The sequence below is a fragment of the Kitasatospora sp. GP30 genome (assembly GCF_029892145.1).
Classification (GTDB): domain Bacteria; phylum Actinomycetota; class Actinomycetes; order Streptomycetales; family Streptomycetaceae; genus Kitasatospora; species Kitasatospora acidiphila.
Genome location: NZ_JARZAH010000031.1, coordinates 1 through 54,960, shown reverse-complemented (window position 1 = coordinate 54,960; position 54,960 = coordinate 1). Strand labels below are relative to the sequence as shown.

General features: G+C 70.9%; 58 protein-coding genes and 1 tRNA gene (1 of these 59 only partly in view). 30 read left to right on the top strand and 29 right to left on the bottom strand.

The window, feature by feature from the left end; genetic code table 11:
* The 3 genes from P3T35_RS30405 to P3T35_RS30395 all read left to right on the top strand — a co-directional run.
* Nucleotides 1–296, top strand: the end of a protein-coding gene (locus P3T35_RS30405; protein ID WP_101383329.1) for a TetR family transcriptional regulator. 313 nt of this gene lie to the left of the window's left edge; the window shows 296 of its 609 coding nt (coding positions 314–609); its start codon lies beyond the left edge, outside the window; it ends in the stop codon at nucleotides 294–296.
* 147 nt (nucleotides 297–443) lie between these two features.
* A complete protein-coding gene (locus P3T35_RS30400) occupies nucleotides 444–1,064 on the top strand; it encodes a cyclodeaminase/cyclohydrolase family protein (protein WP_101383328.1) in 621 nt (206 codons plus the stop codon).
* The gene (locus P3T35_RS30395; RefSeq protein WP_101383327.1) at nucleotides 1,061–1,900 is read left to right on the top strand and encodes a bifunctional 5,10-methylenetetrahydrofolate dehydrogenase/5,10-methenyltetrahydrofolate cyclohydrolase; all 840 of its coding nucleotides are present in this window, start codon (nucleotides 1,061–1,063) and stop codon (nucleotides 1,898–1,900) included. The genes P3T35_RS30400 and P3T35_RS30395 overlap by 4 nt, the downstream gene beginning before the upstream one ends.
* Before the next feature lie 28 nt (nucleotides 1,901–1,928).
* Here P3T35_RS30395 and P3T35_RS30390 read toward each other — a convergent pair whose 3' ends face one another.
* Nucleotides 1,929–2,663 (bottom strand): thioesterase domain-containing protein, encoded by a 735-nt coding sequence (locus tag P3T35_RS30390; RefSeq protein ID WP_180356704.1) that lies wholly within the window; start codon nucleotides 2,661–2,663, stop codon nucleotides 1,929–1,931.
* A gap of 155 nt (nucleotides 2,664–2,818) precedes the next feature.
* Here P3T35_RS30390 and P3T35_RS30385 point away from each other — a divergent pair.
* Nucleotides 2,819–2,894, top strand: a tRNA-Leu gene (locus P3T35_RS30385).
* Nucleotides 2,895–2,915: 21 nt separating this feature from the next.
* Nucleotides 2,916–3,752, top strand: a complete 837-nt coding sequence (locus tag P3T35_RS30380; protein WP_101383325.1) for a metallophosphoesterase — start codon at nucleotides 2,916–2,918, stop codon at nucleotides 3,750–3,752.
* Nucleotides 3,753–3,805: 53 nt separating this feature from the next.
* Here the strand turns inward: P3T35_RS30380 and P3T35_RS30375 are convergent, their stop codons facing one another.
* The 5 genes from P3T35_RS30375 to P3T35_RS30355 all read right to left on the bottom strand — a co-directional run bounded on the left by P3T35_RS30375 (nucleotide 3,806) and on the right by P3T35_RS30355 (nucleotide 8,819).
* Nucleotides 3,806–4,753, bottom strand: coding sequence for a ParB N-terminal domain-containing protein (locus P3T35_RS30375; protein WP_101383324.1), 948 nt, complete (start codon nucleotides 4,751–4,753; stop codon nucleotides 3,806–3,808).
* A gap of 318 nt (nucleotides 4,754–5,071) precedes the next feature.
* Nucleotides 5,072–5,530, bottom strand: coding sequence for a winged helix-turn-helix domain-containing protein (locus tag P3T35_RS30370; RefSeq protein ID WP_180356703.1), 459 nt, complete (start codon nucleotides 5,528–5,530; stop codon nucleotides 5,072–5,074).
* 219 nt (nucleotides 5,531–5,749) lie between these two features.
* On the bottom strand, nucleotides 5,750–6,688 hold the full coding sequence (locus P3T35_RS30365) for a helix-turn-helix domain-containing protein (RefSeq protein ID WP_280708558.1): 939 nt from the start codon (nucleotides 6,686–6,688) through the stop codon (nucleotides 5,750–5,752).
* Nucleotides 6,689–7,210: 522 nt separating this feature from the next.
* The gene (locus P3T35_RS30360) at nucleotides 7,211–7,423 is read right to left on the bottom strand and encodes an MbtH family protein (protein ID WP_101383322.1); all 213 of its coding nucleotides are present in this window, start codon (nucleotides 7,421–7,423) and stop codon (nucleotides 7,211–7,213) included.
* Nucleotides 7,424–7,670: 247 nt separating this feature from the next.
* Entirely contained in the window at nucleotides 7,671–8,819 is a 1,149-nt protein-coding gene (locus P3T35_RS30355) for a glycosyltransferase family 4 protein (protein ID WP_101383321.1), read from the bottom strand.
* A gap of 426 nt (nucleotides 8,820–9,245) precedes the next feature.
* On the opposite strand from P3T35_RS30355, the gene P3T35_RS30350 reads away from it, so the two are divergent.
* From P3T35_RS30350 to P3T35_RS30315, 8 genes are all read left to right on the top strand, one after another.
* Complete coding sequence (locus P3T35_RS30350; protein WP_101383320.1) at nucleotides 9,246–9,971, top strand: MgtC/SapB family protein; 726 nt, start codon at nucleotides 9,246–9,248, stop codon at nucleotides 9,969–9,971.
* Nucleotides 9,972–10,140: 169 nt separating this feature from the next.
* The gene (locus P3T35_RS30345) at nucleotides 10,141–10,626 is read left to right on the top strand and encodes a hypothetical protein (RefSeq protein WP_101383319.1); all 486 of its coding nucleotides are present in this window, start codon (nucleotides 10,141–10,143) and stop codon (nucleotides 10,624–10,626) included.
* 78 nt (nucleotides 10,627–10,704) lie between these two features.
* Complete coding sequence (locus P3T35_RS30340; protein ID WP_280708556.1) at nucleotides 10,705–12,108, top strand: CBS domain-containing protein; 1,404 nt, start codon at nucleotides 10,705–10,707, stop codon at nucleotides 12,106–12,108.
* A gap of 140 nt (nucleotides 12,109–12,248) precedes the next feature.
* Nucleotides 12,249–13,844, top strand: a complete 1,596-nt coding sequence (locus P3T35_RS30335) for an Nramp family divalent metal transporter (protein WP_101383317.1) — start codon at nucleotides 12,249–12,251, stop codon at nucleotides 13,842–13,844.
* 75 nt (nucleotides 13,845–13,919) lie between these two features.
* A complete protein-coding gene (locus P3T35_RS30330) occupies nucleotides 13,920–14,276 on the top strand; it encodes a hypothetical protein (protein ID WP_101383316.1) in 357 nt (118 codons plus the stop codon).
* 112 nt (nucleotides 14,277–14,388) lie between these two features.
* Entirely contained in the window at nucleotides 14,389–15,537 is a 1,149-nt protein-coding gene (locus P3T35_RS30325; protein WP_280708555.1) for a UDP-N-acetylglucosamine--N-acetylmuramyl-(pentapeptide) pyrophosphoryl-undecaprenol N-acetylglucosamine transferase, read from the top strand.
* Between the two features lie 285 nt (nucleotides 15,538–15,822).
* A complete protein-coding gene (locus P3T35_RS30320) occupies nucleotides 15,823–16,314 on the top strand; it encodes a hypothetical protein (RefSeq protein WP_143676973.1) in 492 nt (163 codons plus the stop codon).
* 20 nt (nucleotides 16,315–16,334) lie between these two features.
* Nucleotides 16,335–16,934: a phosphoribosylanthranilate isomerase gene (locus tag P3T35_RS30315; protein ID WP_101383313.1), complete on the top strand. Its 600-nt coding sequence runs from the start codon at nucleotides 16,335–16,337 to the stop codon at nucleotides 16,932–16,934.
* Between the two features lie 144 nt (nucleotides 16,935–17,078).
* Here P3T35_RS30315 and P3T35_RS30310 read toward each other — a convergent pair whose 3' ends face one another.
* Together P3T35_RS30310 and P3T35_RS30305 are read right to left on the bottom strand one after the other, a co-directional pair.
* On the bottom strand, nucleotides 17,079–17,819 hold the full coding sequence (locus P3T35_RS30310; protein ID WP_101383312.1) for a polyprenol monophosphomannose synthase: 741 nt from the start codon (nucleotides 17,817–17,819) through the stop codon (nucleotides 17,079–17,081).
* A 143-nt stretch (nucleotides 17,820–17,962) separates the two neighbouring features.
* Nucleotides 17,963–19,258: an MFS transporter gene (locus P3T35_RS30305; RefSeq protein WP_101383311.1), complete on the bottom strand. Its 1,296-nt coding sequence runs from the start codon at nucleotides 19,256–19,258 to the stop codon at nucleotides 17,963–17,965.
* 300 nt (nucleotides 19,259–19,558) lie between these two features.
* Between P3T35_RS30305 and P3T35_RS30300 the strand changes: the two genes are divergently transcribed.
* On the top strand, nucleotides 19,559–19,783 hold the full coding sequence (locus tag P3T35_RS30300) for a heavy-metal-associated domain-containing protein (protein WP_101383310.1): 225 nt from the start codon (nucleotides 19,559–19,561) through the stop codon (nucleotides 19,781–19,783).
* A 114-nt stretch (nucleotides 19,784–19,897) separates the two neighbouring features.
* Here P3T35_RS30300 and P3T35_RS30295 read toward each other — a convergent pair whose 3' ends face one another.
* On the bottom strand, nucleotides 19,898–20,485 hold the full coding sequence (locus P3T35_RS30295; RefSeq protein WP_101385418.1) for a TIGR03086 family metal-binding protein: 588 nt from the start codon (nucleotides 20,483–20,485) through the stop codon (nucleotides 19,898–19,900).
* 65 nt (nucleotides 20,486–20,550) lie between these two features.
* Between P3T35_RS30295 and P3T35_RS30290 the strand changes: the two genes are divergently transcribed.
* Nucleotides 20,551–21,405 (top strand): AraC family transcriptional regulator, encoded by an 855-nt coding sequence (locus tag P3T35_RS30290; protein ID WP_280708553.1) that lies wholly within the window; start codon nucleotides 20,551–20,553, stop codon nucleotides 21,403–21,405.
* On the opposite strand, the gene P3T35_RS30285 is transcribed toward P3T35_RS30290, so the two are convergent.
* Both P3T35_RS30285 and P3T35_RS30280 read right to left on the bottom strand, forming a co-directional pair.
* The gene (locus tag P3T35_RS30285) at nucleotides 21,384–22,820 is read right to left on the bottom strand and encodes a glyceraldehyde-3-phosphate dehydrogenase (protein ID WP_101383308.1); all 1,437 of its coding nucleotides are present in this window, start codon (nucleotides 22,818–22,820) and stop codon (nucleotides 21,384–21,386) included. The genes P3T35_RS30290 and P3T35_RS30285 overlap by 22 nt on opposite strands.
* A 199-nt stretch (nucleotides 22,821–23,019) precedes the next feature.
* Nucleotides 23,020–24,270, bottom strand: a complete 1,251-nt coding sequence (locus P3T35_RS30280; protein ID WP_101383307.1) for an NADH:flavin oxidoreductase/NADH oxidase family protein — start codon at nucleotides 24,268–24,270, stop codon at nucleotides 23,020–23,022.
* Nucleotides 24,271–24,392: 122 nt separating this feature from the next.
* On the opposite strand from P3T35_RS30280, the gene P3T35_RS30275 reads away from it, so the two are divergent.
* Complete coding sequence (locus tag P3T35_RS30275) at nucleotides 24,393–24,998, top strand: TetR/AcrR family transcriptional regulator (protein WP_101383306.1); 606 nt, start codon at nucleotides 24,393–24,395, stop codon at nucleotides 24,996–24,998.
* Between the two features lie 62 nt (nucleotides 24,999–25,060).
* Here P3T35_RS30275 and P3T35_RS30270 read toward each other — a convergent pair whose 3' ends face one another.
* The gene (locus tag P3T35_RS30270; RefSeq protein ID WP_280708548.1) at nucleotides 25,061–25,183 is read right to left on the bottom strand and encodes a hypothetical protein; all 123 of its coding nucleotides are present in this window, start codon (nucleotides 25,181–25,183) and stop codon (nucleotides 25,061–25,063) included.
* 94 nt (nucleotides 25,184–25,277) lie between these two features.
* Nucleotides 25,278–26,228, bottom strand: coding sequence for a hypothetical protein (locus tag P3T35_RS30265; protein ID WP_101383305.1), 951 nt, complete (start codon nucleotides 26,226–26,228; stop codon nucleotides 25,278–25,280).
* Nucleotides 26,229–26,767: 539 nt separating this feature from the next.
* Between P3T35_RS30265 and P3T35_RS30260 the strand changes: the two genes are divergently transcribed.
* The 5 genes from P3T35_RS30260 to P3T35_RS30240 all read left to right on the top strand — a co-directional run bounded on the left by P3T35_RS30260 (nucleotide 26,768) and on the right by P3T35_RS30240 (nucleotide 30,636).
* On the top strand, nucleotides 26,768–28,312 hold the full coding sequence (locus P3T35_RS30260; protein ID WP_101383304.1) for a TROVE domain-containing protein: 1,545 nt from the start codon (nucleotides 26,768–26,770) through the stop codon (nucleotides 28,310–28,312).
* 154 nt (nucleotides 28,313–28,466) lie between these two features.
* Nucleotides 28,467–28,763: a muconolactone Delta-isomerase family protein gene (locus tag P3T35_RS30255; RefSeq protein WP_101383303.1), complete on the top strand. Its 297-nt coding sequence runs from the start codon at nucleotides 28,467–28,469 to the stop codon at nucleotides 28,761–28,763.
* A 527-nt stretch (nucleotides 28,764–29,290) separates the two neighbouring features.
* Nucleotides 29,291–29,863: a TIGR03086 family metal-binding protein gene (locus tag P3T35_RS30250; RefSeq protein WP_101383301.1), complete on the top strand. Its 573-nt coding sequence runs from the start codon at nucleotides 29,291–29,293 to the stop codon at nucleotides 29,861–29,863.
* A gap of 16 nt (nucleotides 29,864–29,879) precedes the next feature.
* Nucleotides 29,880–30,248: a hypothetical protein gene (locus P3T35_RS30245; protein ID WP_101383300.1), complete on the top strand. Its 369-nt coding sequence runs from the start codon at nucleotides 29,880–29,882 to the stop codon at nucleotides 30,246–30,248.
* Between the two features lie 67 nt (nucleotides 30,249–30,315).
* Nucleotides 30,316–30,636 (top strand): hypothetical protein, encoded by a 321-nt coding sequence (locus P3T35_RS30240; protein WP_101383299.1) that lies wholly within the window; start codon nucleotides 30,316–30,318, stop codon nucleotides 30,634–30,636.
* A 44-nt stretch (nucleotides 30,637–30,680) separates the two neighbouring features.
* On the opposite strand, the gene P3T35_RS30235 is transcribed toward P3T35_RS30240, so the two are convergent.
* Nucleotides 30,681–31,247, bottom strand: a complete 567-nt coding sequence (locus P3T35_RS30235) for a TIGR03086 family metal-binding protein (RefSeq protein WP_101383298.1) — start codon at nucleotides 31,245–31,247, stop codon at nucleotides 30,681–30,683.
* Nucleotides 31,248–31,351: 104 nt separating this feature from the next.
* On the opposite strand from P3T35_RS30235, the gene P3T35_RS30230 reads away from it, so the two are divergent.
* Entirely contained in the window at nucleotides 31,352–32,317 is a 966-nt protein-coding gene (locus tag P3T35_RS30230; protein ID WP_101383297.1) for a WYL domain-containing protein, read from the top strand.
* Here the strand turns inward: P3T35_RS30230 and P3T35_RS30225 are convergent.
* From P3T35_RS30225 to P3T35_RS30205, 5 genes are all read right to left on the bottom strand, one after another.
* Entirely contained in the window at nucleotides 32,289–32,927 is a 639-nt protein-coding gene (locus tag P3T35_RS30225; RefSeq protein ID WP_280708542.1) for a 2OG-Fe(II) oxygenase, read from the bottom strand. The genes P3T35_RS30230 and P3T35_RS30225 overlap by 29 nt on opposite strands.
* A gap of 133 nt (nucleotides 32,928–33,060) precedes the next feature.
* Nucleotides 33,061–33,276 (bottom strand): hypothetical protein, encoded by a 216-nt coding sequence (locus tag P3T35_RS30220; RefSeq protein WP_280708540.1) that lies wholly within the window; start codon nucleotides 33,274–33,276, stop codon nucleotides 33,061–33,063.
* Entirely contained in the window at nucleotides 33,245–33,553 is a 309-nt protein-coding gene (locus P3T35_RS30215; RefSeq protein WP_280708538.1) for a hypothetical protein, read from the bottom strand. Before P3T35_RS30215 ends, P3T35_RS30220 begins: the two co-directional genes overlap by 32 nt.
* A 327-nt stretch (nucleotides 33,554–33,880) precedes the next feature.
* Complete coding sequence (locus tag P3T35_RS30210) at nucleotides 33,881–34,537, bottom strand: response regulator transcription factor (protein WP_101383295.1); 657 nt, start codon at nucleotides 34,535–34,537, stop codon at nucleotides 33,881–33,883.
* Nucleotides 34,534–35,721 (bottom strand): sensor histidine kinase, encoded by a 1,188-nt coding sequence (locus P3T35_RS30205; RefSeq protein ID WP_280708536.1) that lies wholly within the window; start codon nucleotides 35,719–35,721, stop codon nucleotides 34,534–34,536. The genes P3T35_RS30210 and P3T35_RS30205 overlap by 4 nt, the downstream gene beginning before the upstream one ends.
* A 134-nt stretch (nucleotides 35,722–35,855) precedes the next feature.
* Here P3T35_RS30205 and P3T35_RS30200 point away from each other — a divergent pair, with 134 nt between their 5' ends.
* The 3 genes from P3T35_RS30200 to P3T35_RS30190 are packed head-to-tail and all read left to right on the top strand — an operon-like array spanning nucleotide 35,856 to nucleotide 38,526.
* Nucleotides 35,856–36,785, top strand: coding sequence for an ATP-binding cassette domain-containing protein (locus P3T35_RS30200; protein WP_180356702.1), 930 nt, complete (start codon nucleotides 35,856–35,858; stop codon nucleotides 36,783–36,785).
* Nucleotides 36,786–36,793: 8 nt separating this feature from the next.
* Nucleotides 36,794–37,687: an ABC transporter permease gene (locus P3T35_RS30195; protein WP_180356701.1), complete on the top strand. Its 894-nt coding sequence runs from the start codon at nucleotides 36,794–36,796 to the stop codon at nucleotides 37,685–37,687.
* A 23-nt stretch (nucleotides 37,688–37,710) separates the two neighbouring features.
* Entirely contained in the window at nucleotides 37,711–38,526 is an 816-nt protein-coding gene (locus P3T35_RS30190) for an ABC transporter permease (RefSeq protein WP_143676972.1), read from the top strand.
* 29 nt (nucleotides 38,527–38,555) lie between these two features.
* Here the strand turns inward: P3T35_RS30190 and P3T35_RS30185 are convergent, their stop codons facing one another.
* From P3T35_RS30185 to P3T35_RS30175, 3 genes are all read right to left on the bottom strand, one after another.
* A complete protein-coding gene (locus tag P3T35_RS30185) occupies nucleotides 38,556–39,782 on the bottom strand; it encodes a cytochrome P450 (protein ID WP_101383290.1) in 1,227 nt (408 codons plus the stop codon).
* A gap of 111 nt (nucleotides 39,783–39,893) precedes the next feature.
* Nucleotides 39,894–40,673: an MBL fold metallo-hydrolase gene (locus P3T35_RS30180; RefSeq protein ID WP_101383289.1), complete on the bottom strand. Its 780-nt coding sequence runs from the start codon at nucleotides 40,671–40,673 to the stop codon at nucleotides 39,894–39,896.
* 230 nt (nucleotides 40,674–40,903) lie between these two features.
* Nucleotides 40,904–46,567 carry a glycosyl hydrolase family 18 protein gene (locus P3T35_RS30175; RefSeq protein WP_101383288.1) on the bottom strand — a complete coding sequence of 1,888 codons (5,664 nt, stop codon included), beginning with the start codon at nucleotides 46,565–46,567 and terminating at the stop codon, nucleotides 40,904–40,906.
* A gap of 93 nt (nucleotides 46,568–46,660) precedes the next feature.
* Between P3T35_RS30175 and P3T35_RS30170 the strand changes: the two genes are divergently transcribed.
* On the top strand, nucleotides 46,661–46,906 hold the full coding sequence (locus P3T35_RS30170; RefSeq protein ID WP_101383287.1) for a hypothetical protein: 246 nt from the start codon (nucleotides 46,661–46,663) through the stop codon (nucleotides 46,904–46,906).
* 74 nt (nucleotides 46,907–46,980) lie between these two features.
* Here P3T35_RS30170 and P3T35_RS30165 read toward each other — a convergent pair whose 3' ends face one another.
* Nucleotides 46,981–47,244 (bottom strand): hypothetical protein, encoded by a 264-nt coding sequence (locus tag P3T35_RS30165; protein ID WP_101383286.1) that lies wholly within the window; start codon nucleotides 47,242–47,244, stop codon nucleotides 46,981–46,983.
* Nucleotides 47,245–47,550: 306 nt separating this feature from the next.
* On the opposite strand from P3T35_RS30165, the gene P3T35_RS30160 reads away from it, so the two are divergent.
* Nucleotides 47,551–48,081: a hypothetical protein gene (locus P3T35_RS30160; RefSeq protein WP_101383285.1), complete on the top strand. Its 531-nt coding sequence runs from the start codon at nucleotides 47,551–47,553 to the stop codon at nucleotides 48,079–48,081.
* 203 nt (nucleotides 48,082–48,284) lie between these two features.
* On the top strand, nucleotides 48,285–48,665 hold the full coding sequence (locus tag P3T35_RS30155) for a VOC family protein (protein WP_101383284.1): 381 nt from the start codon (nucleotides 48,285–48,287) through the stop codon (nucleotides 48,663–48,665).
* A gap of 93 nt (nucleotides 48,666–48,758) precedes the next feature.
* Here the strand turns inward: P3T35_RS30155 and P3T35_RS30150 are convergent, their stop codons facing one another.
* Together P3T35_RS30150 and P3T35_RS30145 are read right to left on the bottom strand one after the other, a co-directional pair.
* Nucleotides 48,759–49,052, bottom strand: a complete 294-nt coding sequence (locus tag P3T35_RS30150; protein WP_180356700.1) for a hypothetical protein — start codon at nucleotides 49,050–49,052, stop codon at nucleotides 48,759–48,761.
* 4 nt (nucleotides 49,053–49,056) lie between these two features.
* The gene (locus P3T35_RS30145; RefSeq protein ID WP_101383283.1) at nucleotides 49,057–50,013 is read right to left on the bottom strand and encodes a cyclase family protein; all 957 of its coding nucleotides are present in this window, start codon (nucleotides 50,011–50,013) and stop codon (nucleotides 49,057–49,059) included.
* 71 nt (nucleotides 50,014–50,084) lie between these two features.
* Here P3T35_RS30145 and P3T35_RS30140 point away from each other — a divergent pair, with 71 nt between their 5' ends.
* Entirely contained in the window at nucleotides 50,085–51,020 is a 936-nt protein-coding gene (locus P3T35_RS30140; RefSeq protein WP_101383282.1) for a LysR family transcriptional regulator, read from the top strand.
* Between the two features lie 107 nt (nucleotides 51,021–51,127).
* Here the strand turns inward: P3T35_RS30140 and P3T35_RS30135 are convergent, their stop codons facing one another.
* The 3 genes from P3T35_RS30135 to P3T35_RS30125 form a co-directional block, all read right to left on the bottom strand.
* Nucleotides 51,128–51,244, bottom strand: a complete 117-nt coding sequence (locus tag P3T35_RS30135; protein ID WP_101385417.1) for a DUF397 domain-containing protein — start codon at nucleotides 51,242–51,244, stop codon at nucleotides 51,128–51,130.
* 23 nt (nucleotides 51,245–51,267) lie between these two features.
* On the bottom strand, nucleotides 51,268–52,155 hold the full coding sequence (locus P3T35_RS30130; protein WP_101383281.1) for a hypothetical protein: 888 nt from the start codon (nucleotides 52,153–52,155) through the stop codon (nucleotides 51,268–51,270).
* Nucleotides 52,156–52,411: 256 nt separating this feature from the next.
* Nucleotides 52,412–52,564 carry a winged helix-turn-helix transcriptional regulator gene (locus P3T35_RS30125; RefSeq protein WP_348533444.1) on the bottom strand — a complete coding sequence of 51 codons (153 nt, stop codon included), beginning with the start codon at nucleotides 52,562–52,564 and terminating at the stop codon, nucleotides 52,412–52,414.
* On the opposite strand from P3T35_RS30125, the gene P3T35_RS30120 reads away from it, so the two are divergent.
* Nucleotides 52,514–52,918: a DUF4267 domain-containing protein gene (locus P3T35_RS30120; protein ID WP_280708591.1), complete on the top strand. Its 405-nt coding sequence runs from the start codon at nucleotides 52,514–52,516 to the stop codon at nucleotides 52,916–52,918. The two genes, P3T35_RS30125 and P3T35_RS30120, sit on opposite strands and share 51 nt — an antisense overlap.
* Nucleotides 52,919–53,100: 182 nt before the next feature.
* Here P3T35_RS30120 and P3T35_RS30115 read toward each other — a convergent pair whose 3' ends face one another.
* Entirely contained in the window at nucleotides 53,101–54,657 is a 1,557-nt protein-coding gene (locus tag P3T35_RS30115) for an adenosine deaminase (protein ID WP_101383280.1), read from the bottom strand.
* Nucleotides 54,658–54,960 lie beyond the last annotated feature (303 nt).

Below are 54,960 nucleotides of genomic sequence, written 5' to 3'. Positions count from 1 at the left end.
CCACCCCGGCGATGCTGCTGGTCGGCCCGCAGCCGCTCTCCCCCGACCTGACCAGCCGGGGCGGCCGGTTCATCCTGTTCGACCTGGAGGAGGCGGTCGTCGGGGCCATCCTCGACCGGTCCGGCATCCCCGAACCCGAGCTGCCCGACCGGCTGCGCGCCGCCGCGCTGGGCCGCGCCGGGGTGGCCGCGCTGCGCTCCGTCCGGCTCACCTACTCCCGGCTGCCCGAGGCCCAGAAGCACGACGTGGACCTGATCGAGCTGGTCCGGATCGCCTTCGCCGCCCTCGGGGTCTGACGGGGCGTCAAGACGGTGCGTCAACTCGCAGGTTGCGGACAGGCCATCACCGGACGAACCAGCGGAAACCGGTTTGAGTAGAATCCGCCCCGGGCGCGGTCAGCGACGCCTGTGCCCTCCCTGTTACCGACTCCCTGAGGGAGACAGATGCGCGACCTGACCATCGGCGAGTTCCTGCGGCAGCTGGGGGCGCGGGTGCCGGCCCCGGGCGGTGGGGCGAGCGCCGCCCTGCACGCGGCGCAGAGTGCCGCCCTGCTGTGCATGGTGGCCCGCTACACCACCGGCGAGCGCTACGCCGACGTACAGGACGCGATCGCCCGGATCCTCGCCGAGGCCGAGGAGCTGGGCGCCACCGCGCTGCGCCTCGCCGAGGAGGACGCGGCCGCCTTCACCGCCGTCACCGACGCCTACGGGCTGCCCAAGGGCACCCCCGAGGAGAAGGCCGCCCGCTCGGCCGCGATCGCGGGTGCCCTGGTCGGCGCCGCCCAGCCGCCGGCCGACACCATCGCCGCGGCCCGCCGCCTGGTCGCGCTCGGCGAGGAGCTGGCGCCGATCGGAAACCGCAATGTGCTCACCGACGTCGCCGCCGCCACCGAGGCGGCCCGTGCCGCGGCCACCACCGCCCGGGTGAACGTCGAGATCAACCTCGGCGGGATCAAGGACGAGGCGGCCCGGACCGAGCTGCTCGCCGCCATCGCCGATGTCGACCGGATCGCCGCCGCGGCCGAGGCCGTCACCACCGCGGTGCGAAAGGAGATCACCAAGTGACCGCGACCGAGCTGAAGGGTGGCCCGCTGGCCACTCAGATCCGTGCCGACGTCGCCGAGCGCGCCGCCAAGCTGACCGAGCAGGGCCGCACCCCGCGGCTCGCCGTGGTCACCGCCACCGACGACGAGGCCAGCGCCTGGTACGTGCGCTCGATCGCCAAGGCCGCCGGCAAGGTCGGCATCACCTGCGACATCGTGGACCTCGGTCCGCAGGCGACCACCGCGGAGATCACCGCCACCCTGGAGCGGCTGAGCGCCGACGACACGGTGCACGGCCTGATGCTGCAGACCCCGCTGCCGGCCGGCGCCCGCCTGGAGGAGCTGGCCGGGGCGATCGACTTCGCCAAGGACGTGGACGGCGCCAGCCCGCTGTCGCTCGGCCGGCTGGCCGCCGGTCTGCCGGCCTTCGCCCCGGCCACCGCCGAGGCCGTGCTCACCATCCTGGAGCACTACCAGGTCGAGCTGCAGGGCAAGCACGTGGCGGTGGTCGGCCGCTCCACCGTGGTCGGCAAGCCCGCCGCGCACCTGCTGCTGGACCGCAACGCCACCGTGACGGTCTGCCACTCGCGCACCGCCGACCTGGCCGCGGTGACCAGCACCGCCGACGTGGTGGTGGCCGCCGTCGGCCGGGCCGCCCTGATCACCCCGGCGCACGTCCGCCCCGGCGCCACCGTCATCGACGTGGGCACCAACCCGACCGAGGACGGCGGCCTGGCCGGCGACGTCGACCCCGCGGTGGCCGAGGCCGCCGGCGCGCTGACCCCGGTGCCGGGCGGCGTCGGCCCGGTCACCACCGCGCTGCTGCTGCGGCACACGGTGGAGGCCGCCGAGCGCTGACCCTCGTGCGGATCCCGGCCGGCTGCCGTCAGCGGGCCGGGATCCGCCCGAGCCGTTCGGCCAGCAGGGCGGTCAGCTCGGCCGACCGCTTGTCGACGAAGAAGTGGTCGCCGGGCACCTCCAGGCACTCCACCGCGCCGGTGGAGTAGTCGCGCCATCGCTCGGCCCGGGCCGCAGTGGCGGTGATGTCCTCCGTCCCGTTGATCACCAGCAGATCGGCGGCGACCGGCACCGGGGGACGGCTGTGGTGCGCCTCGGCGTAGTCGCCGTAGAGCGCGACGTCCTTGCGCAGCACCGGCGTCACCAACCCGCGGATCGCCGGATCGGCGAGCAGCTCCACGTCCATTCCGCGGTAGCGCTCGGCGAACGCGGCGAGGAACGCACCGTCATCTTGGCTGCTGAAGTACTCGGGCCCCCATGGCAGTTGACACGGGGCCGGGCAGGCGGCCAGCACCAGCAGCGCGGGCGGGCGACCCGCCGCCTCAGCGGCCCGGGCCAGCTCGTAGCCGACCAGCGCGCCCAGGCTCACCCCGAACAGCGCATACGGTCCGTCGGCTTGGTCCAGCAGCCTGGGGAGCAGCCCCGCGGCCAACTGCGGGATTGAGGTGGCCGGGGGCTGGCGCATCGTCAGCAGGTGGCCCGGATAGTCGAGGCCCCGCCAGCTCGGGCCGCCGACCGGGCGCGGCCACTTGGTGAAGATCATGCTGGTGCCGCCCGCGTAGGGCAGGCAGAACACCTGGTCTATCCGGTCCGTTGCCGCCATCGGTGGCCCCCCTGGTCTCGAAGGTCGGGTTCTCGGGCTCATGATCGCAGCTGGCACACCCGCCGGGCCCGCAGTTGATCACCCTGGTCAGTCACACCGGAAGCGGGTATGTTCAGCACTGGAGCGGGCACCTGAGTGTCGGTCACCCCGCCCTCGCCTCGGTAGTCCAGCGGGAGAGACACGGTGCTCAAACCACCGACAGCGTGGGTTCGAATCCCACTCGAGGCACCAGCGGCAACGGAGGAGTGAGCCCTGTCCGGCAGCCTGCTCGCCATCAGCGACCTGCACATCGCCCACCCGGACAACCGGGCGATCGTGGAGTCGCTGCGACCTGACGACCCGTCGGACTGGCTGATCATCGCCGGCGACGTGGCCGAGCGCTTCGACGACATCGCCTGGGTGTTCGCCGTGCTGCGGGCGCGGTTCGCCGAGGTGATCTGGTCCCCCGGCAACCACGAGCTGTGGACCCATCCGAACGACCGGGTGCAGCTGCGCGGCGAGGAGCGCTACCTCAAACTGGTCGAACTCGCCCGCCGGTTGGGCGTGCACACCCCCGAGGACCCGTACCCGGTGTTCCGCGGCCACGGCGGCCCGGTGGTTGTGGCCCCGCTCTTCACGCTCTACGACTACTCGTTCATGGCCCCCGGCGCCGCCACCGTCGAGGAGTCGCTGCGCATGGCGCACGAGGCCGGGGTGGTCTGCACCGACGAGTTCCTGCTGCACCCGGATCCGTACCCGACCCGGGGCGACTGGTGCCGGGCCCGGATCGAGCTGACCGAGCGCCGGCTCGACGCGATCGACCCGGCGCTGCCCACCGTCCTGGTCAACCACTACCCCCTGGTCCGCGAGCCCACCAGCGTGCTGCGCTACCCGGAGTTCGCCCAGTGGTGCGGCACCGCGCTGACCGCCGACTGGCACCTCAAGTACCGTGCCGCCGCCATGATCTACGGCCACCTGCACATCCCCAGGGAGACCTGGTACGACGGGGTGCGCTTCGAGGAGGTCTCCGTGGGCTACCCGCGGGAGTGGCGCAAGCGTGGCGAGCGGACCTGGCTGCGGCAGGTGCTGCCGGCCGACGAGCCGCGCTGACGGACCTCGCCGGGTCCGCGGGCTGCCATGCCCGCGGACCCGGCACCGCGCCGTCAGCCGCTGGCCGCCGCCACCTGGTCGACGAGCCGGACCCGCTCGTCCAGCTCCTGGGCGAACGCCAGCCACGTCTCCGCGCACTGCCGCGCCAGGTCGACCACCAGCGCCCCGCAGTGCGCCGGAACCGCGGCGGTCAGCTCTGACCACTCCTGGGTGCCCATTGCGTTCTGCTGGAGCAGGCGCAGCAGTTGACGCCCCTCCTCCTTGTGCCGCAGTGAGGGGTCCCGGACCAGCTTCTCCAACACGGTCGTGGGGTCCGACTCCACCAGCCGCATCCGGTGGGTGGCGGCGCTCCGGCTCCGGACCGACATGACCTTGGTGAACGGCTCGCTGGCGGTCGGCAGCGGCGACTGGCCCGTCGCCAGGCGACGGCGGACGTCGCTGACCGTCGCCGGGGAGATCCCGGCCAGCCGGGCCACCTCACGCAACGAGGACTCCGGCCGCTCGGCCAGCAGTTCGGCAGCGCGACATCGGCCCTCCGCGCTGTTCAGCGGCCGGAGCTTGCCGTCCCGGCCGACCCGGGCGCTCACCTGCACGGCCGTCTCCAAGGACTGTCGGCGGATCGTCGCAACGGCCTTCGCGCCCAGGCCCGTCTTGCGGGCGATCGCCCGGTCCGACAAGTGCGGGTGCGACGCCACGATCCGGGCGACGGCCGCCCGGCGGTCCGCCAGCGGCAGCGGCAGGCCGTGTGCCACGTTGGCCTCGACCGCCCGCAGGAAGGCGTCCTCCGCGCTGCCGTCGAAGAACTCCACCTCAATGGTCAACTGCCCCTTGGCCACCGCGGCCAGCAGCCGGTGCATGCCGTCGATCACCTGCAAGGTGTGGCGATCGACCAGGATCGGCGGCAGCGGTACGTCCAGCTCCGCAAGGCGGGCGATGTGCTCCTCATCCCGCCCTTCGGTTCTCGGCGACTCGCCCGGCACCAGCTTCGCGATCTCGATCATTACGGATGTGCGCGTCGTTGCGCCTGCCTCGCTCAAGGTATCCCCCGTTGTAGTCCAGCTCTCGCAGAGTCCGTGTGCGCCAGGAACTGTGCACGCCGAGGTACCGGTACGCGTCTCGCCTGGGTACCGGCACCCGTCACATACGCCGTGAGCTACCGCCCCGAGCTCAAGGCACTCCTATAGCACCAGACTCACAACCACCCCAATCGTCGCTCGTGCTACGTCAACTGTCGAGACGTCATAGGGTGATCGACAGGAAATATTTCCATCGGTGATGTCGCAGGCCAGCGGCCGAAAGCAGTCTGGATTGACGTTGCGTCAACCCTTGGCCCACCCCACCGTGGTGCCGTCCACGGACACCCGCCGCCGCATCGGGCGCCTGCTCCAGCCATGGCGCTTCAACAGGCCGGCCACACCCTGCACGGAGTACTCGGCGCCGAACCGGGAGCGGATCAGCATCCGGATGCGCTCCAGGGTCCAGTGCGGGTCCGGCCATCCGTGCGCCATCGCACCCTTGGCCAGTTCCTGCTCCAGCTCGACGAACTCCTCGCTGCTCAGCAGCGGGACCGAGACCGCCCCCTTGGAGGCCAGCGCGTGCGGTCCGCCCGCCACCCAGGACTGCCGCCACCGCTGGACCGAGCGCACGTGCACGCGCAGCCGTCTGGCGATGGCCGCATTGTCCTCACCCCTGTCGAAAGCCTCGGCCGCTTCTCGGCGCACCCGCTCCCGGAATGCCCTCCGCTCATCGGTCAGGCCACCCCCCTGTGCGTATCTCACGGCAAGAGATATAGCGCGCGACCTGGCACTCTGTCAGACGGCCAAGCGCCGTCCGGCGACATCACGAATCCAAATCCGGTGCCGACCGGTCCGGTTCCGACGGGCGCCCGGCGACGGATTTCGAGTGGCCATGTCGGCCGTGGAACGCCGGATACGGCTGGGCGGCGCAACATCCCCGGAATGCGCCGCCCGGCCGCATTCGCCGACCCGCCCAGCCACTCAGCCGCTCTGCGTGCCAACGGTCGACGCCGGCTCGTTCCGGGAGAGCGAGCGCACCCGGTCGTCCAGCTCCTGGGCGAAGTCCTGCCAGGTCGCGGCGTACTGCCGGGCGAGGCTCACCACCAGGGCACGGCAGTGCGGCGGGACCGCCGCGGTCAGGTCGGCCCAGTCGCGGATCCCCATGGCGTTCTGCCGGAGCAGGCGCAGCAGTTGCCGGCCCTCCTCCTTGTGCCGCAGCGACGGGTCGCGCACCAGCTTCTCCAGCAGTTCGGTCGGGTCCGCGCTGACCAGTCTCAGCCGGCGTCTGTTCCGCGACTCGGGGGCTGCCGACACCGGGGCCTCGACCGAGGCCGGTGCGCCGTCATCGCCCGCCTCGCCGAGCTGTTGGATCGCCGCCCAGTCGGTCAGCGGCCCCTTGCCGTCCCGCAGCCGCTTGCGGACGTCGCTCACCGTCGCAGGCGAGATCCCCGCGAGCTGGGCCACCTCCCGCAGCGACGCCTCCGGGCGCTCCGCCAGCAGCTCGGCCGCGCGCAGCCGTCCGGCCACGCCGTTCACCGGGCGGACCCGGCCGTCCTGCCCGACCCTGGCCTCCAACTGCGGCAGCGCGGCAGTTGAACGCCGCCGGATCGCCGCGACCAGCTTGGCCCCCACGCCGGCGATCCGGGCGATAGCCCGGTCCGAGAGCCGGGGGTGGGTGGCCACGATCCGGCTGACCGCCGCCCGGCGGTCGGCCAGTGACAACGGCAGCCCGTGCGACACATTGGCCTCGACCGCCCGCAGGAAGGCGTCTTCGGGAGAGCCGTCGAAGAACTCGACCTCGATCGTCTGACGGCCCTTCAGCAGGGCGGCCATCAGGCGGTGCGCCCCGTCGACGACGCGCATCGAGGCGCGCTCGACCAGGATGGGTGGAAGCGGTGCGTCGAGACCTGCCAGGCGCATGACATGCTCGGGGTCATGACCCGCTGATCTGAGCGGATCCCCGGCCATCAGGCTGGCGATCGGAACGACGGCCACCGCCCCGCCGCCCCGAACGTATTCGACCGGCGCCACTGTGTCGACCACCGCCAGGTTGGCGACAGGCTCAGGCGGCGAGCCGGCATCAGACCTTTCCACTCTTGTAACCCCCATCGGATGCGAGAAGCGAATCCGGCAGGCTCACATGGGTCCGAGCAGAGGTGTGCCGGGGCCGCCGTAACCGGAATCCGGAAGGCGCGCTACGTCCCCGGCCGACGATTCCATCCCCAAGTCCCGTCAGCCGCCCAGGTTCATCGTCACTGTTCGACCGTGAACTGTCGAGGCATCACATCCGTAGCCGCACGACCTCGGATCCGGCGGACTGTTCCCCAGCGAACACGGGTACACGGCGGCAAGTGGCTTGAAGCGTGTGGACCACATGCCGAAGGCCGCCTCCATGTGTCACGGAGGCGGCCTTCGGTCGATGCGGCGGCTGAGTGCCGGAGGTCAGGCCTGGGCCATGGCCTCGATGAGGCTCTTGGGCCGCATGTCGGTCCAGTTCTGCTCGATGTAGTCGAGGCAGTCCTGACGGGCGGCCTCGCCGAAGACCTTCTGCCAGCCGGCCGGCACCTCGGCGAAGACCGGCCAGAGCGAGTGCTGGCCCTCGTCATTGACCAGGACCAGGAAGCTGGCGTCAGGGTCGTCGAACGGATTCGTCATCACATTGTCCTTTCCGCGGGCATGATGTGGACCGCTCGGCCCCACCGGGTCCTACGATGGACCAAGATCCCAAGCGGCAGTCAACTAATGCACAGCATTGGGACTTGGGCATTCAAATGCGCCCTGGCGGCAGTGGGACACTGATCGGGTCGCCCTTGTTTGAAAAGGCGGTGCGGTGCCAAGGTGGGGAACGGCCAGGTCACGCCGTTCCTGAGCCGGGAGTCGTTCCCGAGCCCGGGGGTCCGGGTCACTCCCCCGGCACCGCCACCGGGGCACGCTCGACCCTCAGCAGCTCGGTCAGCCTGCGGGCCGAGGCATCCCAGGACCACGACTCCTGGACCCACGCCCGGCCCGCCGCCCCCATCGCCGCACGGTCGGGGTCGCACAGGATCCGGGTCAGCGCCGCCGCTATCGCCACCGGCTCGGCGCCGTTCACCACGTACCCGGTCTTGCCGTCCAGCACGGTGTCCGGCGCACCGCCGGAGTTGCCGACCACCACCGGCAGCCCGCAGGCCGCCGCCTCCAGGAAGACGATGCCCAGCCCCTCGGCCTCCAGGCCGCCCTTGCGGGTCCGGCAGGGCATCGCGAAGACGTCGGCCGCCGCGTAGTAGGCGGGCGTCTCGGCGTGCGTCTTGCCGCCGACGAAGTGCACCGCACCCGGGGCGCACTGCTGGGCCAGCTTGCGCAGCTCGGCCTCGTGCGGCCCCTTGCCGACCACCAGCAGCACCGCCTCGGGCACCTCGCGCCGGATCAGCGGCAGCGCCCGGATCAGCATGTCCTGGCCCTTGCGGGGCACCATCCGGGCCACGCAGACGATCACCCGCTTGCCGGCCAGGCCGAGTTCGGCGCGCAGCCGCTCGCCGGCCGCGTCATCGGGCCGGAACACCTCGGCGTCGACGCCCGGCACCAGCCGGCTCAACCCGGCCCGCGGGCCGAGGGCCGGCGCTATCCGGGCCCTGGTGTACTGCCCGAGGTAGGTGACGGCGTCCACGCTGCCGCCGATCCGCCGCAGCAGCTGCCGGGCGCCCGGCGTCCTGGCCCACCAGATCTCGTGTCCGTGGGTGGTCGCCACCATCCGCCGGATTCCGTTGCGGCGCAGGGTCGGCGCCAGCAGGCCCAGGGGGGCCGCGGCCCCGAACCAGACCCGGTCGCAGCCGTGCGCCCTGGCTATCTCGATGGCCCGCCGGCCGACCCGTCCGCTCGGCAGCAGCATCCGGCTGGAGTCGCGGACCACTGGGAACGGCAGGGTGGCGTCGTAGGCGCGGTCACCGGGCTCGCGGGAGGTGTAGACGACGACATCGTCCGCCGGCATCCGCGTGACCATGGCATGCACGAAGGTCTCGATCCCACCCTGCCGGGGCGGAAAGTCATTTGTTATGACAAGGGTGGAGGCCATGCCTACGTTGGCTCCTTCGGCGGCGCAGGGTCGTTCGGGCAGGGTCGAACCGCGAGACTAACACCCGCCTTCGAAGCCCCCGCAGCCACGGCGCCCCACCCGGCACGGAACCGGCCGTGCGGCGGCAACCGACCCGGGCACCCCGACCAGCCCGCCGGCTGAAGCGGCTACCCTGGTGTCGAACTTCGCACGCAGCGGGCCCAGCGGATCCCGCCAGCGGCTTCGAGCTCCGACCGAGGGGAGGCGAGTGACATGGACTGCAGTAGTACGGGCCCTCACAGCCCCGCCCCAGCCTGCCCTCGTACCCCCCTCGGCGTGTGGTGACCCAGCAGTAACCAGTGCCTCCCGTCGGCCAGTTGGCCGTTTCCAGCCAACTCGCCGGCGACTGCTGCCGGTTGCCGCCGCCGACAGGCCAGGAGACCCGCCATGCACGCGCTGACCACCTTCGACTTCCTCATCCGCCTCGCCACCGGCGTCGCCTGCGGCGCGCTGATCGGTGTGGAGCGCCAGTGGCGGGCCCGGATGGCGGGCCTGCGCACCAATGCGCTGGTCGCCACCGGGGCCACGCTGTTCGTCCTCTACAGCGAGGCGGTCGGCGACACCGGCAGCCCTACCCGGGTCGCGTCCTACGTGGTCTCCGGGATCGGCTTCCTCGGCGGTGGGGTGATCCTGCGGGATGGCGCCGGGGTGCGCGGGCTCAACACCGCCGCGACGCTCTGGTGCTCGGCCGCCGTCGGGGTGCTGGCCGCCGCCGGCAAGCTCGACCTGGCCTGGCTGGCCGCGTTCACCGTGCTCGCCGTGCACCTGGTGCTGCGGCCCGCCGGGCGCCTGCTGGACCGGGCGCCGTCCGCCGGCAGCGATCCGGACGCCACCCTGCGCGCCATCGTCCACCTGGACTGCGAGCGGCGCTCCGAGACCCACATCCGGGCGCTGCTGCTGCAAGCGCTGGCCGCCTCCGGGCTGGCGCCGCTCGGCCTGCGGGCCAACCGCGACGCCGATGACGCGGAGACCACGCTGCAGGCCACCGTGGCGATCAGCGGCGATGCCACCGCGGCGCTGGAGCAGGTGATCACCCGGCTGTCCCTGGAGCCCGGGGTGACGGACCTGCACTGGCACCTGGCGGCGGAGCAGGAGGCCGAGGCGCTGGCCTGAGCGCGGCTCGGCCTCGTGGGCACCCGCCGGGCAGGGCGCACCCTGGACAACCGGGTGCACCCTGGAGGCCGAGGCGCCGGCCTGAGCGCGCCCCGGGGCAGGTAGGCGCCCTCCGGACCGGGCGCACCCCGGCCGACTGGGCGCACCCTGGAGAGGGAGGTGTCCGCCCATGCTCCAGGTATCGCAGCTGCGCCGACTGCTCCGCCCCCGGACCGCCGAGGGCACCGCGGTGCTCACCGTACTGCTCGTGCTGGCGGCCGCCATGATCGCGATGGCGCTCGCACCGGTCGCCGACCGGCCGCTGGTCGGCGGCCTGCTGATCGGCGCGGCGGCACTGGCGACGGCACTGCTGCTGCTCACCCTGCGGCTGCGGCGCGCAGCCGCCCACGCCTCCTGGCCACCGCTGCCGTCGGCCGCCGCCGAGCCCCCCGGGCCGTGGTTCACCGCCGACACGCTGGCCGACTACCCCGCCCGGGAGCTGACCGCCCTGGTGGCCACCCTCGACGAACCGCCCAGCCCGCACCAGCTGGAGGCGGCCTGGGTCTGCGCCACTCACGGCCATGACGTCGTCTGGCTGGAGCACCACTTCGGGCTGCCGGGGCCGGTCGCCCGCACCCTGGTCGCGGCCGCCCGGCACCGCATCCCGGCCGGGTAGCCGCACTGCGCCGTCGGGGTGATCCCCACGCGGCCCCGGCCGCGCCACCGCGAGCCGCCGGACGCCACCGCTAGCTTCGTGCGAGTGGAACGAGTGGTGGTGCTCTCCCAACTGCTGCGCCGCCCGTTGACCGGGCGCAACGACGAACCGGTGGGGCGGCTGGCCGACGTGATCGTCCGGCTCCGTGGGCGCGACTACCCCGTCGTCACCGGGCTGGTCGCCCGGATCAGCGCCCGCGAGGTGTTCCTGCCGATCACCCAGGTCGCCGCGTTCGGCGGCGAGCGGATCCGGCTCACCAGCGAGGTGGTCGACCTGCGCCCGTTCGAGCGGCGCGAGGGCGAGGTGCTGCTGCGCCGGGACGTGCTCGGCCACCGGGTGATCGACGTGGCCGACGCCGAGCTGGTCCGCGCCCACGATCTGGAACTGCGCTACCGCCCGGACGGCTGGGTGGTGGACCGCCTGGACACGCATCCGCACCGGCCCCGGCTGTTCGGCTTCTTCGCCGGCGAGTCACCGCCGCAGTGGCGGGACTGGAAGGCCTTCGAACCGTTGATCGGCCACGCCCAGTCGGCCCGGGTGCGCGGACCCTTCGGCCGCCTCGGCAAGCTCAAGCCGGCCGACCTCGCCGACCTGCTGGAGGACGCCAACCGCACCGAGTCCGCCGAGATCCTGTCGACGGTGCACGCCGACCCCGAGCTGGAGGCCGACGTCTTCGAGGAGTTGGAGCCCGACTCGCAGACCCGGCTGCTCGCCGAGCGCAGCGACGCCGAGATCGCCGCCGTGCTGGCCCGGATGCGCGCCGACGACGCCGCCGACGCCATCAACGACCTGCCGCAGCGGCGCAGGCAGCCCGTCCTGGATGCCCTGCCGGCCGGGCAGCGCACCAAGGTGCTCACCCTGATGGGCTTCAACCCGTCCAGCGCCGGCGGCCTGATGGCCCTGGACTTCGTCACCGCCGCGCCGGACGCCACCGCCGCCGAGGTACTCGCCCGGGTGCGGGCCGCTCGCATCATGCAGCCGGAGGCGCTCACCAGCGTCTATGCGATCGGGGCGGGCGAACGGTTGTCCGGCACCGCCACCCTGGTGACCCTCGTCCAGGCCGAACCAGCCACGCCGCTACGGGAGTTGATGGCGACGGAGCCGGTCTGCGTGCTCCCCGACACCGACGCCGAGGACGTCGCGCTGCTGATGGCCGACTACAACCTGCTGACCGTGCCCGTGGTGGACGAGCAGGACCGGATCCTGGGCGTGATCACCGTGGACGACCTGCTGGCGACCGTCATCCCGGAGGACTGGCGCCGCCGCGAGCCCGCGCCGTACCCGGCGCACTGGACGCCGGACGAGAACCCGGCGAACGACAGCCCCGCGAACGGCACCCGCTCGGACGAGAACCCGGCGAACCCGGCGAACGCGGCGGACGCGGAGGACGCGGAGGACGCGGAGGACGCGGAGGACGCGGAGCGCGCGGAGCCGGAAGGGTGACGGACTCCGCCGGCCCGCCGGAGCCCACCGGGCCGCCGCGCAAGGCGGCTCCGCCCTCTGCCGCGCCGGAGCCCGCTTCCGCTTCGAAACCCTCGCCCACCCCGAAACCCGCGCCCGCCCCCAAGCCGGCCCAGTCCGCGGTGCTCGACGAGGCGCACCTCGGCGACATCGAGGGCGCGTTCGGCCGGATCCCCCGCGAGCACACCGAGGACCGGCCCGGCCTGCGCACCCGGCTGCTCACCCTGCTGGCGATCGTCGGTCCCGGCATCATCGTCATGGTCGGGGACAACGACGCGGGCGGCATCGCCACCTACTCCCAGGCCGGCCAGAACTACGGCTACTCGCTGCTCTGGGTGCTGCTCCTGCTGATCCCGGTCCTGATCGTCAACCAGGAGATGGTGGTGCGCCTCGGCGCCGTCACCGGTGTCGGCCACGCCCGGCTGATCAACGAGCGGTTCGGGCGGTTCTGGGGCTGGTTCAGCGTCGGCGACCTGTTCGTGCTCAACTTCCTCACCATCGTCACCGAGTTCATCGGGATCTCGCTCGCCTCCGAATACCTGGGCGCCTCCAAGTACTGGGTGGTGCCGCTGTCCGCGCTGCTCCTGATCGCGATGACCGCCAGCGGCTCGTTCCGCCGCTGGGAGCGGGCCATGTTCGCACTGATCGCGGTGAGCCTGCTGCTGGTCCCGCTGCTGCTGATGTCCCAGCCGAAGTGGCTGCACGCGGCGCACTCCTTCGTGGTGCCGAGCATCCAGGGCGGCATCAGCAGCGACGCCGTGCTGCTGATCATCGCCATCGTCGGCACCACGGTGGCGCCCTGGCAGCTCTTCTTCCAGCAGTCCAATGTGATCGACAAGCGGATCACCCCGCGGTTCATCGGCTACGAGCGGGCCGACACCGTGATCGGCTCGTTCGTGGTGGTGATCGGCGCCACCGCCCTGGTGATGATCGCCGATTTCGCCGCCCGCGGCACCCCCTTCGCGGGGCACTTTACCGACGCCGGCGGGGTCGCCCAGGCGCTCGCCCAGCACAGCCATGCGATGGCCGTGATGTTCTCGATCGTGCTGCTGGACGCCAGCATCATCGGCGCCGCCGCCGTCACCCTCGCCACCAGCTACGCCTTCGGCGACGTCTTCAACCTGCGCCACTCGCTGCACCGCGGCTTCGGCGAGGCCAAGCAGTTCTACGCCTCGTACAGCCTGATGGTGCTGGTCGCCGCCGGGATCGTGCTGATCCCCGGTGCGCCGCTGGGCGTGATCACCGAGGCCGTGCAGGCGCTCGCGGGACTGCTGCTGCCCTCCGCCAGCGTCTTCCTGCTGCTGCTCTGCAACGACCCCGAGGTGCTCGGGCCGTGGGTCAACCCGCGCTGGCTGAACGTGCTCGCGGGCGTGATCATCGGCGTGCTGCTCCTGCTCTCCTGCATCCTGATGACCACCACGCTCTTCCCGTCCATCGACGTCAAGGCGCTCACCGCCTGGCTCGCGGCCGGGCTGGCCGTCGCCACGCTGGCCGGTCTGCTCACGATGCGGCGGGCCCGCCGCCGTGCCCCCGCCCCGCCGCCCGCCCGGGTGCTCTCCCCCGCCGAGAAGCTCGCCTGGCGGATGCCACCGTTGGCGCTGCTCAAGCCCGTCGAGTGGTCCCCGGGGCTGCGCCTGGGCATGCTGGCGCTGCGCGCGTACCTGGTGCTCAGCGCGGTGCTGCTGCTGGTGAAGGCGGTCCGGCTGGGCGGCGGCTGAGGCGGCTAAAGCGGTGGCTGCGTACTCGTCCCGCCCCCTACGGTGTCCGCAGCCGACCCTGTAGGGAGCCCCCCGATGACCGAGACCCTGACCCTCTGGCGCCCCACCGGCCCCGAGGAGCTCGCCCTGGTCAAGGCCTCCGGCTGGCGCGCCTGGCCGCCCCGGCTCCCCGAGCAGCCGATCTTCTACCCGGTGCTCAACGAGGACTATGCCATCCGGATCGCCCGGGACTGGAACGTCCCCGCCTCCGGCGTCGGCTATGTGACGCGCTTTCAGGTCGATGCCGCGTTTGCCGCCCGCTACCCGGTCCAGCAGGCCGGCGGCCGCACCATCCTGGAGCTGTGGGTGCCCGCCGAGGAGCTGGCGGAGTTCAACCGGCACATCGTCGGCCGCATCGAGGTGGTCCGCGAGTTCCGGCAGCCGGCTGACTAACCGTCAGCCGGGGAAGGGTCGTTCGCGGCGTCGGGTAGGCTGCCCCGGTTCGCCCGAAACGCCGCCAATTCCGGAGACCCGTATCCTCATGGCCCCCTCGCGCACCATCCGTATGGCAGTCACCGGCGGCGGCACCGGCGGCCACACCTACCCCGCGCTGACCGCCATCAACGCACTGCGCGAGCGCCTGGCCGCCGAGGGCAGGGAGCTCGAGGTGACCTGGTACGGCACCCCGACGGGGCTGGAGGCGCGGATCAGCGCCGACAACGGCATCCCGTTCCGGCCGATCGCCACCGGCAAGGTGCGCCGGTCGCTGAAGCCCGCGGCGGTGGCCCGGACCCTGGTGGACCTGGCCCGGGTGCCGTACGGGATCCTGCAGGCCACCGTCCACCTGGCGCGACAGCGGCCGGACGTGGTGCTGTCCACCGGCGGCTACGTCGCCGTCCCGGTCGGCCTCGGCGCGGCGCTCACCCGCACCCCGCTGGTGATGCACGAGCAGATCACCTCGCTCGGCCTGGCGAACCGGCTGCTCTCCCGGGTGGCGAAGGCCGTCGCGCTCAGCCACGAGTCCTCGCTCACCGCGCTGCCGGCCCGGGCCCGCTCCCGGGCCCAGGTCACGGGCAACCCGGTGCGGCCCGCGCTGCTGCGCGGCAACGGCGCCAAGGCCCGGGCCGCCTACGGGCTCGATCCCGAGCTGCCGCTGGTGTACGTGACGGGTGGGGCGCAGGGCAGCGCGCAGGTCAACGGCCTGGTGCTGGAGGTGCTCCCGGCGCTGCTCGGCAGCTGCCAGGTGCTGCACCAGTGCGGCCCCGACCACCACGCCAAGATGACCGCCCACGCGGCCGGCCTCGACCCCCAACTCGCCCACCGCTACCGGCCGGTGCCCTATGTCGACGGCGAGCTCGCCGATGTGTTCGCGGCGGCCGACGTGGTGATCTCCCGCGCCGGCGCCGGCACCCTGGCCGAGCTCACCGCGATCGGCAAGCCCGCCGTGCTGATCCCGCTGGAGCCCACGGCGGCGGACGAGCAGCGCCGCAACGCCGAGTACCTGGCGGAGCACGGCGCGGCGTTCGCGATCACCCGCCCCGAGGTCACGGCCGAGCGGCTCGGGGAGTCCGTCTGGCAGCTGATCACCGACCCGGGCCGGCGCGCCGACATGGCCGCCCGCTCCCGCGCCCTCGGCCACCCGGACGCCGCCCAGGCCCTCGCCGACCTCATCTACGCCAAGGCCCGCCGGAACGGCGCCCACCGGGCGGCCTGAGCCCGGGGGCCCGGGCGGGGTCGACCGCACCCTTCATGTCCGTACCGTCCCGCCCCTGGCGTGATCACGATTCCCTGGCCTGACGGTAACGGGATCATCACATCCTGACGGCACGTCAACCAGAGCTGACAGGCTGTTCCCCTCGCAAACCGTCCACACTTTGCCCAGGGAATCGCCATGCCGAAAACACTTTCCGTGCCTCCCGGTTGGGGTCAGCAGCAGCCTCCCGGCGCTTCGAAGGCGACGAAGCGGAAGCTGCTGCTGGGCACGGGCATAGCGACCCTGGTGCTTCTGGTGGGGGTCGGTGCGACGCAGCACGGCAGCACCTCGACGAAGGCGGCACCGGCCGCGGCGACCGCGCAGCGCAGTGCGGCGGCGCCCTCGGTACCGGCCTCGGCGCCGCCATCGACAGCCTCGCCCGCCGCCCAGGCGCCCGCGCCGGCGGCTCCCAGCCACTCGGCCGCACCCACGCACACCGCGGCGCCCGCCGCCCCGACCCGTGAGCCGAGCCCCACTCCCCCGCCGGCCCAGGCCGCCCAGCCGACCCAGCAGGCGCAGCCGACCGAGCAGGCGCAGCCCACCCAGGCGCCCGAGGCCCCCGCCACCACCGACGCCCCCGCACCCGCGCAGGCCGGGATCATCATGTCCCCGACCGGCAACTACTACCGGGCGGGCGAGTTCTGCCCCGACGCCGACGCCGGCAAGTCCACCGTCGACGCCCACGGCACCACCATCTACTGCGGCCTGGTGAGCGGCCGCAACCACTGGCACTACTGAGGGCGACTACCCTGGTCGGCATGTATGTGAAGGTGTGCGGTGTCCGGACCCCGGGCGATGTGGCGGCAGCGGTCGAGGCGGGGGCGGACGCGATCGGCTTCGTGCTGACCGAGAGCGTGCGCCGACTGGAGCCGGCGGCGGCGCGCGAGCTGGCGGCCGCGGTGCCGGAGCACATCCTCACCGTGGGCGTGGCCGCCGGGGTTCCGGCGGCGGAGGCCGGCCGGCTGGCCCTGGCCGCCGGGGTGCGGGCGCTGCAGCTCCACGGCCCCTACCCGCGCGAGGCCTTCGACGAGCTGGCCGGGCTGCCGCTGCGCCTGGTGCGGGCCACCTCGCTGGACGAGACCACCGAACTCACCGCCGGCGCCTACGGCGAGGAGCTCCTGCTGCTCGACTCGCCCGTGGCCGGCTCCGGCGCCCAGTGGGACCTGGCCCGCTTGAACCAGGCCACTCCCCAGGGCCACTGGCTGCTCGCGGGTGGCCTCAACCCCGACAACGTCGCCGCCGCCATCGCCGCCGCCCGGCCCTGGGGCGTGGACGTCTCCAGCGGCGTCGAATCCACCCGCGGCGTCAAGGACCACGCCCGCATCCGCGCCTTCGTGGCGGCGGCCCGCGCCGCCTGAAACGTAGCGGCTGCCCGCGCCGCCGCCTGAGACGTAGCAACGGCCCGAAACGTAGCGGCCGGCCGCGCCTCCCGACCGCTTGCATCGTCGCCTGAAAACAGCTGACGGGCCATCAAGCATGCTTGATGGCCCGTCAGTTCGAGGTCACTTCCCGCTGCGCGAGAAGAGCAGCTTCCACGGGGCCAGCGCGGACTCGATCTGCACCGACATGCTCATCTTGGAGACGCCCTCGGCCCGCTCCTCGAAGCGGATCGGCACCTCGACGATGCGCAGGCCGCGGCGGACCACGCGGTAGTTCATCTCGACCTGGAACGAGTAGCCGTTGCTGTTGATCGACGGCAGGTCGATGGCCCGCAGGGTGTCCGCCCGCCAGGCCTTGAAGCCCGCGGTGGCGTCCTTGACCTTCAGCCGCAGCAGCGTGTTGACGTAGAAGTTGGCCCAGGCCGACAACGCCTTGCGGTGCCACGGCCACTCGGAGGCGGTGGAGCCGCCGGGCACGTAGCGCGAGCCGAGCACCACGGCGGCGTCGGAGCGGGTGACCAGGGTCTCGATCATGATGGGGACCACCGAGGCCGGGTGCGAGAGGTCGGCGTCCATCTGCACCACGATGTCGGCGCCGTTCTCCAGCGCCTTGGACATGCCGGCGATGTAGGCGCGACCCAGACCGTCCTTCTCGGTGCGGTGCAGCACGCTGACGTTCTCCGGGCGCTCGGCGGCCAGGCCGTCCGCGAGCGCGCCGGTGCCGTCGGGCGAGTTGTCGTCCACCACGAGCAGGTGCAGGTTCTCGAGCTTCAGCTCCTCGAGCAGGCCGGCAAGGATCGGCAGGTTCTCCCGTTCGTTGTACGTGGGAACGACGACAACGACCTTGGGGGAAGCCTCTACCATGTTCAAGCCCTCGTGATCTCTAAAGGGGGGTAACACGAGGACAGCGCCCACGCGGTACCACGCAAAGTCAAGCTGCGGTGGGCGCGAGTCTAGTTGACGCTGATGAAGCGCTGCATCTCAGCCAGCCCTGCTCGGCCGCCCCCTCAGCGACCGGCGGGCTGCGCGGGTTCCGACGAGTCGGCGGCGGGCTCCGGCTCGGGGGCCGGCCCCTCCCGGACTTCCCGGCGCAGCGGCGACGTCCACAGCACCACCGGGCAGAACACCAGCAGCACCGCGCAGCAGATGATGGTCGGCTGCAGGCCCAGCAAGGTGCCCAGCCCGCCACCGAGCAGGGCGGCGATCGGCCTGATCCCCAGCTGCAGCCACATCGTGGTCGCGTTGACCCGGCCCAGCAGGCGGGACTCACAAGCGGTGACCCGGTAGGTGCGCTGGGCTATGTTGTAGAGGACGGCCGCGACCAGGCCCACCATCAGGCCGGCGGCGGCCATGAACTGGCCGCCCAGCCCCTTGGGCGCCAGACCGGCGGCGAGCCAGGCCGGGACCACCGGGAATTGGCTGAAAAGCAGGATCCGGGCCAGGCCGTACCGCTTGATCAACGGCTGGGCCACGATGGTCGCGGTCAGGCTGCCCAGGGCGCTGGCACCCATCACCATGCCCAGTGTCCGCGCCGACCAGTCCAGTTCCCGGATCGCGTAGGGCGTCCAGATCGCCAGGATGGCGGTGAACATCATGTTGCCGATGGCGTTGGAAGCGGTGATGCTGCCGAGCGCCCGGTTGGCGCCGATCACCCGCAGCCCTTCGAGGAGTTCACGGCGCAGTCCCCGCTCGGCCGGCGGTGCGGGCTCCGGGGCCGGCTCCCGGTGCTTGACCAGCAGCAGGCTCAGCGCGCTCGCCAGGAAGGAGAACGCGTCGAGGGTGATGGTCCGGGCAGCGCCGATCAGGCCGACCACGAAGCCCGACAGGTTCGGCCCGGCCACCCCCGCGAGCGCGTTGGCGCTGCTGATCATGCTGTTCGCGGCCACCAGTTGGTCGCGCTCCAGCAGGGTGGCCGGAAAGCTCAGGTAGGCGCTGTCGAAGAACACCGTGCAACAGCCGACGGCCAGTGACACCGCATAGAGCTGCCAGAGGGTCAACGCCCCCGCCAGCTCGGCGATGGGCACCGAGCCGAGCAGTGCGGCGCGCAGCAGGTCGGCGCAGAGCATCACCGAGCGGCGGCGGCAGCGGTCCACCACCACCCCCGCCGGCAGGGACACCAGCAGGAACGGGAGTGAGCTGAAGGCGGTCAGCAGACTGACCTGGAAGGTCGAGGCCTTCAAGCCGAGCGCCGCCAACGGCAGCGCCAGCACGGTCACTTGCGAACCGATCAGACTCACGGTCTGGCCGGCCCAGATCAACCGGAAGTCCCGGTGCCGCCAGGGTGATCCCTCGTCAACAGACATTCTGGGATTATCCCCGACATGTCAACTGGCTGTCAGCCGATTCCGGTTCAAGACTTCGTCATGTCCGGGTTTGAACCGATCGCCCGGTTCGGCGCCGCGATCCATCGGCTCGATCCACCGGTTCGGCGCCGCGATCCACCGGACCGATCCACCGGCTCGGCGCCGCGATCCACTCGTTGGGGTCACCGAGGCGGCGTGTCCCGTGCTCCGCCGCGCGGGCTGCGCTGTCGTTGTCTCCGACGGCCGCGCCCCGAGGGGTTCCGGCCGCCGAAGACCCGTAATCCCACCGGAGGTTCCCCGATGTCCACCGCCCCCGTCACCACCGTGCTCACCGTCGACGGCATGAGCTGCGGCCACTGCGAGCGCACGGTCAGCGCGGGCCTGCTGGCCCTCCCTGGCGTCACCGACGTGGCCGCCGACGCCAGGGCCGGCCAGGTGACCGTCGCGTCGACGGCGGCGCTCGACGAGGCCGTGCTGCGCAGCGCGGTCACCCAGGCCGGCTTCACCCTGGTCCGGCAGGCCTGAATCCCGGCTCGAACCCCAGCCCGAACCCCGGCCCAAGTCCCGGCCCGAACCCAAGTCCCAGCCCGAACCCCAGCCCAAGTCCCAGCCCAAGTCCCGGCCTGAACCCCGCCGGCCTCAGCCGGCGGCCCGCCAGTCGGGGTCGCGACCCGAGAGCGCGAGTGCCTGCTCGAACGCCGGGGCACCGTCCGCCACCGTCACCGCCTCGGCGAAGCCCTGGTACTGGCGGTAGATCTCGGCGTTCTCCCGGACGATGGCCAGGACCACCTCGGCGCTCTCCTCGGAGCAGTGGTACTCCTGACCGGTGGCGCGGGCCACCTCCCAGCCGTGCAGGGCCAGTTCGAGCAGCAGCATGCCTGCGATGGCCGGCGCGGGCATCGCCGACCCGCCGAGGTCGATGTCGCCCTCCCAAGCCGCCGGGTCGGCCCAGGCGGCCACCGCGCGGTCCAGTTGGGCGGCGTAGGCCTCGGCCCAGGCGGGGTCGGCGGTGAAGTCCCGGTTGGTCAGCTCCTCCGGGAGCTGCTTGCGCAGGGCGCGGTGCTCCAGGCCGTGCGAGGTGTAGAGGACCCAGTGGTTGATCAGGGCCCGGGTGTCGAAGTCCGTGCAGGGGGTCGGGGCGGAGAGCTGGTCGGCGGTGATGCCCTTGGCGACTCGGGCGCTCTCGCGGGCGTGCTCCGCCAGGCAGCGGTACAGGGTGTCGTTCATGATCACGACGGTATCCGGCCCGGCAGCCACCGGTCTTGAAGAAAGGCGACAGCTAGGCTTGCCGGGTGAGCGACTCGGGGATGGGGCGGGGCGTGCTGCACCAGGCGGCGGCGCCCGGCGGGTTGACGGTGGAGCGCCGGATGCCGGCCGAGGACCTCGCCCGCCACGTGGAGTTCTACTGGATCGTCCGCTGGCGCCTCGACGGTGAACGACCGCATGAGCAGAAGGTGTTGGCGCACCCCAACGTCCACCTGGTCTTCGAGGCCCCCACCGGCCGCGTCTACGGGGTGCAGCGCGGCCTCTTCGTGCGGCAACTGACCGGCGCCGGGCAGGTGTTCGGGGTGAAGTTCCGCCCGGGTGCGGCTCGCCCGCTGCTCGGCTTCCCGGTGGCCGACCTCGCCGACCGCGCGGTGCCCGTGGCCGAGCTGTTCGGCCCGGCCGTCACCGAGGTGGCGCGAACCGTACTGGCCGGCACGGACGTTCAGGCGATGGCCGAGCACGCCGAACGCTTCCTGCGCGAGCTCCTGCCGGAGCCGGACCCGGTGGCCGAGCAGGTGGCCGCGATCGTCGGCCGGATCACCGAGTCGCCCGCGCTGTTCCGGGTGGACCAACTCGCCGCCGAACTGGGGCTGTCGGTGCGCAGCGTGCAGCGGCTGTTCGCGGAGTACGTGGGTGCCGCACCGAAGTGGGTGCTGCGCCGGGCCCGGCTGCACGAGGCGGCGACCCGCGCGGAGCGGGGTGCGGGTGTCGACTGGGCCGCCCTGTCAGCCGAGTTGGGGTACGCCGACCAGGCGCACCTGACCCGCGACTTCACGGCCGCGGTCGGCATCTCACCGGCCGCCTACGCGAAGGGGGCGGCAACCGGCGAACCGGTCACCGCCCCTTCAGCTACCAGCGGTCAGACCGCCGGAGCCGGGTAGGTCGGGTACTCGACACCGGAGACGTACTGGACGACCCGGATGACCTGGCAGGAGTAGCCGAACTCGTTGTCGTACCACAGGTAGAGGATGGCGTTGTCGCCGTCCACCTTGGTGGCACCGGCATCGACGATCGAGGCGTGCCGCGAGCCGATGAAGTCGCTGGAGACCGCGTCGGGCGAGTCGATGAAGTCGATCTGGCGACGCAGCGGCGAGGTCAGCGACACCTCGCGCAGGTAGTCGAGGACGTCCTCGCGGTTGGTCTCGGTGGCCAGCTGCAGGTTGAGGATCGCGATCGAGACGTCCGGCACCGGCACGCGGATCGAGCTGCCGGAGATCTTCGCCTTGAGGTCCGGCAGCGCCTTGGCGACGGCCGAGGCGGCACCGGTCTCGGTGATCACCATGTTCAGCGGCGCCGAACGGCCGCGGCGGTCCGCCTTGTGGTAGTTGTCCAGCAGGTTCTGGTCGTTGGTGAACGAGTGGACGGTCTCCACGTGGCCGCGGAGCACGCCGTACTTGTCCTCCATCGCCTTCAGCGGCGGGACGATGGCGTTGGTGGTGCAGGACGCGCAGGACAGGATCTGCTCGTCCGGCTTGATGGTGTCGTGGTTGACGCCGTGCACGATGTTGGGCACGTCGCCCTTACCCGGAGCGGTGAGCACGACCTTGGCGATGCCGGGCTGCAGGTGCTTCGACAGGCCCTCCCGGTCGCGCCAGCGGCCGGTGTTGTCGATGAGGATGGCGTCCTTGATCCCGTACTCGGTGTAGTCGACCTTGGTCGGGTCGTCCGAGTAGATGACCTTGATCGCGTTGCCGTTGGCGATGATGGTGCTGTTCGCCTCGTCAACGGTGATGGAGCCCGCGAACTGCCCGTGGATGGAGTCACGCCGCAGCAGCGAGGCGCGCTTCACCAGGTCGTCGCCCCCACTGTTGCGGACGACGATGGCGCGCAGCCGCAGGCCGCCGGCCTTCTCGACCAGCAGGCGGGCCACCAGGCGGCCGATCCGGCCGAACCCGTAGAGCACGACGTCGCGCGGCTCCTGGCGCTCCAGCTTGTTGGCACCCGTGGCGCCGGCGACGGCCTCGGCGGTGAACGCGGCCACCGAGAGGCCGCGGCTGTCGGCCTTGTAGGTGGCGGCCAGCATGCCGAGGTCGATCTGGGACGGACCCAGGTCGAGCGTGGTGAGGGCCTGGAGGAACGGCATGGTCTCGGTGATCGAGAGCTCTTCGCCGGCGATCTGGCGGGCGAACCGGTGGGTCTTGAGGATGCTGACCACCGACTTGTTCACCAGGGAACGGCTGTGCAACAGGACAGTGACGTCCCGCTCCCGGTGCAGTCGGCCGATGATCGGAATCATCGCCTCCGCGATCTCCTCGCGGTTCTTCCAGTCCGTGAACACGTCGTCGTTGACAGTCACAAGTCCATCTCTCGATTGAGCTAGAGGGTGCTCACATCGTAGCCAGAAGGATGTTCGACTTCCGCCATCGGCCCTGGTGAGCAGCGTCACTGCACTCCGGCGAGGGGGCCGGTTCCCGGCGGCCGGTGCTCCACATCCTCGCCTCGGTGCACCCGGAGGAGCTGGCCCTCCGCCCGCAGGTCAAGCACGCGGCACGGGCTCAACTCGCTGATGACGGCGATGATGTGGACAGCCACGCCCGGTACCGGCGCAGTGCCCGTCGCTGCTTCGGCTGGTCGGCCACCAGGGCAACCGCCGGATGGGTGCCGGGCTTGGGGTCCCTGCCCTGGGCGAGGCGGTGCATCTGCCGGCGCACCTGCGCCATGGTGGCCACCGAGGCGAGCGCCTTGTCGGACCAGGTCACCGGCCGCATCCGCTGGTCGGCCTCCCGCCCGGCCCGCCAGCGGTCGGGCAGGTCCGGGGTGACGGCGAGGGCGGTGCCCATCCCGATGACCGCCACGCCGCTGGCCAGGGCCTGTTCGGCGGTGTCGCATCGGGTGATGCCGCCGGTGAGCATCAGCGGCAGCGGGCTGGTGGCGGCCAGCTCCTTTGCCAGGTCCAGGAAGTAGGCCTCACGCGCCTGGGTCCGCGCATCGGCGGGGCGGCCGTTCATCGCCGGGCTCTCATAGCTGCCGCCGGACAGTTCGACCAGGTCGACGCCGAGCGGTTCCAGCATCGCGATCACTTGCCGGGCGTCGTCGGCCTCGAAGCCGCCGCGCTGGAAGTCGGCGGAGTTGAGCTTCACCGCGACCGCGAAGGACGGCGAGACGGCGGCGCGGATGGCGCGGACGACGTCCAGCAGCAGCCGGGCCCGGTTCTCCAGCGACCCGCCCCACTCGTCGGTGCGCTGGTTGACCAGCGGGGACAGGAACTGCGACAGCAGGTAGCCGTGCGCGGCATGGACCTCCACGCCGTCGAACCCGGCCTGTTCGGCGCGGCGCGCCGTCGCGGCGAACCGGGCCACGGTGGCCTCGATCTGCTCCGCGCTCATGGCGACGGGACGACCGAAGCGGCTGCTGTGCCGCCCCAGGTCGAGGGCCACCGCGGACGGGCCCCAGACGACGCCGGGCATCTCGGCCTGCACCTGGCGGCCGGGGTGGTTGATCTGCATCCACAGCGCCGCGCCGCCCGCCTTGCCTGCCTTGGCCCACTCGGTGAACGGCTCCAGCGGCGCGGCATCGTCGAGCACGACGCCACCCGGGCCGGTCAGCGCTGCGGCGTGGACCATGACGTTGCCGGTGATCAGCAGCCCGGAACCGCCCGCGGCCCAGCGCCGGTACAGCGCCACCATCCGCCCGTCGGGCAGTTGGCCGGGGCCGGCCAGGTCCTCCTGCATGGCCGCCTTCGCGATCCGGTTGCTCAGCACCGCCCCGGAGCGCAGGTGCAGCGGCGCGAACAGTTCGCCGGCCATCCGGGTTCTCCCTTCCACCGATTTTCCACGGACCACTCGCCGACCACTCGCCGACTATGATGTTTACAGCGCCTACATTATGCGAGGAATGTAGGCATCGTAAACATTGGAGAAGGTGACCCATGGCACACGCGAATGGCCCGTACCACCACGGCGATCTGCGCGCTGCCTGCCTGCGCGCCGCGCGGGAGCTGCTCGAGGAGGACGGCGGCGCCGGCCTGTCACTTCGGGCGGTGGCACGGCGGGCCGGCGTGTCGGCGATGGCGCCCTACCGCCACTTCGCGGACCGCGACGCGCTGCTCTCCGCGGTCGCCGCCGAGGGCTACCGGGAACTCGCCGACTCCCTTGCCGCCGCGCATCGTTCGCCCGCGACAGCCGACGACCTCGCCGCGATCGCCGTCGCCTACGTACGTTTCGCGCTCGACCACCCGGCGCTCTTCAGGGTGATGTTCGCGGAGCCCTGCGATCCGAGCAACGAGGAACGCACGGCTGCGGCCGGCGCCGTCGCGGAGTACGTCTGCGGGATCGTCCGGGGCGCCTTCCCGACCGTCGACCCGGCGGCGATGTCAACTGCGGTGTGGGCCCTGGTCCACGGCCTGGCGTTCCTGCACCTCGACGGCAAGCTCGACGCCTCCACCCCGGAGGTGGTCACGGAACAAGTCCACACAGCCGTCCGTGCGTTGTTCGCCGCCTCGCTGGTGATACCGCCGCCGCTGACCACGGCGTAGCGGAAGTGCCCAGCGAGCCGACCTCACGGGAGGGCGGCTCGCTCAACGTCGTTTCCCCTACGTCAGGCGCTGAAGCCGCCCTCGACGGCGATCACCGCCCCGGTAGTGCACTGCCCGTCGGCGCTCGCCGGCTGCGCGACGGCGGCGGCAACCTCGATGGCGATCACCGCCCCAGAGCGGTGCACCCGGCAATCGCACCGGCGTTGGCGCCATCGGCCGTTTGGAGTCGGTGTCCGTGGAACTGCCGGGGCCGGGCCACCGCTCGGCCCCCGGCGCTGCTCAGCCCTGGGTGACGCAGTTGTCGGCCGAGTTGGACCACAGGCCCTGGAGGTCGAAGGTGCCGGTGGAGAGGGTGACGTATGCATCCATGTTCTGGCACTCGTCGCCGATCTCACCACCGCCGCCGTTCCAGCCGGTGCTGGGCCAGAAGTCGGTGACGGTCTCGGCGTACTCGTGCGTCTCGGTGGACTCGATGCCGGAGAGCAGGCGACCGTCGGTGAAGGTGGTGCAGGCGCCAGCGCCGCTGTCCGGGATGTACGGCATGTTGGTGTACGCGAGGGTGCCGTAGGAGCTGGACGTCTGGTCGTGCCAGGCGCAGAAACCGGAGTCGGGGAAGCCGTCCGGGTGGGTGCCGGTGGGAGACAGGATCACGTACTGGGCGTTGAGGTTGGGCGCTTGGGTGGTGTTGCCGAAGTGCGCGGCGGCATTGGAGGCTTCGGCGGCGAGGTCGCTCGCGGCGGCGCTGTCCGGGGCTGCGGCGGAGTTGTCGAACCAGACGCCGGCCAGCGGGCTGCTGGTCGGGTGGCTGACGGGGGTTCCGCCGCCGGCGCAGTCGGTGGTGCCCGTGGGGACGCCCTCGCAGTACTGGTCGAGGATGGTGCCCCAGGTGTCCTGGCTGCCGTAGAGTCCGCTGAACATGCTCTGCATGTCGGGCGCCACACCGGCCGGGTCGTTGGACCACTGCGAACCCCAGAACACCAGGTACACCTGCGGGTTGGGGGAGACCACGCCCTGGCTGCCGCTGGACTGGACGCTGAGCGTGTTGGCACTCGTCGCGCGTGCCCGGCGGTCGGCGGTGCGCTTGAGCGGCTTGACACCGGAGTGGCGGTGGGCGGTCGGAGCCGGGTTCGCCTCAGCGCCCGGCGCGAGCGCGGTGGCGCCGAGTGCGGTGGCGCCGAGCGCCAGTACGGCAGTCAGTCGGGCGAGAGTGGCGGGCCTGATGGTGCGCATGGGTTCTCCTGCTGCAGGTGGGGGGTCAACTGCGGGCGATGCATTGCGCGTTGCGGAGACGGTTCTCACGGGGTGTGGGGCCCAGTGAGGTGACCGTGGACAGACAAGTGGAGCCATGATGGCGGCTGCCCAGACTCTTGGGAAGGGGCGCCGCGCCGGGGATGCCGGCCCAGAGCCCTGATTCGGCCCGTTCCCGGAGCTTCCGTCGCCCTCGCGAACCGGGCACCAACCGGACGAGCGGTTCAGACCTTCACGCATCGTGAATTCCGGAAATCAGTCCGCGCACCACCTGCCGGCCATGCCCGGGAGGGGTGGCCCGCCGCCGCGCATCACCCGCTGGCCCTGGTCCGGGCCGACCAGGCCAGCCCCGCACGCCACATCGGCACCGCCGATTTCGGCTTCGCCACCCCCGAAGGACCGGCCGGCACTGGTAGTTCGCCCGGGCTCCGGCAGATCCTCGACGAGGAACAGGCCGCGGCCGCCGGGTGCAGGTGTTCTGGGGCACCGGAAGGCCGAGCGCGGCGCCATCGGCGACCCCGATGTGCAAGCGGTCCCCGCACAGGCGCCAGGTCACGGCGGCGGTCTCGCCGCCGTGCAGCAGCGCGTTTCCGACCGGCTTCTACGAGAGCGCCGGCCGCCGCGACGACCGCTACACCGCGATCATCAGGCAGCTCGCCGTCGAAGACGGGCAGTGGACCGCCGAGTTGCTCAACTGGCTGCGCGGGAGCGGCAATCTGCGCACCGCGGCGATCGTCGGCGCCGCCGAGTTCGTCAAGGCCCGCCTCGACGCTGACGTCAACGAGCCCACGGCGCCCAGCAATCGCGCGGTCATCGCCTCCGTGCTCCAGCGTGCCGACGAGCCCGGCGAGTTGCTCGCCTACTGGACGGCCACCCATGGCCGCGCCGTCCCCAAGCCCGTGAAGCGCGGCATCGCCGACGCCGTCCAGCGGCTCTACAACGGCAAGGCGCTACTCAAGTACGACACCGACAGCAAGGGTTACCGCTTCGGCGACGTCCTCAACCTGGTGCACGCCACGCCGGACGCGGACAAGCCGTGGCAGGGCGAGCTGTTCCGCTACGCCCTCGACCGGCGCCACCACCCGGACACTGCCGTCGTGCCGCCGTCCAACCGCACCCTCACGGCGAACCAACTGCTGCGTGAACTCCCCGTCGAGGAGCGGCGGGAGCTGCTGAGCCGGCCGGACGTGGCCGAGCGGCTGAACGCCGGCGGGTTCACCTGGGAGATGCTGGCCGGCTGGCTGCAGGGCCCGATGGACCGGCAGGCGTGGGAGGCGATCATCCCGTCGATGGGGTACATGTCGCTGCTTCGTAACCTGAGGAACTTCGACCAGGCCGGCGTCAGTGACGAGGCGGCCGAGCGGATCGCGGCCAAGCTGGCCGATCCGGACCAGGTGGCCCGCTCGCGGCAGTTGCCGATGCGGTTCTACTCCGCCTTCAACGCGGCCCCGTCGCTGCGCTGGTCCTGGGCGCTGGAAAAGGCGTTGACCGCGTCGCTGGCCAACATCCCGCGGCTGGACGGGCGGACGCTGATCCTGGTGGACACCAGCGGCTCGATGGAGTCTGGCTTCTCCAAGGACGGCACCCTGATGCGCTGGGATGCGGCCGCCCTGTTCGGGATCGCCCTCGGCCACCGTTGCGAGCAGGCCGATGTGGTGTCGTTCTCCGCCGCCGGCACCTGGTACGGGCGCAGCTACGACCTCGTGAAGCCGTTCCCGCTGACCGCGGGCGGCTCGGTCCTGGCCGAGGTGCGGCGCTGGAAGGACGGCGGCTGGTTCATCGGCGGTGGCACCGAGACCGCGGCCGCGTTGCAGGCCACCTTCCGGGGCCACGATCGGGTGGTGATCGTGACCGACGAGCAGGCGGCGGCCGGAAACGTCGGCCAGGCCGTCCCGGCCTCGGTACCGATGTACACCTGGAACCTGGCCGGCTACCGAACGGGCCACGCTCCATCGGGCGTTCACAATCGACACACTTTCGGCGGACTCACCGACGCGGCATTCCGCATGGTGCCGCTGCTGGAGAGCGGGGTCAGCGGCGCCTGGCCGTGGGAGCAGCGCGTGTAGAACCACCTGAGTTGCCATTGTCCGTGAACCGAAATCGCATGATCCGGCTCGGTCAACCCGACTGCTCGGTAAGAGCGTTGACGAACTGAAGGTGGCCGTTACGCTCGCTGGGGTACGTCGTCATACCAGTTGGCACGGCTTTACGGAGGACTTCATGGATTTCCTGGTCCGCATCGATGGCTCCCGCGTCTACGAACTGCCGGTCGAGGAGCGGAACGCCATCGTCGAAAAGGAGCACACGCACGCGCATGAGCTCCACGCGGCCGGCGTGCTGAAGTACATCTGGCGGCAGCCCGGACAGCGCGCCAATGTCGGTATCTGGTCGGCCGCGGACGCGGACGCTCTGGAGGCCGTGCTCGCCGGCCTGCCGATCCGCCCCTACGCGGAGATCGAGGTGTCCGCGCTGGCCACCCACCCGCTGACCCTGGAGTTCGCGGCCGCGCAGGCCTGAGCTCCGGCGTCGGTCAGCCACCGCGATCAGTCCCGCACTACACAGTAGAGCGGGACTGGTCGCGGTGTTTCTGCTTGCCCGCATGGGTAGTTGGGCCTCTGCGGGCAGATGGCACGCGGAACCTGGGCGATGGGGGCAGCTCATGGGTACGCATGAGCGGGCACACCAGGGATCGTCCGGCCGAGAGCGGGAGCGGGGACGTGAAGCGGAGTAGTCGACGCAGCACGCCGCGCCGGCCCCGAATGCGCTCTCCCCGCAGCACCTGCTCGCGCTGCAACGCGCCCTCGGGAACCGGGCCGTGAGCGCGATGCTCGCCCAGCGGCGCGGGACTGCGGGTGAGTGACCCGTCCGACCGCTTCGAGCGGGCGGCCGCGGCGAACGCGACTCGTCGAACAGCTCAACGCCAACAAGACGCTGCACTACAAGAAGTGAGGGGCAGCGGCCTGGGTTCCGCCCGGACTTGCGGTCCGCTGAGGTCGAAGGCGAGACCAGTGCGACGTCGAGTGGGCATGCCGTAGTCTCGCCGAATGCCAAACCCTGCGATCATCGCTGATCTCGCACGTGCGTCCGCCGTCACGGGCGACCTGATCGACCGTATAGCTGCCGACCAGTGGAGCGCACCGACCCCCTGCACGGAGTGGAACGTGCGAGATCTGGTCGATCACCTCGTCGGGATAAACCTGGTGTTCGTGGCACTGTTCGAGGAGACCACGATGCCTGAACGTGAGGCCGACCACCTCGGAACCGATCCCGCCGGGGCCTACCGACGATCCGCAGCAGCGCTACACGCTGCCGCCGCCCGCCCAGGGGTTCTGGAGCAGAGCAAGGCGACACCGATGGGCGTTGCCACCGGCGCCGAGTGGCTGCAGTGGCGCATCGGGGACCTACTCACACATGGGTGGGACCTTGTCCAAGCCACCGGCCTCGCAGCCGAACCGCCCGACGATCTCGTCGAGCAGGCGCTCAGCTTCGTTCGAGACCAGCTGCCCAGCCAACCGCGCGCCGGACGATTCGCCGAATCCCAGACGATCCAAGACAACGCACCCGCCATCGACCAGTTGGCGGCGCTCACCGGTCGGCCGGTTCCGTGGAAGCCGTGAACCGGGGCCGAGAAGCATGAAGACCATCAGAGCACTGGGTTACTGGCGGTCCGCCGCCGCGCCCGAACTGCCGGACCCCGTCCCGCTGATGGATCCGACGTGGGACGAGGAGGAGCGGTACCTGGTGGCCACCTACCTCGACCAGGGCCAGCTGAGCCGTGAGTTCATGGGCATGTCCCGCTGCCGTGTCTGCCATCGGTCCAATGGCAATGGCGAGCGGATGGACGGTGCATTCGTCTGGCCCAGCGGACTCAGTCACTACGTGACCGCCCACTCGGTCAGGCTTCCCGCTGAGTTCGTGAGCCATGTGCTGCGTCGGCTCGATGCGATGGAGGAGGCGGACTACGACTTCTCCTGGTGGAAGGAGCGGGCCCACCGGGGCTGATCCGGCACTCTGGCCGTATGAGACGCTCACTAGGCGACGCGAGGCGACGGATGGGAGAGCGGGCGGGATGGGTTCCGAGGGCAGTGTCTGGCGCCTGATGCGGCAGGAGGACTTGCTCGGCGAGATCGTGATCGACGAGGCCGACTTCCCTTGGCTGCGCGGGGATTTCGTTCCGGCGCCGGCGTTCGAGGACGTGCGTGCGTGGTTCGACGAGTCGCTCGTACTGCTGGAGGCGGAGGAGTACGAGCGGTTCGACGAGTGCTACGACCGGATCGCGAACGCCCTGTCGCTGGTGGCTCCGTCGGGTCCGGTCGCGGAGTTCCTGCTGCACATCGGCGACGGGCGCGCCTGGTTCAGGTGGAGTGACGAGCCGTTCGTTGAGGAGTGACCGCTGCTGCGGGGGCTCGGTCGGCCCCCGCAGTGCGGTGGGGCTCAGACCGCTCGGCCCAGCCAGGCTGCCAGGCGGGCGTAGGCGTTCGCGTCGGCCGGGACGGCCTGCAGGGGGCCGAAGGGCAGGCCCTCGCGGCTGCGGTCGGCCGGGAGTGCGTTCTGGGCCATGTCGAGCGAGATGAGTGCCAACTCCTCGTCCAGGTCGGTGTCGAGGGCGATCGCCTGGGCGATGTCCCAGGTGTGGGTGACGGTCTCTGTCACATAGCCGACCAGCGCCCCCCGGCCGGGCATCTCGGCCCAGGGGAGCTCCACGATCCGGTCGAGCTTGGCGTCGTCGGCCCAGGCGGCGAGTGCGCGGGCCCGGGCCCGGGCGAGGGCGCCCGACCAGTCCGTGTCGTCGACCCGGTCGACGGTGGGAGAGATGTCCAGGGCACGGCCGCCCTCGCCGATATAGGCGATCCGGTGGATGCCGCCGATGACGTGGCCGAGCAGCGCCCGCAGGTCGTACTCGGTGCACGGGGTGGGGCGGTCGAGGTCGGCCGGGGTGACCTTGGCGAAGACCGTCTCCAGCTGGTCGAGGGTGCGGGCGTAGAGGGGGCGCGGGTCCATCGGGGCAACTCCTGTTGTGCGCGGCGGTGTTCTTCCTGGCGTTCGTTGCGAGGGACACTCTTCCGGCCATACCTGACAACGAGCGTCAGGTTTAATCGGATCTTGTGAAAGCCGACCGACTGCTGTCGATCCTGCTGCTGCTCCAGACCCGCGGTCAGGTGCCCGCCACCGAGTTGGCCGAGCGCCTGGAGGTCTCCGTCCGCACCATCTACCGGGACATCGAGGCGCTGTCGGCGGCCGGCGTCCCCGTCTGGGCCGAACGCGGTCGGCACGGCGGCGTCAACCTGCTGCCCGGCTACCGCACCGACGTCACCGGGCTGACCAGTGACGAGGCTCGCGCGCTGTTCGTCCTCTCCACCCAGGGGTCGCACCAGGAACTCGGTCTCGGGGAGGCCATCAACTCGGCGCTGCGCAAGGTGATGGCGGCTCTCCCGGCCCCGCACCGGCCGGTGGCCGAGCGCACCAGCGAGCGGATCCTGATCGACCCGGCGCGCTGGATGCAGCGACCGGTCGACTCGGCGGCTGCCCTGGGTGAGTTGCAGCGGGCCGTCTTCGCCGATCGGCGCATCTTTCTGACGTACCGTCATAGCGGTGACACCGAACCGAGCGAGTACACCGTCGACCCGTACGGGCTGGTGAGCAAGGCCGGTGTCTGGTACCTGGTGGCCGATCTGGACGCCGCACCGCGCCTGTTCAGGGTGGACCGGGTGCTGGCGGCCGCCGTCTGCGACGACCCGGTGCACCACCGACCCGGCCTCGGCCTGACCGACGTGTGGACGGTACTCCGCGACCAGGTCGAGCGCGTCCCCGAGGGCGTGCGCGTCCACGTCCGCGTCCGCCGCACCCGTCTCGATCTGCTGCTGCGCATCCACGCCCCGCGAATCGCCGTCCCTCCCAACCCCGTTGACGACGAGTGGGCCGAACTCACCTTCGCCTTCGGCACCATCGGGGCCGCCCGCACGCTGCTCCCGCTCGGCGCGGACCTCGAAGTCCTCACCCCACCCGAGGCGCGCGCCGAACTCGCCCGCGCCGCAGCGGAGATCACGGAGCTGTACGGCCAACCGAGCTGAGGCTCCCCCGGCTCGCCGGGTCAGGGCTGCACAGCCAGCCGTTGATGGCGAAGCGGCTGTCGTCATGCTGCTTGCTGGGGCAGCTGACCGGCCGCACCTCGTGCCAGGCGGTGGGCAGGAAGAACACGATGCTGTCGTGCTCGGGCTCCCAGTCCCGCCAGGTGCGCTCCTGCCACCTTCCGGTTGTCCCGGTGTGCAGCGGCAACGCGGCGTCGAACATGCGCAGTTCGCCGCCGCCGAATGGCCGGGGTGTGCGGTGAAGGTAATAGACGAACGTCAGCAGGCGCCGGGGGGCGAACCTCATATCGCTGTCCTGGTGCGACCGGTAGAAGTCGCCGTCGTTGTGCACGTTGAGGCTGTAGTCGGGTTCCGTGTTCTGGCAGGAGACTCCAAGGGTGTGCTCGACCGCCTCCAGGACCTCGCCGATGGCCGCCATCAGCTCAGGCGCGGCGAAGTCGCCTCGCGACCGGGAGCGGCGATAGTCGGGATCCACCTCCCGGTCGCGAATCATGGAGGGCTTCAACGTGTCGTCGGCGGAGGCGATGGCGCGCTCCAGGAGGGCGCCGGCCGTCGGCTCGCCCAGGAACTGGGTGATCCGGCAGACGGTCACCGGAAGCCGCCAGACCGCGTCCGTACTCACCGCCGGCCGGTCGTCCATCGTCTCGGATGCTTCCGTCACGGTGTCGTGTCGAGCCAAGGTGTCCTGCCTTCTGGGGTGCGGTGGTTGGCGCCCACGGCGCTGTTCACGCTCGCGGCTTGTCGCAGGCGGTCCAACTTCGCGCCGTCAGCTCGTCCACGCGGCGATTGAGCGCCTCGATGCAGACCGGGGCGACGCCGAGGCCGTCGACGACGGGGATGGTGGTGTCGTCCTGGTTGAAGCCGAAGGCGACGTGCCAGTCCTGGGCGTCCTGCTTGAGCGCACGGTCGCTAGCAGATGGAGCAGGGGTTGCCCGGGACACCGGGGCCCTGGTCGGTACCGATGGTGATCGCTCCGTGGGCACCGACCGGGGCGTGGATGCCGTCGCCGACCAGCGCCGCTTCATAGCCGCCCAGCAGTTCCTGGAGGGTTCCGGGGCCCAGGTTCTCCGGGGCGGCGATCGCGGCGATGCCGTCGTAGTCCGTGTAGGCCGCCCCCAGCGTCCTGCCGCCCATGGTGGCGAACACGATCTTCGCACCGCGAATGGGCTCCCCGGTCACCGCGTCGGACGCCATCGCGTTGATGTTCTCCAACTGCATCTGGGTGACGTTCAGGCTGGCCTGACTGGCCGTGAGCCTGGTCGGCTTCAGGCTGGGGCATTCCGCCCCGCTGCACGACGACGACGCCGTGGCAGCAACGGAGGCGGGAGCAACGGCTCCTGCCCCCAACGCCGCCATGGCCGCAGCCATGGCCGAGACGGCCAGACGCCCGGAAGCCCTCATGTCCACTCCTGATCACCAGCGATGGATGCCGTCCCGTCCGGACGGCAGAGCAGACTCTATGGACGGCCGACCAGCGGTATGGCCTGAATATCGGAGATGCCTTCTATCGGGTGAACGGCGATCGGATGGGCGATGGTCAAGTGTTCAGCCGTTGGGCGCGACCATGCCCGCGTCATAGGCGGTGATGACCAGTTGGACCCGGTCGCGCGCACCCAACTTGGCCAGCAGACGGGCCACATGGCTCTTGGTGGTGGCGACGCTGATGTACAGCTCGGCGGCGATCTCGCTATTGGACATGCCGCGCCCGATCAGGGTCAGGACCTCTCGCTCGCGCCCGGTGATCCCGTCGAGGACGCGGCGCGGCGGTGCGGCCGCTCCCCGTGCGGCGAAGTCCTGGATCAGGCGCCGGGTGACTCCCGGGGCGATCAGCGCGTCGCCGGCGGCGACCACCCGGATCGCGGCGAGGATGTCGTCCAGCACCATGTCCTTGACCAGGAACCCGCTGGCGCCGCCGCGCAGCGCGGCGTAGACGTTCTCGTCGTCGTCGAAGGTGGTGAGCATGATGACGCGGGTCGGCAGGCCCTCGGCCTTGATCCGCCGGGTGGCCTCGATGCCGTCCATGATCGGCATCCGGATGTCCATCACCACGACGTCGGGCTGCAGGTCGCGGGCCAGTCGGAGCGCCTCGGCGCCGGTGCCGGCCTCGCCCACCAGCTCGATGTCCGGGGCGTCGGTGATCAGCATGCGCAGTCCGGCGCGCACCAGCGGCTGGTCGTCGGCCAGCACGATTCGGATCGTCATACCGGCAGTCTCGCAGCGACCCGGTAGCCGCCTTCCGGCCGTGGCCCCGCGCTGAACTGGCCGTGCAGCAGGCCGACCCGCTCGCGCATGCCGACGAGTCCGTAGCCGCCGCCGACGCTCGTCAAGGCGCCGCCCCGGCCGTCGTCGGTGACCTCGATGGACAACTCTTCCTCCCGGTAGTCGACGGACACCTGGCAGCGGCCGACCCTCGCGTGGCGCACCACGTTGGTCACCGACTCCTGGATGATCCGGTAGGCGGACAGGTCGATCTCGGGGGGCAGCGGTCGGCGCGTCCCGCCCCAGTGCACCTCGACCTCGACCCCGGCGTCGGCCGTGGTCGAGGCCAGCCGCTCGACGTCCGCCAGCCCCGGCGCCGGAGCGGATTCGGCATGGTCCGAGTCGGCCTCGCGCAGCGCGACGAGCATCCGGCGCAGCCCCGCCAGGGTCTCCCGGCTGGTGCCCTCGATGGCGCTCAACGCCTCACGCGCACTGGCCGGTTGGGTCTCGATGACGCGGGCCGCCGCGCCGGCCTGGATCGCGATGACGCCGATGCTGTGGGCGACCATGTCGTGCAGCTCGCGGGCGATCCGCAGCCGCTCGTCCTGGACCGCCTGGTTGGCGGTCTGGGTGCGCAGCGCTTCGGCGTGGGTCTGCCGCAGCCGGATCCAGCTGCCCAGGATCCAGGCGGACGCGGTGATCACGATGAGGAGCGAGGACGGGCCGGTGAGAGAATGCGCCGCCGCCGAGGTGGACCGCAGACTCAGCGAGTCGACGAGCCAGACAGCCCCGGTGGCGGCCAATGCCAGACCGGCGGTCCGCCGCGACCGGTTGGCGGCGATGTAGAAGACCAGCACGGCCGCCGCGAGGGACAGCGGCCAGGCCCTCACCCCCAAGGCCCTGGCCGCGACCACTTCGGCCAGCACCAGCCCGAGGACCTGAGGCGTGAGCCGGCTGGCCCAGCCGATCGGCAGTGACATCACCACCGCCAGCAACAGCACACTCAGCGGCCCTGCGTCGAGCGGGTGCCCGAGCGGAAAGGAGAGCGGCGGCAGGGTGACGTAGAGCAGCAGTGCGTAGGGAGGCACGGCGCACCAGCTGAGGACTGCCAGGGCGTCCGGCGACAGCCGCCGCAACAGCGTCAGGAGTCGTCTCAGCAGGGCGAGTGGCCTCGATGGTCGTTGCACGACTGAGATGCTAGCCGCCGGGCGGATCATCGGGATCGGCCTACGGAATGCCGCCCGTGGGCTGATGCCGGGCAGTCGGGATGCGGTCCGCGGACTGATGTGTCGCCTCTCCTGCCCGCGGAACCATCAGCGTCGTGATCGAAATCCACGAGCTCACGAAACGGTACGGCAGCATCGTCGCCGTCGACGGTCTGACCTTCGCCGCGCGCCCCGGACAGGTGACCGGCTTCCTCGGCCCGAACGGCGCCGGCAAGACCACCACGATGCGCATGCTGCTGGGTCTGAACACGCCCACCAGTGGCACGGCGACCGTCAACGGCCGCCGGTTCCGCGACTTCGGCACCGGCCTGCGGCACGTCGGCGCCCTGCTGGACGCCAATGACGTGCACAAGGGGCGCACCGCCAACGCGCACCTGGCCGCGCTCGCCCGCAGCAACGGTCTGTCGCGGCGCCGGGTCCAGGAGGTGCTGGAGACCGTCGGCCTCGGTGACGCGGGCAAGCGGCGGATCGGCGGGTTCTCGCTCGGCATGCGCCAGCGCCTGGGGATCGCCACCGCGCTGCTCGGCGACCCGCCGGTGCTGCTCTTCGACGAGCCGGTCAACGGCCTTGACCCGGAGGGCATCCGCTGGGCCCGCGAGCTGTTCCGCCGACTCGCCGCCGAGGGCCGCACAGTCTTCGTCTCCAGCCACCTGATGAGCGAGATGGAGCACACCGCCGACCACCTGGTGGTCGTCGGCGGTGGCAGGTTGATCGCCGACGAGCCGCTCGCCACCTTCGCCGCCCGGGCCACCACCGGCCAGGTCGTGGTCCGCGCTCCTGCCCCGGAGGCGCTGGCGCGGGTGCTGCGCGAGGCGGGCGGCGCGGCGGAGATCACCGGCCTGGAGAGCATCACCATCACAGGCCTCACCCCGGCGCAGGTGAACGAACTGGCCTTCACCCACCGCGTCTTGGTGCACGAGGTGACCGCGCACGGCGGCACGCTGGAGGACGCGTTCATGGAGCTGACTGCCAACTCCGTTCAGTACCGGGCTGGTTCGGTCGCGAGCGGGGGTGCGGGCCGGTGAGCGCCGCCATGACCACCCCGATCTCCACCGCCCGTGCCGAGGCTGCCCACGCCGAAGCCGCCAACGCCGAAGCTGCCAGCGCCGAGGCCGCCGAACGGCGGGCCCGCTGGCGCGACTTGCTCGGCTCCGAGTGGATCAAGCTCTGGTCACTGCGATCGACCGGGCTCGTGCTGGGCTGCCTGATCGTCATGTACGTGTACCTGGCGTACAAGGGCGCGGTCAGCGCCTACGACGCCTGGCCGGCCATGGCCGACTGGATGAAGGCCGACTGGGACCTGGCACACGACGCCTTCGACATGCCCACGTTCCTGCTGCTACAGGCCACCGTCGGCACGGTTGGCGCGATGACCGTCTCCGGTGAGTACGCCTCCGGGCTGATCCGCACCAGTCTGACCGCCGTGCCGGACCGCAACCGGGTGATGCTCGCCAAGGTCGCGGTGGTGGCCGGCGTACTGGCCGCCGTCGGCCTGGTCCTCTCCACCCTCATCTGGGCCGTCACCTTCATGGTCTTCTCGGACCGGATCCCCAGCTACTCGTTCAGCAACCCGGGCGTGTGGCGCGGCATCCTGGCCACCACGCTGATGGTGCCGGTCTGCGGTCTGATCGGCACGGCACTGGCCGCGCTGATTCGCAACACCGCGGGCACCGTCTTCGCGGTGCTGGCCTTCTTCCTGGTCGGGCCGGTAGCCGTCAAGGGGCATGTACCGCTGCTGGGCACCGACCTGCGGAACCACATCGCCGACGCGCTGCCCCCTTACGCGTGGTTCCGCTTGTGCGACATGAGTCACGGACGCGTCGTGGGGCATCTCCAGTCGGTGCCGGCGGCCTGGAGCGCGCTGATCGGCTGGGGCGTCGTCTCGGTCGCCGTCGTGGTCCTGATGCAGCGCCGCCGGGACGTCTGATGAGGACCACGACGATGAAACCGGTGTCCGTCGCGTCCGTCGCGGAACACCCCGTCCGCTTCCGTGACTTGTTCGCTTCCGAGTGGATCAAGCTGTTCGCGCAGCGGTCCACTTACGTCATGCTGGGGCTGGCCCTGCTGATCAGCATCGGCGGCTCCTGGCTCGCCAGCGGCGGCGTCCACCTGGTCAGTGCCTCGGCGCGGGCCGACTACGACCGGGTGAGCGGCTCCTTCAAGGAGGGCACCTTCGCCCTCCTTGCCATCGGGGCCGGCGCGCTGGGCGCGCTCTCCATGGTCGGCGAGTTCTCCAGCGGGCTGATCCGGACGACCTTCATCGCCGTCCCGGACCGCCGCCGGATCGTGCTCGCCAAGGCGGCCGTCCTCGCCTCCGTCACCTCCGCCGCCGGCCTGGTCGCCGCGGTGGCCTCGTTCGTCACCGCGCAGTCGATCCTGGAACCCGAGCAGCTCGGCATCTCGTTTGCGAACCCCCATGTGCTGCAGGCGTTTACGGCCTCCGTACTGGTGATTCCGATCAGCGCGCTCATCGGCATGTTCATCGGCGCGCTCATCCGGGTCCCGGTGGCCTCCTTCTTCGCGGTCTTCGTGGCCCAGAGCCTGCTGGCGGATGCCCTCCCCGGCAACAGCGGCAACCACCTGCTCGCCGCGATCAGCGACGCGATGCCGCGCAACGCGTGGTTCGGCCTGGTCAGCCAACACACCGCGTTCGACAATGACGGCCCGTTCCCGCCCGGCGCGCTGCAGTGCTGGGTGGCACTGCTGGCCTGGCCGTTGCTCGCCCTGCTGCTCACCGCGCTCGTGGTGCGCCGCCGCGACGTCTGACGGGACGGGCTGTCCCGTATTGCGGGGGGTTAGGAGGCCGATTCCGCCCAGCTGACCGGGAGTTCATGGACGCCGTAGATGGTCATGTCGGTCCTGAGCCTCACCTCACCGGCGGGGATGGCGAGTTGGAGGGTCGGAAAGCGCCGCAGCAGTCCGGCGAAACCGGCGCGCATCTCGACGCGGGCCAACTGCTGCCCCAGGCACTGGTGGACGCCGTGGCCGAGGGACAGATGACCGCGAGCGTCGCGGTGGATGTCCAGGGTGTCGGGGTTGTCGAAGCGCCGGGGGTCGTGATTGGCGGCCAGCTGGGAGACGACGACGGTCGATCCCCGGCCGATCGTCTCACCGCCGAGCTCGATGTCCTCCGTGGCGTACCGGAAGAGGATGTCGACGACGGACAGGTAGCGCATCAGCTCCTCGACGGCACCGGGAAGCAGCTCCGGGTCGGCCCGCAGTTCGGCCAGCTGCTCGGGGTGCTCCAGGAGCGCGAAGGTGCCCAGGGCCAGCATGTTGGCGGTGGTCTCGTGGCCGGCGAACAGCAACAGGAAGGCCATGCCGATCAGTTCCGCGATGCTGAGGTCGTCGTCGCGGGCCAGGTCGGACAGGAGGTCCTCACCAGGGGTGTCGCGCTTGCTCGTGACCAGCTCGGCGAGGTACGTGGTCATGGCGTTGTACGCGGCCATCTTCTCGTCCAGCGACTGGTCCCTGACCAGGAACTTGGCGGAGTTGACCTGGAAGTCCTCGCGGTCCGCGTAGGGGACGCCGAGCAGTTCGCAGATCACCAGCGAGGGCACCGGCAGCGCGAACTCCTTGACCAGGTCGACCGGCGGGGCAAGCCGCGCCATCTCGTCCAGCTGCCGCTCGACGATGTCGGCGATGTGCGCCTCAAGCTGCTTCATGCGCTTGACCGTGAAGGCGCCGGTGAGCTTGCGCCGCAGCCGGGTGTGGTCCGGCGGGTCCATGCTGATGAACAGGCCCGGTACTTGGGGGGACGGCTCGGTCAGGGCGGGCATGCCGGGGACCTCGTACGGCACATGGATGACGCCGATGTCCTGCCGGGAGCTGAACCGGGTGTCGGCCATGAGCTGGCGGAGCGCGTCGTAGCCGGTGACGAGCCAGCCCTCGTGGCCGTCGGGGAAGAGCATGGGACTGACCGGCCGAGCCTCGCGCAGCCGGCTGATCTCGCGGGGCGGGTCGAAGGGGCCCGCATCGCGCTCCATGGGAAGGCCGTTCGGGATGGGAGCCGTGGTGGTCATCGGAGGTCCTTCCGTGGCGGTTGGTGCATCCACCATCGCCGACGGACCTGACATACGACTGTCACGGCTCTGACACCGGCCATGCCTGAGGCCGCTCAGTGGCCGGCTGGTTCAGGCCGGCGGGCTCTCCAGGACGCTCGGGCGTGCAGCGAACTCGCTTTCCGGGCTGAAGCGTTGCTCATACGCCTCGGCGAGGGCGCGCAGCGCCGCAGCGCCGTCACCGTGGAACGAGGAGCCGTGCATCACCGCGAGCGTGGTCGGCCCCAACTCGGCCAGGGCACGGAGGGTTTGGATCGCGGCGGTGAGGCAGGAGGTCTGCCGGAAGGCGATCTCCGCCTCCAGCGCCTGGTCGATGAGGCCGTCGCCGGTGACGGCCGGACCGTTGCCGAACTGGGTGAACAGGTCTCCGCAGAACAGCGTGCCGGTTGTCTCCTCGAAGAGCACCCGCGCTTCCCAATTGTGCGGCACATGCGGCGTGTTGAGGTGGCGTACGCGTCGGCGCAGCTGCTTGCCGCCGAGATCGAGGATCTCGCCGTCCGCCATCGGCACCGGCGGACGGTCGGCGAGATCGTTCAGCGACACCAGGCAGCCGAGCAGCCCGTGGGCCACCTGCGCGTGCGGGGCCGCCGCCAGGAACTCGTTCATCGCGCCGCACTCGTCGGACTCCACATGCCCGAAGGTGATCCAGCGCAGCCGCTCCACCGGCACGATCCGGTCGACCGCCTCCGAGACGAGCGGGAACAACTGCCGCATTCCGGTGTGGAACAGCAGCGGCTCCTCGGCGTCCACCAGGAACTGGTTGAAGGTGAACCCGGCCGGTGCGGCCACCTCCGGGATGAAGGTGGAGATCCGGTAGATGCGGTCGGCGATCTCGTCCGTACGCGTCTCCATAGCCGGAGCCTACGGTCCGGCCTGCGGTCCGGCGATCGGTCATCGGCCGTGGGAGTGAACCGCCGGGTGCCCGTCGATCCGAGTCGATCCGAGTCGCCCCGGTCGGTGAGGCGTCGTCCGACGTGTACCGGCGCGGCGGCGCCCTGATCCACGGGACCGATGACAGCCGGGGCGGCCCGGGCGGAGAACCGCCTGGGCCGCCCCGGCCGTCGTTCGGCGGCGCCGTCGGGTCAGGACACCGGTCCCAGCCGGGTCCAGGCGTTGTTGGGATCGGTCGCGTCGGGCAGGTTGCCCTTGGTCCAGTACTTCGCCTTCCAGTAGTAGCCGTTGGACGACACGACGGTGCGGGTGCTGCCGTCGCCGGCGCCGGCGACGATCCGGGTGTTCGGGAGCACGCCGCTGTTGAAGGGTTCGGCGACGGAGCCGCCCTCCGACCGCAGGGAGAACGCCTTGCCGTCGGCCGGCACTCCGCCCGACAGCCGGTTGCCCTGGTCGTCGAAGAGCTGCCACCACTGACCATTGCTCAGATCGCAGTCCCGGACGGACAGGTCGGCCAACTGCCTGTCGGCGCCGAGGCACTGCTCGTGGCCGCCGGTGCTGCTCTTGATCCGGTACCGGCCGGTGCCGCCGTCCTCGACGACGTTCCACAGCTGGTTGCCGTTGCCGGCCTGCGAGTCGACCAGGTGGGCGGTGGTCCAGTCGCCCGGGTGGTCGATCACGTTGCCGCTGTTGACGTCCTGGACCTTCCACAGGTTGCCGGTGTGCCAGAGCGCGAACGGTGCGAGTGCCGGGTTGTAGGTGCGGGCCGCGTCCCACGGTTCCGCCTGGCAGCCGGTGGAGCCGGGCGCGGTGGGCTGGACCAGGGTGGTGCCCTGCCGGTTGTCCTGGGCGAGCCCGTACTGGGTGCCGCCGATGGTGATGGTGAAGTTCGCCGGGCCGGTGATCGGCAGGTAGTACTTGATGCCGATGTCACGGCTCTTGCCGGGTTGGATGTCCTCGCAGTACCCGAGGGTGATCGTCACCCGGTGGAAGTCGGCGCCCAGCCCGCCGGTGTTCGGCCCGCTCCGCCCCGGTGCGACGCCGGTCATCGGGTGCCAGGCCGCGTCCTTCACCAGGGGTGTGGTGGAGGTGGGGATGTCGAAGGAGAGCTGGGTGCCGGCCGGGAGGGCCGATCCGGTGTTGTTGGTGATCCGCAGCGTGGGCTGCATCGGCCACATGTCGGCCAGGTCGGTCGGGTAGTTGACCAACTGGGCGGTGACGGCGACGGTCTGCTGCGGCAGCGCCTGGTCGGCGCGGGTGTTGCCGTAGGGGGCGGCGCCGCTCAGGGTGGAGCCGATCAGGTTGGTGAGCGTGTAGCCGGGCGCGCACTCGCCCTGGGCGGGGCAGTCGTAGTCGCCGCCGAGCTCCCAGATCGTCATGCCGCCGATGCCGTTGTCCTTGACGTACTGGGCCTTGGTGGAGATCGCCTGCTCGTCCTCGGTGGAGAGGAAGGTCTTCTTGGCGTCGTTCCACAGCCAGCTGGCCTTGAGCGTGTCGTCCCACTGCCGGACGTAGCCGCTCGGCTGGTTGGCCGGGTCTGTCGGGTCGAGTCCGTAGCGCGGCAGGTAGGACGGGGTGATGCCGCGCTCCAGGTTCTTGGCGTGCCACATCGGGTTCGAGCCGGCCCCGAGCTCGGTGCCGTCGGGGTTGCTGTCGTGCCAGAGGTTGTCGACACCCTTGGCGCCGGAGCCGCAGGCGACGGTCCCGCCGTTGCTGCCGGTGCCCTGCGGGCACTGCGACTGGTCGGGCAGGTCGGAGGTGCCCCACAGGCCGTTGCCGACGCCGCCGGTGACGTGGTCCCAGCCCCGGGTGTAGTACGGCACGCCGACGTTGATCCGGCCGGACTGCAGGGCGCCGCGGTAGTAGTGGTAGGACCAGTCGGTGTTGAAGTAACCCTCCTGCTGGTACTCCGGGTTGTGGGCGGTGTCGTAGATGCCGGCTGCGGTCAGCTCGGCGTCCCGGCCGTCGTCGTAAAGCGGGGCGTTGGGGCCCACGTACCGGTTCCAGGAGCCGTGGAAGTCATAGGACATGTCGTTGACGAAGTCCAGGTACTGCAGTGCCGAGTTGTCCGCCATCCCGCGCAGCAGGTAGCCGGAGGAGGAACCGGCGGCGGTCAGCTCGTAGTAGTGCTGGTCGGCTGCGGCCGCGGCGTCCAGTTTCTGGCGGAGCGTCTTCATCAGCGCGGTGTAGCCGGCGGTCAGGCCGGGGCGCCGCGGGTTGGAGACGGACCAGTCGGCCGGGTTGCCGGTGTTGGGCAGTGCGTCCGGGTACTCGTAGTCGATGTCCACGCCGTCGAAGCCGTAGTGGCGGATGAAGGCCACGGCGGAGTCCGCGAAGGTGTCGATCGCGGGCTGGTTGACGCTGCCGTCCTGATTGGTGGTCAGGGTGTACAGGCCGCCGTTGCCGGTCCGGCTGCCGTCCGGGTTCAGCGCGCCGCCGGTCTCGGCCCAGCCGCCGACCGAGATCAGCGTCCGGACCCGGGGGTGCTGCTTCTTGTACTTGGTCAGCAGGTTGAGGTTGCCCTGGTACGGCAGCGTCGGGTCCATCTCGGCGCCGGGCACGCCGGGCCAGGTCATGCCGGTGGCCGGGTTGTCGGGTCCGTCGGGTCCGACCGAGAGCTGGTTGTTGTCGAGGTGGCCGAAGGCGTAGTTGACGTGGGTGAGTTGCCCCCACGGGATGCTGCTGGGCAGGTACATGTGCTGGCCGTTCTTGCCGGTCCGCCAGCCCGTGAAGTAGCCGACCACCCGGCGCTGGTGAGCGGTGCCCAGCAGTTCGCGGCCGGTGTTGTCGTAGCGCAGGCAGTAGGGGGTGTTCACGCCGTCGGTCGGGGTCATGCCGTCGGGGCGGCAGCCGGGCTGTTCGGCCGGGTTCGTCGAGAACGGTCCCGGACCGTTCGGGTCGCCGTCCGCGCCGGGTGAGGGGCCGGTGATCATGGAGCGGGCCAGCGCGGTGCCCGCGTCCGGCTGGTCGTCGAAGATCGTGTTGCGCAGCGCCGTCCAGGTGTCCCTGATCCGGGTCGGGCCGAACATCAGCTTGTCGTCCGTGGTGCCGGGGACGACCGACGTCACGGCGTACTTCCCGCCGCTGAAGAAGGCCGCGTAGCCCGGGTGGTTGCTTATCGCGCACTGGATGCCGAGGCTCACGATGGCCTGGAACCAGTTGCAGTACCACTCCGGCACCCCGAAGCCGGTGTCGATCTTCGTGCTGAAGTGTGCCGTCGGATCCTTCGCGTCCGCGGCCGCCAGGCTCGGCCAGTTGCCCGCGATCGGCTTGGGACCGTTGAGCACCTGGTCGATGCTGCCGATGTTGGCCTGCACCAGGACGTACTGGTCGTTCTTGAAGAAGTACACCTCGTTGTCGCGCACCGAGAGCGCCGAGTCGATGCCGTTGCCGAAGAGTGCCTTCAGTTCGGGCGTCTTGCACAGGCTGGTCCAGCCGGTGCAGATGTCCCACGGGCCGTTGACCCGGGTGTCGTTGGTGGTGCCCGGTGTGACGTTGTTGATCCGGATGTACTGGTTGCCGCTGAACAGGTAGGCCTCGCCCTTGTGGTCGGGGAGCGAGAACGCCGCGTCGATCTTGTCGGCGAACGGAGTGCCGCGCAGGCTCGGCCAGTTGTCGGCGATGTTCTTGATCCCCGCGTCCGCTCCGCCGACGATCGCGCTGCCTGCGTTGAGCTTGTCGAAGGTCACCCGGGCGTACTTGTCGCCGTGGAAGAAGTAGGCCTCGTTGTCGGCGACCGAGAGGGTGGCGTCGATGCCGCGCCCCGAACCCGGCCGCACCCGCACCCCCTCGGGGCCCTGGCCGGGCGTGTTGGTGCAGCGGAAGTCAGTGTCCGCGCCGGGCGAGGAAGCGACCAGCTGGCTCAGGCAGGCGCTCAGCACCTGCTGCCCGTACGCGTTGGGGTGCAGCGCCTCCTGCTGATCACCCTGCGACTGCCACCCCAGGTTCTGCGTCCAGTCCTTCAAGTACGGCACCCAGCGCACCCATTCGGCCTGGGCGGCGGGCAGCGGGTTGGTCGGGCTGTTGGCCGAGGTCGCCTGCTGGGCGGCGCCGGCACACAACTCATGCCCGGCGAAGGCGTCCTGGAGGTCCAGGAAGGTGGCTCCACCGGCCCGGGCGGCCTGCTGCAGCATGTTGGAGATCCGCGGGATGACCGAGTCGTGCGCCCAGTCCGAGTCGTCGTCGTTGAACGGGCAGCCGCCCGAGTTGTAGCGCTTGCCCAGGGTCTGCCGGTACCGGTTGTCGGTGCTGCGGGGCAGCGCCTGGGGATACGACTGCAGCACCAGGGTGTAGCTGCCGTCCGGGTAGCCGGCCTGCTGCATGGTGCTGCGCACCGCCTGCAGGGTCGCGGTCACCTTGTTCTGCACAGTCGACAACCCCGAGGCGAAGGAGGCCTCCTGGGTGCTGTTGCAGTGTGCGCGCAGCGGGTAGAGGTACGCCTTGCCGCACTCGGCCACGATGCCGGAGAAGTTGAGGTCGTTGCCGCCCACCGATAGCACCACGGTCTTGACCTGGTAGTCCTGTGCGAGCTGCGCGAGCCGGGTGATCTGCGGGTCCTCGTCCTTGAAGGAGCTGCTGGTCACGGCATCCGTGGTGGCTCCGGAGCAGGCCAGGTTGAACCGCTCTTCCGGCGCCACGCCGGCGATGTCGGCCCCCGCGATCTCCGAGGCCGACGACCGGTCGCAGGTGTCGCCACCCCCGTAGGAGGTGTCGTCGTCGTACACCTGGGTGAGGTCGTGGCCGCAGGCGTCCGGGCCGGCGCAGTGCTCGGCGGCCAGGTCGGTGCCCCAAGCATGCCCGGTCGCCCAGGTGTTGGCGTTGCCCGCCCAGCGGCCGCCCTCGCCCGAGATGTAGCTGTCGCCCAGCGCCACGGTGGCGGGCAGGCGCTCTGGGGAGCAGGAGGGACCATCGTCGAGCGCGGAGAGGGGAACACGTGGGATCCCGCAGACCCTGGCGTCCACCGGGTCCGTCGAGAAGACCACAGGGTGGTGGTCGGACTCGAACTTCCGGTTGATCATGGTGGCGTGATAGCCGACTGCGGCGTTCTTGGCCACACCGTAGTCGAGTTCTGAGTCACTCGCCGGGTAGGTGGCCTTTCCGGTGGCGTAGAGGACCTCGCCGGGATCCCAGTTTATGTCAGTGTTCAGCGGCCTCTGTTTCGCTTTCTCAGTGTCCGATTTCGGCATGCCAGGGGAATTGACGTTGGGCAACCGGTTGAAGTCGCCCAGCACCGCCCAGTTCGCGTCGCCCCGGCGGCCGACGACGGTGCTGGCGTCGTTGACGATCAGGTCGGCGTTGTTCTTGCCACGCCCCGGTGTGGTGGTCGCGTGGATGCTGAAGTACCAGCTGTCGCCCAGTTTGAGACCGATGGCGGGGAAGCTGTAAGGCTTTTTGTCCTCGGGGTGCTGGGCGGTCTTGAAGACCATCAACCGGTCGGCGCCCACCAGGGTGTCGGTGATGATCGCCACGGAGCGGTTGCCCGCGTCGGGCGACTGCACCCGGTAGAGGTAGTAGGTGGTACCGCCGGCCACCGGGGTCCACCTGGAGACGTCGATGTTCCAGTTCCCGCTACCGCTGAAGGCGTCCGTGACGGTCACGTCCTGCTGCGCGTCTCCGGGGAGTGCGTCGTCGCGCACCTCCTGCAGCGCCATCAGTTTCAGGTCCAGCGCCTGCATCAACTGGGGTACGCGTACCGCCAGCTGGTCCGTGCGCGCATGGGTGTTCCAGGCGGCCACGCGATAGTCCGAGACGGCGGCGGAGGCCGGCACGGCGGGCAGCAGGAGCGCCTGCACGAGACCGAGGAGCAGGCTGAGAGTGAGGCTGACGGTCAGCCAGATGGTGCTGGGCCGGCGCAAATGGCTCTCCAGGGGGCACGAGCAGGGGATCCGGCCGGTCGGCCGCAACCACCACACCCAACCGGGCCCGGCTCCACAGCTGGTCAACGATGGGTGAACGAACTCGCGGAGAGCCGGGATCCGGCACCCACCATCGGGAACGCCCTGGCCGAACTCCTCGACGCGGAGGGCCAGATGACCCGTATCTGGGCTGCATTCGGACTCGCCGAACGGGACGATCCGCGCTGCCTCGACGCCGCCACCCGGGTGGGCCCCGTCGACGACCGCCAGGCCTGGTCCTGGATCCTCGACGCACCCTCGCGGTACGAGCAGCGCCAGGGGCCCACCACAACCGAGTAGCGAACGCTCGCCCTACGTCCCACCGCGTGCCCGCACCAACCCCGGGGACGAGACCGTCCGATCCATGCGTCGGGTCAGCGGCGTCGGCGGTTGTGGCCTTGCCCGAGCCGTCGGGGCGTTCGCCAGGCGGCGAAGAGGATGCCGGCAGCGCCGATGACCGCCTGAAGCGCCTCCGTGCCGGCCAGCAGGCAGACCGAGGTGCACACGGCCAGGATCGACATGAGGGCGATCAGGTCGAGCCAGCGGTGATCCGGGCCCGCGTTGAGGCCCGGGGCGGACTCCGGGACGGACTCAGGAGCGGCGTGCCCGTCCTGCGGCGGCTGAACTTGCGTCGACACTGCTGTCCTCCCACGGTCGGGAAGGCAGGCCCCGAGGAGTTCAGCCCCGCAAACCAAACAGCCGCATCACGCCGCATGTCTCGTGGGGTTACTTCCCCGGCTTCCATCGCTCGCGCGACGAAGCCTGCCCCCCAAAGATCATGCAGCCGAGCGGCTACACATCCATGATGGAACCGCACTTCTGACGTCGCGTCAACCAAGCAGTGGATCGAGCCGCCGGGATGATCGAGGGGTAGCTCTCGCGGGGGATCCTGATCGTGCGTGGAGCCGACGCACTGTCGTTGGGTGTCGGCGAGGGTGGGGGTCATGCCGATCACCCGTCTCGCCCTTCCGCTCGGCGACACCGAGCGCCCCGTCCCCGTCTGGGCCCTGCGGCTCGCCAAGGCCCTCCCGTTCGTCGTGCTGCCGCACTGCTTGTGGCGGCTCCCGTTCGCCGTCGACTTCACGATGGGACAGGTCGACCCGCACCGCCCGCCGATGCCCTGGTGGGCGCCGGGCTACGTCGTCGGGCTCAGTGTGCTCACCGAGGCGCTGTGTCTGCTGACCACTGGGCTGGTGGCCGGCTGGGGCGAGCTGTTCCCGCGCTGGATCCCGTTCGCCGGCGGCCGTCAGGTGCCCCCACTCGCCGCCGTGATCCCGGCGGTCCTGGGCGGCCTGGCCCTGGTGGCGATGTTCGACCTCTACCCGCTCGCCTGGGCGGGCTTCTTGCCCGAGGTGGGGTTCAGCAACGGATGGTGGATGCTCCTGGCCCGGGTGTGCATCAGCCCGGCGATGCTGTGGGGGCCGATCGTACTGGCCCTGGCCTGCGCCTACTACCGGCGGCGCCGCCCTGCCTGATGTGCCGCCGGCGCGCGGTTCTGACACTTCGTCAGCTCGCTTCTCGCTGTTCCTTGTCCGGCTGCCCGGACAGGGCCGGCCCCGAAATACCTCGCCCGTGCTCGCCTCGTCCGGTACGGTCCGGGATTGTCTTCACTGCTGGGAGCCCATGAGGTTCGCGTGTGGCCTGCCCGGCAGTTCCCAGCTGAGAGAGCAGGTTCCTCATGGCATGTCGTATCGGTGAGCTCGTGCTCGGCTGCCGCGAGCCCGAGGTGCTCGCGCGGTTCTGGTGCGAGGTCCTGGACTTCGTCGTGCTCGGTCGCGAGGACGACGGCTCGGTGGAGATCGGGCCGCGGGAAGGGTTCGGCGGTCCGCAGCCGACGATCTTCCTCAGTCGCCGGGATGAGCCGGAGCAGGGGAAGTCCCGGCTGCACATCGACGTCAACGCCACCGACCGCGATCAGGACGCCGAGCTCGAACGCCTTCTGAAGCTCGGTGCACGCCCGGCCGACATCGGCCAGACGGGGCAGGAGTCGTGGCACGTCCTGGCCGACCCCGAAGGCAATGAGTTCTGCCTGCTCAAGGCCCGCCTCAACCCGCTCTGATCTCCGGTAGAGGCTTAACTCCGACATCAGGGTGCTGACCCGTTCCGGCTCCTTGACGTCAACCGCCTGGAACTCCACCATCACCACAGCGCGTCACGTCACGTCGCCCGGTGCCGTTCCGGCACCCGCCCGGTCGCGGCCTGCGGCGGGTGAGGTGGTGTGGCGGACCAGTGTGGCGGCCCCGATGGCGATCCATGCGGCGTTGAGCACCGCAGACGGCCAGGCGTGATGGTAACCGGAGTTGACAGTCAGTGCGGCGGAGCCGAGCAGGTTGAGGAGCTGGAACGCGGAGCTTGCGGCGCGGATGCGCGCGGCCGACGCGAGGGCGTAGGCGGTGAGCAGCAGCCCGGCCCCGATCCACCCGGCGGCGGTGACCACGGTCCCCATGCGGCTACCGCTCCTCGCCGGGCAGCACTGCGTAGGCACGGACCGGGAAGGTGCCCATGCCCTCGACGGCGGGCGGCGCGGCGTGAAAGCGGAAGCCGTCTACCGGCAGTTGCTCCAGACCGCACAGATGTTCCACGACGGGGATGCCCGCGGCCAGCAGGGTGGTGTGCGCGGGACGGGTCGGGTCCGCGGTGTCGTCGATGTTCAGCGAGTCGATGCCCACGAGCGCGGGCTGCTGATCGGCGAGCCAGGCGGCGCCCTCAGCGGTGAGGAAGGGGTGGCCGCCCGATCCGTAGCGGTCGGTGCCCCAGTGCCGGTCCCAGCCGGTGTGGATCAGCACCGCCCGGCCGGTGACCTGGTACGGCAGCAGCGCGTTCCGGTCGACGGCGCGGTCCGCACCGGTGACCCGGACCACCAGTCCGTCCAGGTCGACCAGCCCGGCGAGCGGCAGTCCCGCCAGGTCCGGCCCGTCGCCGAAGCGGTGGAAGGGGCTGTCGAGGTAGGTGCCGGTGTTCGCGACCATCGAAATCCGGCCGATGTGGAACTCGGTGCCGGGCGCGTAGTGGTCGCGGGACGCCTTCCGCGAGAGGTGGTCGCTGATCTCGGGTGTGGGCAGGCCCGGAAGGGTGACCATGCCGTGCCGGATCGGATGGCTGAGCTCTACGATCCGGCGGCTCGCCGCCTGCGGGGCCGCTCCGCTGGTGCCGCGGCCGCCCTTGTGCGGCTCGCGCAGCGTACGCTTGCCGCTGATGCGGACCGTGTCGACCATCAGCAGGCCGAGGTGTCGCACGAAGAGCTCGGCGATGTCGTCGTCGCCGAGGTCCGGGCCGGGCACGTCCAGCCTGAACCCCTGGGTCTGCAGGCCGCCACCGTTGGCGAACGCCACATCCGCGTCGAACTGCACACGCCACTGCTGCCCGTCGGCACGGTCGAAGCCGTGCTCAATGCTCTCCGTCTCCATGTCTACGATGATCACTGAAGCTGTGCTGGAGAACAATCGAGGATTTCTGAAGTGCCGCTACAGTCGCGCTTATGGAACTCGACCCCAGACGTCTCCGGGTGCTCCACGCGGTAGCCGTGCGAGGCGGCGTGGTGGACGCGGCGCAACTGCTGCACCTGACCCCCTCGGCGGTCTCCCAGCAACTCGCCCAGCTGGAGCGGGAAGTCGGCCAGCCGCTGGTGGACCGGTCCCGGCGCAGGGTCGGGCTCACCCCGGCCGGGCAGCTCCTCGCCGCCCGCGCCGAACGCATCGAGCAGGAGCTGGCCGAGGCGCGCCGCGAACTCGCCAGGGCGAGCGGGCGCGTGACCGGCCCGGTCGTCATCGCCGGGTTCTCCTCGGCTATTTGCCACCTCCTGGTCCCAGCACTGCGTCAACTCACCGCCACCCAGCCGGACCTGGAGCCTCGGGTGGTGGAACTAGAGGGCCCCGTGGCCCTGCGCGAGCTGCGGACCGGCGGGCTCGACCTGGTGGTCGCCGAGTACGACGTGGGCGGTCCCGGCGCCACCACGGACCCGGCCGGTCTCACCGCCGCGCCAGTTGCCGACGACGAGTACCGCGTCGTCCTGCCCGCCGATTGGTCGCCTCCGCCCGGCTGCGTGAGGGACCTGGCGGACCGTCCGTGGGTGGTCGGCCCTCCTGGGAGCGCCTGTGGGCGGGCGCTGGAGCGGATCTCCGCCGAGTACGGCTTCACCCCGCACCACGCGCACACCGCCCTGGAGTTCCCCACCGTTCTCGCACTGGTGGCGGCCGGCCTCGGCGCGGCGATCGTCCCCAGCCTGGCCCTGGCCGGCACGCGCGCCGACTTCGTCAAGCTCCCCGCCCTGCCCGTCGCCGGCCACCGCCGCGTCGCCGCGCTCCGACGCTCCTCGGGCTCCGGCCCCGACCCCCTGACGGACGCCGTAATCGCGGCTCTGCGCGAGGCCGCAACGGCACTGGGGCTGAAACCGCCTGCCGACGGCGCGCTCTGACGGGACGAGTGGCGTTCAGCGAACCAGGAACTCGAGCCCGCCCACGCCTCACTGGTGAACCTCGACGGAACGAGGATGCGCCAACTCGACGGTGACGGCCTTTCGGGCTACCAGAACGGCGGGGCCCTGGAGGCGCGGACGTCGACGGCGGCGAGGGCGGTGATGACTGCTTCCACGCACCGGCCGCCCTGTGCGCCGCTGTAGCTGCTCCTGAGCCAGGGCAGTGGCGTTGAATCCCTCGAACGGGCTACGCAGCCGCCTCGCCACGCAGCAGGCTGCGGGCCAGGGCTGCACCACGACGATTGCGTTCGGCAGCGGCCGCATCAAAGGCGGGCAGCGATGCGGGCTCAACTCCCGCGCAGCGAACGCAGATCGTGACGCCGCCCAGCACCGGGTCGGCGCAGTGCCCGCACTCCCCCATCGCCGTCGCAGGCGCCGCTGCCCCGCACTCCGCTGGCATCTTGCGCTGCAAGCGCGAGCGCAGCAGGCCCAGCGGCGAAACGATCCCCGCAGGCAGATCCCCCAGCAGCGCGATGCGCAGTCGTCGCTCGTCGGGATCTCGGGCGAGCCACTCAGCCACCAGCGGGGCCAGCTCCAGGGCTTCGACCACGCCGAGGCGGACGTGCTTATGACCAGCCGTCAGCCGGGTCAGGAGCTTGGCGGCGGCAGCTCTGCGCTCGCCGTCGGAGTCATCAGGGGGGTCCGTCGCCTCGATAGGTGGGGAGGTTTTCTCCTCAGTCTTCAAAACCTGGGGGGAACTGCCGACACCCCGACTCACCCCTTCACCGAGTGCCGGGTTTTGGCCAACGCTTCGCCAGGCGGCCTCGATCTCCTGATGATCCGTCAATGGCACGCTACTGACCAGGACTCGCGTCGACCACGTGCCCTCGGTCGGATCCTGCGAGCGCCGAACGTGGAGGTACCCCTCCTCGATCAGCTGGGCGCGAGCGCGCGAGACCGCCATGCGCCCCTCGGGCATGCGCTTGCCGATGGTGAGGATGGTGTCGCGGCTGCCGGGCGGGAGCGAAAGGGCCCACAGCAGCAGGGTCTTCGCGGTGGCCCGCAGACGCGGGTGGCGGATGATGTCGTGTGACGCCCGGACATACCGCTCGGGCGCGATAAAGTGAACGTGCATGAGGAGGCCTTACTCCCGTGCCGGACCCCGGGGTGTTGGTAGCACCGCCGGGGTCAACTATCGCAATGTGGTCGCACGGTAGCACGGCGTGAGCGGAGTTCGCCTTCGAACAGGCGGACAGGACAGCTGCGTACGGCACCGCAGCAGCGACGACCGGTGCCCGGCCCCACGGCGCCCGGCAAGACGGTCTGGGTCGGGTGCACCCACTGACCACTTGGTGTCATCGTCAAGATGTGACGCTCGGCTTCTCTTCGAATCAGTCGGCGGCGTCGCATTGCCTGTGGTCGTAGCCGTCGCGATGGGTGAGGACCTCCTCCATGTGGCCCTCCGCCCAATCCTTGATTCCCCGCATGACTATCTGGAGCGAGCGACCGAGATCGGTCAGCTCATAAGTGACGGTGACGGGCACGGTGAGGCGTCGAGCGAGGCTCGGCGCCTGCTTCTCGCCGGCCTGCTCGGCACGGCCCTCATCTTCATGGGCGGGAGCTTCTTCACGACGCCGCAGATCTCCGTCGGTTTCGGCATTCCCGATACACCGGCCGACGACCCCGCCTTCCGGTCCTGGCTGCGTGTGAAGGGTTTGCGCGAGATCGCGTCCGGGGTCTTCGTCTTCGTTCTGATGCTCGTCGCGCCGACGTCGGTGCTGGGTTGGTACATGGTGGTGTTCGCTGCGATACCCCCCCCAGAGATGCGATGGTCGTGCTGCGCAGCGGTGGGCCGAAGGCCGCCGCCTACGGCGTGCACGGCGCAACGGCGGTGGTGATGCCGGCGACCAGCATCGGCCTCCTGGTCTGACTCGCCGACGAGATCCGATCCTGACTACGAGACTCCGTAAGGGCGTGTTCCGCCGAGGTCTCCCGCGGAAGGCTCGCCAATATGCTTTCCACCTCGACAACGACCCGGGTTGCCAACGCAACCCGGGTCGTTGAGTGTTTCAGCAGTCCCCTACCGCTTCACCGTCTCGAACTGCTTGAACAGTCCCTCCTCCTGCCACTCCAGCTGCGCCTTCGGGCTCCCCGCCAGCAGCCGCGCACACGCCGCGCTCGGGCGCGAACCGCCCAGCGAATCACGGGCGCACTCGGGAGCCGGCGCGAAGGTGTCCGGGTCCCGCCACAGGCTCCGCCCGGGCAGGAAGGCGTACTCGAGTGACGTACGGGCCAGGCCCTTCAGATCCACGTACGACAGCGCGTACCGCTCGGTCGCCTTCTGGTACTCCACGGTGATGTCGCCGCGCGAGACGCCGGGGTCGTCCGTCGCCAGCGCGGTCGGGACGCCGTTGCGCCGGTACAGCGGGAACGGGTGCTCATCACCGCTGACCAACAGGATCTGCTCGTTGCTGGTGAGCGGCACCTCGATCAGGGTGTGGCGGGCGGCGAGGGTCTGGAAGAGGTCGTGGTCCTCGTGCACCACATCCACGCCGTGGCCGATCCGTTCGGCGTGGCCGGTCAGCACGGCCTCGCGGATGTGGAAGGTCAGGTCCTCGGGCTTGACCAGGCCGGGCACCAACTCCCCCGCGTGGAGGGAGATATGGGCCTTGGGATAGAGCGGGTGCAGGTAGTCGAGCATCCGCATCTGAAGGTCGTAGTTCTCCAGCGAGGCGGCGTAGTCCTCGGGCTGCACGAGGTTGACGGCCACGAACCGGTCGTCGTGGCTGGCGAGTTCCATGCCGAGCAGCAGCTGGGTGAAGACCCGGGCGGGGGTCGAGGCGCGGGAGGCCTGGGAGATGAGGCGCACGGTCACCTGGCAGCCGGGCGCGGCCTGGCTGGTGCCGCACTGCTCGGTGTCGCGGTACTCGGCCATCATGCGGTCGGCGTCGGAGCGGGCCTGGGTGACCAGGTCGGCGATGCCGTTGTCGGCGAGCAACTTGGCGCGCATCGCGGCGAAGTCGGGGTCGAAGCCGACCTTGTTGGCCAGGGCTGCCGCACCCGAGGAGGCCGGGGTGAGCATGGTCTCCAGGTAGTTCTGGTTCTGCTTGGCCATGGTGTCGGTGACGTCGGCGAGCATCCGGCCGGGGTGGCGCCAGCTGGCCTCGCCGAACTTGCCGAAGGTGGCGAAGAAGTGGTCGTGGCCGGTCTCCACGATGGGCTTGAAGTCCTGCATCGACCAGGCCTCGATGACCTGCCGCCGGAAGTCCTGGTCGGTGAGCGCGTCGGCGGCGGGGCGGGTGGTGGTGCTGCACGGCGGCGCCTGGGCGGTCAGCGTGCCGGTGTCGATGCAGAGGTTGTCGTCAGCCGCGAGCTGGATCAGCAGTTCGGTGGAGACCGCGCCGGAGAGGTGATTGTGCAGGTCACCGCCCTTGGGCAGCTGGTAGAGGAACGCGCGCAGCTTGTCCGGATCCTTGCGGATGGCGTTGAGGTGGGCGGAGGCGCGCGCCTCCCCGGGGGTGAGTTGCTGGACGCGGCCGGCATTCGGCGGCGCCACAGCGGTGGCCTGCGCGAGGGACAGCAGCGTGGCGGTGCAGGTGGCGGCCACCAGGCTGGTGGCGCGGCGTAGCGTGATCATGGACGTATGGTGATGGCCCGCCAGCTGCCGAATCGTTACTGCAGGGGGCATGTCGCGTGCAGTCCATCCGAATGGGGGGCCACCCGGGTAAACGGTCGACGGAGCGCAGGTGATCTCCCCGCGTCGGCCACCGGGCATCGGACGGTGGCAGATGCCAACCGAACAGGCCTTGCCTGGGCGCCGACCAATGAGTGAGCAGCAGCGTGGGGGCCCGGGGGGGGTAACCCCGGGCGCCCCGTGGTGATACGCAGGAAAGAACTAGAAATAAATCGGGGGTTGCGGGGACCCCCGGGAATGGGGTGT

Coding starts and splice junctions, on each gene's coding strand:
- P3T35_RS30400 (WP_101383328.1), top strand. CDS start 444: ATGCGCGACCTGACCATCGGCGAGTTCCTGCGGCAGCTGGGGGCGCGG.
- P3T35_RS30390 (WP_180356704.1), bottom strand. CDS start 2,663: ATGGCGGCAACGGACCGGATAGACCAGGTGTTCTGCCTGCCCTACGCG.
- P3T35_RS30375 (WP_101383324.1), bottom strand. CDS start 4,753: ATGATCGAGATCGCGAAGCTGGTGCCGGGCGAGTCGCCGAGAACCGAA.
- P3T35_RS30365 (WP_280708558.1), bottom strand. CDS start 6,688: ATGCGCCTGGCAGGTCTCGACGCACCGCTTCCACCCATCCTGGTCGAG.
- P3T35_RS30360 (WP_101383322.1), bottom strand. CDS start 7,423: ATGACGAATCCGTTCGACGACCCTGACGCCAGCTTCCTGGTCCTGGTC.
- P3T35_RS30355 (WP_101383321.1), bottom strand. CDS start 8,819: ATGGCCTCCACCCTTGTCATAACAAATGACTTTCCGCCCCGGCAGGGT.
- P3T35_RS30350 (WP_101383320.1), top strand. CDS start 9,246: ATGCACGCGCTGACCACCTTCGACTTCCTCATCCGCCTCGCCACCGGC.
- P3T35_RS30345 (WP_101383319.1), top strand. CDS start 10,141: ATGCTCCAGGTATCGCAGCTGCGCCGACTGCTCCGCCCCCGGACCGCC.
- P3T35_RS30330 (WP_101383316.1), top strand. CDS start 13,920: ATGACCGAGACCCTGACCCTCTGGCGCCCCACCGGCCCCGAGGAGCTC.
- P3T35_RS30325 (WP_280708555.1), top strand. CDS start 14,389: ATGGCAGTCACCGGCGGCGGCACCGGCGGCCACACCTACCCCGCGCTG.
- P3T35_RS30315 (WP_101383313.1), top strand. CDS start 16,335: ATGTATGTGAAGGTGTGCGGTGTCCGGACCCCGGGCGATGTGGCGGCA.
- P3T35_RS30310 (WP_101383312.1), bottom strand. CDS start 17,819: ATGGTAGAGGCTTCCCCCAAGGTCGTTGTCGTCGTTCCCACGTACAAC.
- P3T35_RS30305 (WP_101383311.1), bottom strand. CDS start 19,258: ATGTCTGTTGACGAGGGATCACCCTGGCGGCACCGGGACTTCCGGTTG.
- P3T35_RS30300 (WP_101383310.1), top strand. CDS start 19,559: ATGTCCACCGCCCCCGTCACCACCGTGCTCACCGTCGACGGCATGAGC.
- P3T35_RS30295 (WP_101385418.1), bottom strand. CDS start 20,485: ATGAACGACACCCTGTACCGCTGCCTGGCGGAGCACGCCCGCGAGAGC.
- P3T35_RS30280 (WP_101383307.1), bottom strand. CDS start 24,270: ATGGCCGGCGAACTGTTCGCGCCGCTGCACCTGCGCTCCGGGGCGGTG.
- P3T35_RS30275 (WP_101383306.1), top strand. CDS start 24,393: ATGGCACACGCGAATGGCCCGTACCACCACGGCGATCTGCGCGCTGCC.
- P3T35_RS30265 (WP_101383305.1), bottom strand. CDS start 26,228: ATGCGCACCATCAGGCCCGCCACTCTCGCCCGACTGACTGCCGTACTG.
- P3T35_RS30260 (WP_101383304.1), top strand. CDS start 26,768: ATGTGCAAGCGGTCCCCGCACAGGCGCCAGGTCACGGCGGCGGTCTCG.
- P3T35_RS30255 (WP_101383303.1), top strand. CDS start 28,467: ATGGATTTCCTGGTCCGCATCGATGGCTCCCGCGTCTACGAACTGCCG.
- P3T35_RS30250 (WP_101383301.1), top strand. CDS start 29,291: ATGCCAAACCCTGCGATCATCGCTGATCTCGCACGTGCGTCCGCCGTC.
- P3T35_RS30245 (WP_101383300.1), top strand. CDS start 29,880: ATGAAGACCATCAGAGCACTGGGTTACTGGCGGTCCGCCGCCGCGCCC.
- P3T35_RS30240 (WP_101383299.1), top strand. CDS start 30,316: ATGGGTTCCGAGGGCAGTGTCTGGCGCCTGATGCGGCAGGAGGACTTG.
- P3T35_RS30235 (WP_101383298.1), bottom strand. CDS start 31,247: ATGGACCCGCGCCCCCTCTACGCCCGCACCCTCGACCAGCTGGAGACG.
- P3T35_RS30215 (WP_280708538.1), bottom strand. CDS start 33,553: ATGCAGTTGGAGAACATCAACGCGATGGCGTCCGACGCGGTGACCGGG.
- P3T35_RS30210 (WP_101383295.1), bottom strand. CDS start 34,537: ATGACGATCCGAATCGTGCTGGCCGACGACCAGCCGCTGGTGCGCGCC.
- P3T35_RS30195 (WP_180356701.1), top strand. CDS start 36,794: ATGACCACCCCGATCTCCACCGCCCGTGCCGAGGCTGCCCACGCCGAA.
- P3T35_RS30185 (WP_101383290.1), bottom strand. CDS start 39,782: ATGACCACCACGGCTCCCATCCCGAACGGCCTTCCCATGGAGCGCGAT.
- P3T35_RS30180 (WP_101383289.1), bottom strand. CDS start 40,673: ATGGAGACGCGTACGGACGAGATCGCCGACCGCATCTACCGGATCTCC.
- P3T35_RS30160 (WP_101383285.1), top strand. CDS start 47,551: ATGCCGATCACCCGTCTCGCCCTTCCGCTCGGCGACACCGAGCGCCCC.
- P3T35_RS30155 (WP_101383284.1), top strand. CDS start 48,285: ATGGCATGTCGTATCGGTGAGCTCGTGCTCGGCTGCCGCGAGCCCGAG.
- P3T35_RS30150 (WP_180356700.1), bottom strand. CDS start 49,052: ATGGGGACCGTGGTCACCGCCGCCGGGTGGATCGGGGCCGGGCTGCTG.
- P3T35_RS30145 (WP_101383283.1), bottom strand. CDS start 50,013: ATGGAGACGGAGAGCATTGAGCACGGCTTCGACCGTGCCGACGGGCAG.
- P3T35_RS30140 (WP_101383282.1), top strand. CDS start 50,085: ATGGAACTCGACCCCAGACGTCTCCGGGTGCTCCACGCGGTAGCCGTG.
- P3T35_RS30130 (WP_101383281.1), bottom strand. CDS start 52,155: ATGCACGTTCACTTTATCGCGCCCGAGCGGTATGTCCGGGCGTCACAC.
- P3T35_RS30115 (WP_101383280.1), bottom strand. CDS start 54,657: ATGATCACGCTACGCCGCGCCACCAGCCTGGTGGCCGCCACCTGCACC.